This is a genomic window from Desulfosporosinus sp. BICA1-9, from assembly GCF_000802135.1.
On record NZ_JUEE01000243.1, the window covers coordinates 1 to 56,742 of the forward strand.

A 56,742-nucleotide genomic window follows, 5' to 3' on the forward strand; every position below is an offset into this window, starting at 1 on the left:
TTGAGATAACCGAGGAAGAGATAATTCGCATTTATGGTTTACGCTGGGACATCGAAGTTTACTTTAAGATGTGTAAATCTTTTCTCCGTTTGGCAAAAGAATTTCAGTATCGCAGTTATGACTCGATGACAGCGCATACCACCTTGGTTTGCATTCGCTATATGATGTTGGCAGTAGAAAACCGTGAAAACAAGGATAGTAGAGCCAGCAGCAACTTGTTCTATGAATATTGCGATGAGGTTGCTGATTTAGATTTTACACAAGCCTTTTTATATAGTTTAGACTTGTTTACCAAGACTCTACGGGAAAATTTATTCCTTTCCGAATCAGTTATAAATCAAATACTTGATTCGTTTATGGAAAAGTTGCGAAGCTTTATTAGGAAGAGGCTGTGTTTTAATGCGGCCTAGTCTTCAATTTGTCAACTGCGAAAGTTGAGTTATGTATATTACTATTGCAAAGTTTTGAGGAATCACTCCATACACTTGAAGCCCCATCACAAACATTACAGCAAAAAAGTAAATAGTTATGTACAACCCATTACCCCTCATTAATAACCCGATAAAGCTACTCCGATACGTGAATGACAGATAACGTTCTGGGGATTCCCGACGCGCCATATTACTTTCATATTGGCTAAGTGTCGGGAATCCGCTGTTGTACGATGGGTGGCGCTTCAAAGAATTACCAAGACAATTCCCATACCTTTGGGTTATTTCTAATTGAAATTTTCTTTCGATATTTGTTCCAAAACTATTGCCCTTGGTAAGAATCCAAATTGCTCGTAAAATTGAAAAACCTGTTCATTTCCAACCGCTACACTGACTCTTTTGGTTTTTACAGATTGCCGATCCAACCAATCCAGTGCTCGCTTCATTAGCAGATGACCAAAGCCCATTTTCCGATAGGTATCATCCACGAATATTGACTCTATTTCGCCATGAGTCTGGTTACAAATGGTAACACAATATCCTATGAATTTGTTTGAATCTTCGGTTTGTATCAAATCGATACGTAACTGTCCGGACTTCGTCTCCTGCAACCAATGTTCTTTTCTTTGGGCAAATGTTACTTGGTGAATTTGTTGGGAAAAATGTGTGGAGATATTTTGGTGATGCTCATTTAGCCTTTTCCACAACGGACCAACTTGCTCTAGTAGCTCCTCGCCACCCTCTAGAAATCTAATGTTGACCACAAGCCTTCTCCCCTTTTCTAGAAACCTTACCGACATTCACTTAATTTATTTCTTTGCCACCTGTCGTATAACGTCCCGAGGGTTTGCGACGTCGGGTTATTACATTCATATTTGCTCCGATGTCGCGAAACCCTCTGTTATCTGTAGTGCCGGCAAATCTTTGCTAGCATGACCAAGAAATATATCTGGAATAGAGCTGGTCCCTACAACTATCGGCCTTATGAATAATGAGAAGTTCATTATCATGCGTTTTATTCGGATGGTCTAACATTATAATTGTTTTCTCCTCATTCGAACCATGTTTCCCATAAACCTTTTTCTTTTCGAATGTGGACAATTTGTCCTATGTGATGTGCATTGTGAATTGCCAAATGGGCTAATGAGGTCCACCAAGATTCATCTCTATCTGGGTGAGTCCGACTATCCAACTTAGCATCATCGCACTTGATTATGGCCTCTTCCCATTGGACAAATAGGTTATCTAATCTATGTTGCAAATCATCCCAGCTCTCTACAATTTCACCGGAATCTTTAACAAACGTCTCAGCGTTGGACATTTTAAGAGGTGGTACACTACTGTCCTTAAACCGTTGCAAGTAGCGTTCATTCCAGAATACAAGGTGATGAATTATACCAAAGATTGAATTTGTAGATTGCCCAACATTTTGGGCAGCCTGTTCTGCAGTTAGCCCTAGAAGAGCAACGCTCAACGATCCTTCCGACCCTTACCTTGTCTCACATGAATCAACATTCGATTTGAATCAATATCCATCACCTTAAGGCTCACAACTTCGCTAACTCTCAGACCTGCTGAATAAGTTAACATCAAGATCGCCCTATGCTTAACATTCATCACTTGTTTAAATAACCGAATTACTTCATCTTTACTTAGGATATCCGGTAACTTTTCAACTCTTTTAAGATCAAAAATGACCTCTTCATCTTGAAATACATTAAGAAAACGTCTGATACATTGCTCAGTATCAGCTATTTCCCAGTACTTCTCTACCGGATTCCATCGGTTTGTTATTTGTTTGATTTTTTTTACTCGTTCAGGGCTGTAATCAAACGTAATAATAAGGTTATGGTTACTTCCCTTATTTACATAAAACGTCATAACACACTCCTGATTCATCTAGCTGTATAATTCACAAGTTTTGTGATTAGCACGTCATTATTATCTATCAGCCAGAATATATTTAGGACAAACTTCGTCGTCAGAAGTCAAATACCTCCTTATGAACTGTAATTAATTAACACTATTACAGTTTTTTTCTTTTTGTGAAAATAGCCCATTTGCATTATATCATTCATCAGTGGTGCCGCGCAGCGGCATGGGGATTTGATAGTGCAAAAAAGACCAGGGTTACCCCTAGCCTTAATTATTATTTCTTTATACTTTAAGACAGTAACAGAAAGATGCTTTGTAGCAACCCATTTTAAGGCTTACCTCTGACATCTCGAACAATAAACCGTTGTACGTCCAGCGAGACGAATTCGTTCTAACGTCTGCCCACAGACTTTACAGGGTTCTCCACCCCGTCCGTATACTTGTAATTCCCGCTCGAAGGAACCTTTTTCCCCATTAGCATCCCGGTAATCTCGAAAAGACGTACCCTGGGCATCGATTCCTGCTTGAAGAATGGTTTGGATAGCGTGATGGAGCTTTGATATTTCCTCTGCAGCTAGGGTATCCACTCTACGTTCGGGAGATATTCCTGCCTGAAAAAGTGATTCATCCACATAGATATTACCTAAACCTGCTAGGAGATGCTGATCGAGTAGGGCTGCCTTAACAGAGAGTTTTTTCTTCCCAAAACGCTCCTTTAAGACTTCAGGTGTGAATTCTGCCTCTAAGGGCTCAGGTCCTAACTTACATAGGGATGATCCGCTGAAGCACAGCGGGGTGGGTATGGCCTGAATACGCCCGAATTTCCGGACATCTGAAAAATGCACTTCCCCTTTTTCCAAGCGAAAAACCACGTGAGTATGCTTTTCCGGTTCCTGCTTCTCCGGGAAATAATTCAAGCGCCCAGTCATTCTCATATGCGCAATTAGTGTTAAATCTTCATCTAATCGGATTAAAAGGTATTTACCCCGGCGGTCAATCGTTTGAATTCTTCGGCCGGTCACTAACTCCTCGAAGGACTGATCTTCCCAACTGCAGACAGCTGAGGACCAAATAAGCTTGATTTCTACAATTTTTAAATCCGTAACGTGCTGGGCTAAAGTTCTTCGAATCGTTTCCACTTCAGGGAGTTCTGGCATGTTCTTTCCTCATTCCTTAATCCTTCGGTTTAAACGGCTGCATTTCATACCAATTCGGTCCAACTTTACATTCCACTGTCATCGGCACAGATAATGGATAGGCGTTTTCCATTTTATCTTTCAGCATATGGGCGACACCTTCTAAATCCTCTGGGGCAACTTGAAGCAATAGCTCGTCATGTACTTGAAGAAGCATGTCCGCCCGAAAAGGTTTCAATCCTTCTGCTACTTTAAGCATGGCTAATTTCATGATATCCGCGGCTGTACCCTGCACAGGGGTGTTCATAGCAATCCTCTCTCCAAACTGGCGTTGAACTCGATTGGAATGAAGTAGCTCTGGAATGCGCCTTAGACGATTTAACAGGGTGCGAACTTGGCCCTCTTTTTTAGCCTGTGTCACGACGTCTTCCAGATACTGTTTTACTCCACCATAACGTTTAAAATACTGCTCGATATAGAACTTTGATTCTTTGCGTGGAATCCCTAAGTCCCTTGATAGACCAAACTCAGTTAAACCATAGACTAAACCAAAATTGACTGCCTTAGCACTTCGGCGCATGTTCGAGGTTACCGCATCAAGCGAGATACCAAAAACTTCGGCTGCGGTCCGAGTGTGGACATCCTGTCCCAGGGCAAATGATTCACAAAGAAGAGGATCTTGAGAATAGTGAGCTAAAATCCGCAGCTCTATTTGAGAATAATCCGCGGATAGAAGTACCCATCCGGGTTCCGTGGGATGAAAGACTTTTCTAAGCAAGCGCCCCTGCTCCAGTCGAATTGGGATGTTCTGCAAATTCGGTTCCGTACTCGATAAACGACCGGTTGTCGTTACGGTTTGTTGGAAGGTGGTATGAATCCGGCCATCCTTCGCTTGAGCGAGTAAACCATTTACATAGGTAGACATCAATTTATTCAACTGCCGATAGTCGAGAATCTTCGTAACGACAGGATGAGCTAAGCGCAATTCCTCTAAGGTCTCCGCATCTGTGGAATAACCTGTTTTCGTTTTCTTTGCAGTCGGTAAGCCTAGTTTTTCAAAAAGAATGGTTCCCAACTGTTTCGGGGAATTAATGTTAAAGGTTTCCTCAGCTAGGGCATAAATGTCCTGTTCTAACTGTCTTAAGGTCAGACTTATCCCTTCGCCAAAGGTCGTCAATTGCTCGGAGTCCACGGCGATTCCGTGTCGTTCCACTTGCGCGAGCACCAAGCTTAACGGTTCTTCGATGTTATGCAGTAGTTCTGAAAGGCCAAGTGATTGAATTTCTTCTTCAAACTTAAGGGCGACTTGAGCTAAGGCTGCCGCTTCTTCAGCAATAGTTTCGAAAACCGCTTGATTCGGAACATATTCTTTAACTAAATCAAGGGGCGCGAATTTCGGTCGCGAGGATTGAATTAGATAGGAAGCTAAGCTTAGATCTAGGGCTAATCCCTTCATGACCACTCCTTCATTAGCAAGTAATAAAGCCACGGTTTTACTGTCCGCCAAGGTCTTAGGAACCTGGTAACTCCCCATCAATTTCAGCCACGCTTCAAAAACTCTCGTAGACGCATCCTTACGAGTCAGTTTAAACGTCTCACCTTGGGTAGCCACTCCCCATTCTAACCAGCGCCCCCCTTGTAAACCGGTTCCCTCATAACGACAGGCTAACGTGAGTGGAATATTCTTGGCTTGCCACTCTCCGATCTGAGCAAGCCAGCCCTCTTCTGTCAAGGTGCGTTCTGGCCAATTCTCTAACAACGCTTCTGGGCTTTCACTTAAAGGTCCTTCGTCATCTTTATGACGCTCATGCCACAAACGCGTCACATTCTTCAGATCATATTTTTGCAAGACAGGAAGCACTTTGGCAGCTTTTGAGCGGCGATAAACAAAATCGTCGCTAGAAAACGCCAGCGGAACCTCTGTCAGCATCGTCGCTAGCTTTTTGCTCAAGATTGCCTGATCTGTATAGTCCCTCAAATTACTCTGTACCTTTTTACCGGATACTTTATCAACATTCGCTAAAACGCCCTCAACCGTTTCAAATTCCCAGAGTAATTTTAGCGCGGTTTTCTCTCCGATTCCTGGAACCCCAGGGATATTATCGGAGGTGTCACCCATTAGACCCTTAAGATCAATGATTTGATGGGGACGTAGTTGGTAACGTTCCCATAAGGTCGTTTCATCGTAACGTTCGACTTCACTGATTCCTTTTTTGGTCAGGAAAATATTCGTCCTGGGTGAAATGAGTTGCAGGGCATCTTTATCCCCTGTATAAATCTGAATTTTCATTCCCTGTGCTTCCGCTTGTTTGGTTATAGCGGCAATCAGGTCATCTGCTTCATAGCCCGCTAGCTCAAGCATAGGGACTTCCATTTCCGTTAATATTTCTTTGAGGTAATCAAATTGAGGGCGCAGTCCCTCCGGGGTTTCTTTACGTTGCGCTTTATACCCGGCATACTGTTCAATCCGAACCGTTGCCTTAGTTTTATCGAAAGCTACCACCCAGTAATCTGGATGTTGCTCATGTTCCAATCTAAAGAGCATGGTTAGAAAACCATGCAAAACATTCGTTGGTCGCCCATCGGCCGTGGTCAGCGGCGGGAGCGCATAAAACGCGCGATTTGCAAGGCTGTTTCCGTCTAATATCACCATCCGTGGCATCCTGAAAACCCCCAATCTTTCACCGTTAACTATATCATATCTGCTAATTTCTAACAAACGATAGGAGTGCTTACTGGGTTATGTTTATTAGAAATCTCGAGTAGATCTAAGAGTATTAATCAAACTGAAGGAAACCGAAAGTTTTCCGAATCAGAAGAGCCGACTACCAGAATAGGCAGTCGGCTCTGGGTGAAGCATGGAAAAGTTTCTGTTACTTTTTTCTCTGAACTGATTCTAAAAGATTGCAACTTCCCATGTTGAAGGAAATTGAGCAAATGACTCTGGGGGTACATTCTTAGACCTCAAGTGGCAAGATAAATTCATTCTCAACTGCGGACTGAAGTCCCTTGTCATAGTTTATAAGTTCAACGATATAACCTAGACCGGGGATCTGATGTAATACCGCTGCTACTACCGGGGAAACCCGAGCAGCCGTAATGAAAGTGGCGAGTATAAAACAGGCCACGAGCGTACTCCATTTGCGAAACTTCCATGTCTTTTGGCTTTTTATTCCTTGGGCTAAACCCTTTCGAATATAATCGTTAAGATCAGTGGGTATAGGCATTTCAGTAGCTCGAGGCTTGGCTAGAACTAGTTCATCATGTTCACATTTAAAACTATTTTCGAGACCATCCGAGGCATCTAATTCATTAAGAGCCTCTATTTCTTCTATCGTATCATTTGTCATCCTTTTTACCTATCTCATCCTTCTTAGCGAGCTCACCCTTCTTACCTAACTCATCCATCAACGCAAGCTGGCTAGCGTTATTCTCTATTCTTTTACTCCCACCCATTCTTCTCGCTCAGACATGACTATCCCCCCTTTCTCGAAGAAGTTCCTTGAGCTGTTTATACGACTAACAGTAAACAAGTAACCAATTCCTGAGTTCAGGATAACCGGGGGTATGACTAAAGTGGACATCCGGTGGACTTGTTATCCGATGGCCAAACTCTACTAGAGTTAAAATCCACTTGAAGCAAGCATTCCTTAAAATTCATATTGAGAAAGGACTTTTTTCGCCCTTAGCTGGGACAAATTTAAGGACTGCCAGGGTTGCTTTTGAGATAACCTTTCTTGTTGTTGCTCTAAATAATCTTTAATATCAATTGACATTCTTTCGTCATCAGTCATTCCATCATCATTAGACATTCTTTCGTCATTAGCCATTCTTTCGACCAAATTTACTATCCCTGGTATACTATCATAGGACAAGTTCCTCAAATAATAAGTATCTAGCCTACCAGTTTCGAAATACCGAGCTATATTATTTTTGGCGATCAAAACATCGATGTTGGCGAAATTAAGGATCATATAAGCTATTATTGTGATAACTATATACGGTTTAAGCAGAGAGATCCGTTCATTCCAGATTTTATAAAACGCTACCGCGAATAAGACAAACAGGAACATCATGAAACTATGAGTTAACACCCTTAAATATGTATACCCAAAGGCTGCTTCATAAAGTGACATTCTGAAAAAAGCTGATGTAAGGATTACCATGGTACAGAGAACAAGGAGAGAGTGCAAAATACGAACAGTTCTTGCAACTAGTTTTCCATCTTTTCTGGTGAATCTAAGACTGCTTAATAAAAGACTAAAATTAATTAGCGTGACCATTAATAATTCAAAGAAGCCTCTTCGTGCATATTGTGCATACGTGAAATCTGCTGGCAGAGCATTATTTAAGGAATCAAACATATAGCCAAACTGAATAAGTGTAAAGCTTAAATAGACACAATTAATGAGACTCAATATAGTTATGGAGATAACCGGATCCCAACTGTTCTTTATTGTTGCAGTGTCTCCTTGCTGCATCTGAGTTTTCATCCTGTCATTGGGTCTTAAGAAGCTCCAAGTATAGCTAAATACAAGGATACTTATGAGAAAAGCAAGCAAACTCTGTAATGAAAAATCAGTCATGTTAATAGTTCCAAATGAGCTCGTTATCTCATCTATGAAATGCTTGAAAACCCTGTCGGCAGACGTAAGGAGGGTAATGATAATTATTAAAAGGGGAATAGAAATCGCCAAACCGATAAGAACTTTCTTGATAACATCCTGCTTTTCATGACTCTTGCTAATACGCATAGAGTTCAATACCACTACAAATGGTTTAGCGGTATTGCCCAAGGCACGATTAATAATTCCCTGAAAAATGTCTTTAATAAACCTTGCCTCAAACCACTTGTGTTTGTTTTCTTCATTGATCAAGATCGTTTGGGCGATGATTAATATGGGTATAATCAAAAAGTTTAAAACCGCAAAAATTTGATTTGAAAAGATGAAATACGTTGAAGACAAGGCGATAATAGGTATACTCAAAAAACATCCTACTTCAAATTTAAATTTTACCTTGTGGCGGAGATTCCCTAAAAAAACGATATAGAATGCGCTGACAAAAAGCGGGTAGGAAATCCCGAGTGGTTTTTTATAAAATAAAATATTAAAGAGAACCCCTAACAGGACTGAACAGACCAGGAGGTAGATATCCTCTTTTTTGACGACAGTTTTGTTAGCCTCAGCCTCTTTTTCTTGAACTATCACTAAGTCCTCCATATGCTTATTGCCCCTTTCAAAGATTATCTATTTAGAAATATCATCATCTTCATACGTTAAAATATCTCCGGGTTGGCAACACAATGCTTTGCAGATGGCCTCTAGGGTGGAAAAGCGTATGGCTTTTGCTTTATTGTTCTTTAGAATTGATAAATTTGCTTGGGTCAGGTCTATTTTTGAAGCAAGTTCAGATGAACTTATCTTTCGTTTTGCCATCATTACGTCCAGGTTTACGATAATTGACATATTACAGCCAGCCTCCATTATATTGTTAAATCATTTTCTTCTTTCACGATCACGGCTTGTCGAAAAACCTCCGCTAAGATAATCGAGAAAAATCCAGTGATGATAAACATCAAAAAGCCATGAGTTACCAATAAGATATTTGATTCCCTCAAGGACATAATTTGAGTGAGAAAGTCATTTATCCTCTTGCCAGTCTGTATTCTTTTCTCCGGCTGTGAGTGATGAGAAAAAAGCCACGCCATTCTTCCTAGACTCAACCATAGAGGAACTGGTAGTCTTAGATTGGTATCAAGGATCGGCGAAATGGGTACTTCTCTTAATAAATCCGTAGTTACTATTTTGCATTTACTAATATTTTGAGCTGTTTGAAGTGCTCTCTGTAAATCACTCGAAAAGCACAGGTCCCAGTTGTTATAACATAAATCCACCGGAATTTGTCGCACGTCAGCGATATCATACTGCCTTACCCACTCTTTAAATTCTCCCGAGGTTACTACTTTTTGAGATGAATGGATTACTTCAAAGTGTCTTACCAAACCAATTCTCATTTTTCCTCCTCAACATCAAGAAAATGACACCATCTGAAATGCAACGTGAAGTAGTTCAGACTATAAATCCTCATTTTACAGTGCTTCATTCCATAACATCGCCATCTTTTTTTCTCTGCCATGCATAATATTTATTACCACGTGATTTTACTGATTCAATACCTTTTTCTTTGATAATTTTCAAGTTATCTTCTATTACATATCCATAACTATTCTTTAGAAATTTCAATTTATCACAGTTGTCAAAATCGCTACATTGCCAGCATCCATGATACTCTTTGGATTTTATGCATTTTAACGCCTTACAATCATGTGTATTTCCGCCAATAGAGCAACCACCTTTTTCTTGACATGTAGCTTTACACTGCAATTTTATTATTCCGTCAAGAATTCATAAACTCAGGCATTTGTTTAAAAACATCGAAGTGCTTACCAACTCCGTCCCATATTTGGCTTTCACTTATATCCAGATGCTCTCCCAGGACTTCCCAACTTTTTCTTTTACTACACAACGTAAGAAACCTATCTAATTCATGGTTCATAATCAATTCTTTTAATTTATATGCAGTTTCATATATTTCTTTTTTATAAAACATACAATCACAACAAGTTAATCCGCAAGGACATACTAATTTCTTATCCATAATTACTCCCCCCAAAAAATATTCCTTTCATTCTATTATTTCTGTAATTCCATCTTTCTCGTGTCTTTCCTTCATTTGTTTATCAAATGGATACTCTTCGCATTCAATACCTTCCAAATCCGGGCAAGGACGCCCAGCCTCTCGCATGGTCTGCTACATTACTTCCCAAAATATCAACATTGAGATCATCACCAATATGAATGCACTGTGTAGGAACTTTACCTATTTCCCACATGCCTGCATAAATATCCTTTTATCAGGTTTGGAGTAACCTCTATCGCGTAATTGATTGACAAAATCTTCTTCCTTACCATCAGAAACTTTTTTAGTTTGAAATATCTGGGAAATCACCGTCCATAGTTATTTTCTTCCTTGTACCTCTACCCCTTGGTATTGCTGTTTTTGTTGGCATTCTGTGTAACATCCTGTTTATCAGGGAACGTGAACCGTTGCCCTTAATAATCTATCGGTCACACTTACCAGCGAATGTAACGGTCTAAAAACAGAAAAGAGCTGGTAATTTCTTACCAACTCTGCTAAACCCTTGATATTGCTGTGTTTTAGAAACTGTGGTGGGCGAGGGGGGACTTGAACCCCCACATACTCACATATATCGGATTTTGAGACCGACGCGTCTGCCATTCCGCCACTCGCCCAGATATAATTCCGTCAGATGAATCATGACGGCCTAGTTATAATAACACTAAACTTAAGCCTTAGTCAAGCTTTTTCGCCAAATTAATATCCGCCGTTTCTTGGAAAACTCCAATGGCTCGCAATTTCTGATATCGCTTTTCCCGTAGTGCTTCGGGACTTTCCAAGCGCAGACGCACGAGATACTTGGAAATGACCTGAGATAACTCTTCGGCGGTTTGATTCAGGTTATTATGAGCCCCACCCTGTGGCTCACGTACTAATTCATCCGCTACTCCAAGTCTCAACAAATCTTGTGCTGTAAACTTAAGAGCGGCGGCTGCTTCCTTAGCCTTAGACGTGTCCTTCCAGAGAATTGAGGCACAGCTTTCTGGGGCAATCACTGAGTAAAAGGAATTCTCAAGCATCAAGACGACATTGCCCACCCCAAGCGCAAGAGCTCCGCCACTTCCACCTTCACCGATGACGGTACTGATCACGGGGACGTGATAACCTGACATGGCGAGTAGGCATCGGGCAATAGCCTCACCCTGCCCTCGTTCCTCGGCCCCTAAGTCACAGGCGGCACCGGGAGTGTCAATAAACGTCAAAATCGGACGCCCGAACTTTTCAGCCTGATCCATCAAGCGCACCGCTTTACGATATCCTTCTGGATGAGGCATGCCGAAATTGCGCTTAATATTCTCCTTTGTATCTTTACCCTTAACCTGAGCGATCACGGTCACCGCAATCCCGTGGAAAAGAGCGATCCCGCCAGCAATCGAGAGATCATCTGCAAAAAGTCGATCCCCTTTTAGTTCTATGAAATCCTCAAACAACAGGGGAGCATAATCATAAAAGTTCGGACGCTCGGAATGTCTGGCAATTTGGACTTTTTGCCAAGGTTCTAGGTTTCCGTAAATCTCCTTCTTCAGAAGAGCTGCTTTCTTTTCAAGGGTAACCACTTCTTGAGAAAGGTCAATTCCCTTGTCAGCGGAAAACTTCTGGAGTTCCGAAATTTTCTGTTCTAGTTCCGCAATCGGTTTTTCAAATTCAAACAGTTGCGCCATACTGAGCCCCCTCCTGATGGTACCGCAGTAAGCGTGCTAAAACAGTCCGCATCTGAGTACGCGCCACAATCAGATCTATTAGACCATGCGCTTGGTTAAACTCAGCCGTCTGTGCTCCTGCCGGAAGTTCTTGTCGCATGGTCTGTTTGATGACACGAGGTCCCGTAAATCCTATCAAGGCATTGGGTTCAGCAATCAAAATATCCCCCAGCGAAGCATAGCTGGCCGTCACCCCACCAAAGGTAGGATCTGTGAGCACAGAAATATACAGCAAGTGGCTTTCCGCTAATTTTCCCAAAGCTGCACTCGTCTTGGCCATCTGATACAGTGACAGAATTCCCTCTTGCATCCGAGCACCACCCGACGTGGAAAATATAACGACTGGCAAGCGCAATTCCATCGCTCGTTCAATCGCACGGGTAATTTTTTCCCCTACGACAGAACCCATACTGCCCATCATAAAACTTGCTTCATTAAAAGCGATGACAAAAGGAACTCCTTCAATTTTAGCGCGCCCTGTCAGTACCCCTTCAGTCATACCGGATTTTTCCTGAGCCTCAAGGAGCTTTTCTTGATAACCGGGAAATTCCAAAGAATCTTGGGTGAGTAATCCCGCATCCCACTCTTCGAAACTGTTTTCATCCACCAGTAAGGCTAAGCGATCTCTACCTGAAATCCGAAAATGGTACTCACAGGTCGTACACACTCGCGCGTTTTCCTCGAGATTTTTATTAAAGAGAACTTCCCCACACTCCGGGCATTTGACCCATAGACCATCGGGTACTTCTTTCTTGCTCACTTGTATGGCTTCTTCAGTTGGAGAAACATCAGAAGGTCTTCGTTGCTCCGGCAATGTCGATCGTATGGTAACGTACTTTGTTTTTCTAAAAATATCCTTAAACATAATTAGCTCCCCATGGCGCTAGTTATTATTTCGTGCGCTTCCTCGGCTTCAGATTCCGGTACCAGAATTTCCACTGAAGCATGTTCGCCGAGATGTGCAGAACCAATTGGGCGAAGCTGAACAAGCATCCCTTCATCAGTGAGGATTTTTTTATACTTTTCGGCTATTAACTTATTGGGAGCAATATAAATCACGGTCCACATTTGAAAATCCCCCTTATTAAATCGATTTATGATACCATAGCCCAATTAATTGTGCAAGAAACGCACTCTATTCCTCACCATTCAGGGTAGATCGTGATTTGGAATACTTGGCTATCAAAGCCTTTTCTACATGCTCAGGTACAAAATCTGAGACACCAGCATGCAAACTGGAAGCCCACTTGATCGCACTTGAGCTTATAAAAGAGAATTCGCTCTGAGTCATCAGAAAAATCGTTTCAATATCCGGTGCAATCTTTTTGTTCATTAAAGCGAGTTGGAATTCATATTCAAAATCAGATAAGGCACGCAGCCCTCGAAGAATAGCTATTGCACCACATTGTCGGGCAAATTCCACCGTTAGTCCCCCAAAAGCACGGACACTAACATTCGGCATGTCTTTTGTAGCTTCTACGAGAAGTTCCATTCTCTCTTCTTGAGTAAACAAGGGAGTCTTTTTACTATCAGTAGCAACCGCAATACAAACCTCATCAAACAACTCTTTGGCCCGAACTAATATATCGAGATGACCATTGGTTACCGGATCGAAGGTTCCCGGATAAATCGCAATACGCACTTTGTCTCTCCTTTTCAATTAGGGATATTCTCATGGGTTCGCCTTAAAAGCCAAGATTCCTGCAAGCAAACTATTCTTTAGGCATAATTTTTAGCAGGTTTCCAGACCACATTCCGTAGATCAATCACTTCTTGGAGTGCGTTCTTCAGCTCATCCCCATCATTAACCCAAAACTCTCGCTTTACTTCCAGGACTTTCTGGGTCTCCTCAAAGTAAAAATACACCGGCTGACTACCCGGAAAACGCTTTAACAGTCCCAAGACCACTGGCATAAGCTCACTTTGCTCGTTTGTAAATCTTAGAAAAAGACGCTTTCCCACTGTCTTATACGTTTTACCGTTACCATTTGCATGAGGTTCTACGCTCAAATTTAATTTATTTCTACTTGGTGGTTGAGAGGACTGTGCTGGTCCTAAGTCTTCAAGCCTCGTGATTTTTTCGGCAAAGATTTTTTTTTCGTCATCTCGAATATTATACCTGCCTACTACGACCACTACTTGGTCATTGCGGAATAAGCCAGTTTGCGCATAGACCCGTGGAAAAACCAAAACCTCGATCCCTCCAGTTAAGTCTTCCAGTACGAAACTAGCCATCATCTCACCTTTTTTAGTCACATTCTGCCGAAATCCCGACACTAAACCTCCGAGAGCCACTTTCTTCTCCTCTTCACCTTCTAAGCACGTGAGAATATCCGATGACATATACGGCTGAATTTGTGGCAGAACCGAAGACAGCGGATGCCCGCTTAAATAGAGGCCTAGGTATTCTTTCTCCATATCGAGGATCTCGCGATCTAAGAAATCCGGAACTTGAGGTAAGCTTATCCCGTTATTTATATCTTCATCTAAATCGAACAGTGAAAACTGGCCTGAAAGCCGATCTTTTTGGCGACGTGAAGCCGTGTCTAACACTTGGTCCAAAACAGCCATCGCCTGAGCCCGTGAACAGAATGAGCTAAATGATCCAGAACGGACCAAACTTTCTAGAACGCGACGATTTAAAACTTTATGGTCAACGCGCATACAGAAATCATCGAGGGATTTAAAAAGCCCTTCTTTTCGTGCTTCTAAAATCTTCTCCACGACATTGACTCCCACATTGCGAATAGCACCCAATCCAAACCGAATCGCTTGCTCTTCTATGGAAAACCCAACTTGACTATACTGAACATCCGGAGGGAGCACTTGTATGCCGCTCACCCGAGCATCCTGAATATAGTAGGATACCTTATCCGACGATCCCATGACAGTGCTGATAAGCGCCGCCATGAACTCTAAGGGATAGTTTGCTTTTAAATAGGCCGTATGATAGGAAATCACAGCATAAGCAGTGGCATGTCCCTTATTAAAGCCATATTCGGCAAACTTGGCCATTAGATCGAAGATTTCTTCCGCATCTTTGAGAGTCAACCCGATCCGCAGGGCCCCTGCGATAATCCAACCTCCGTCTTCAGCTTGTAACCCATGAATAAAGTTCTGACGTTCCTCTGCCATGATTTCTTTTTTCTTTTTCCCCATGGCTCGACGGAGAAGATCCGCTCGACCCAGTGAATAACCGCCAAGATCACGGGCAATTTGCATGACTTGTTCCTGATAGACAATAACCCCGTAGGTTGATTTAAGAATGGGTTCTAACTTAGGGTGGAGATAAGTAATGTTACCACCTTGTTTGCGGCGGATAAATTCCGGGATCTGTTCCATCGGGCCAGGCCGATATAAAGCTACGACAGCAATAATATCTTCAAAACAAGAGGGCTTAAGGTCCTTAAGGATCGCCCGCATACCACCGCTTTCCAGCTGAAAGATGCCCGTGCTATTACCCGACGCCAAAAGCGTATATGTCTTCGTATCATCCAAGGGCAAGGTTTCCAGATCAAGCTTGATCCCTTTAGTTTCCTCGATCCGTCGCACAGCTTCTTGCAGTATTGTTAAGTTTCGCAAACCCAGAAAGTCCATTTTTAGAAGCCCAATCTCCTCAACAGCTTTCATTGGAAATTGAGTCATAACAAAGTCCTCTGAAGTTCTTTGCAAGGGAAGATAATTCATAAGAGGTTCCTTGGCAATGACAATCCCTGCGGCATGGGTGGAAGCGTGTCGAGTCATCCCTTCGAGAGATCTTGCTAAGGTGTAAAGTCGATTAATCTCTTCATCTTCTTCGACCATCCTGGCCAAATCAGGCGATACACTTAAGGCCTTCTCTAAAGTCATCCCTAAGTCCGAAGGAATTGCTTTGGCCACTTTATCGACCCGAAATAAAGGGATCCCCAAAACTCGCCCTCCATCTCGGATAGCCGCTTTAGCTCCCATGGTTCCAAAAGTGATGATTTGACATACTTTATCCACACCGTATTTTTCCATGACATAACGGATCACACGTTCTCGGCCGTCCGGGTCAAAATCTATGTCAATATCCGGCATTGAAATACGATCCGGATTTAAAAATCGTTCAAAGAGGAGGTCATGGCGGAGCGGTTCAACCGACGTAATCCCTAGCAAATAAGCAACCATACTCGCGGCGGCAGACCCTCGCCCCGGCCCGACAGCCACACCATTTTCTTTAGCAAAACGGCAAAAATCCGCTACAATCAAGAAATATCCTGAGAAACCCGTCTGAAAAATGACTTGTAGTTCATAATCTAAACGTTCTCGTTCTCGTTCAGTCATTTGGGGATAAAAACGAGGAAAAGCCTTGCGGCATTCTGTTTCAAGAAAACCATCAAGAGTAATCCCTGGTGGAACCTCAAAGTCTGGCAAATGGTTGTCTCCAAACTGAAAATCCACCTGACACCGTTTAGCGATTTCCGAAGTATTCGTCAATAATTCTGGGTGTTCACCGAATAGCAAGGCCATTTCCTGTTCGGATTTTAGAAAGAATTCCTGACTGGAAAAACGCATCCGGGAAGTATCCGCTAATGTTTTTCCCGTTTGGATACAAAGCAACGCGTCTTGAACAAAGGCATCTTCGTGCCTCACATAATGTACATCATTCGTAGCCACCATCGGAATCCCCGTGAGTTCATGTACCTTCCACATTCCTAAGATGACTTTACGCTGTTCCTCTAAACCATGATCCTGAAGTTCAAGAAAGAAATTCCCCTTGCCAAAAATACTCTCATAGTCTAGAGAACTTTGAACAGCCGTCTCCAATTGATCATGCACTAGGTAATCCGCTACTTCCCCAGCCAAACAAGCACTTAGGGCAATGATTCCCTTAGCATGCTCGCGAAGAATTTCTTTATCTACGCGAGGTTTATAGTAAAACCCTTCCGTATGGGCCATAGAAACCAGCCGAATCAGGTTGCGATACCCTTCTTCATTCTCAGCAAGTAAAACCAAGTGATAATTAGTATCGTCTTTCCCAGGCGTTCGATCCGACCGTTTATGAGGAGCGACATAAACTTCGCAGCCAATAATCGGTTTGATCCCTGCTTCGTGGCAGGCTTTGTAAAAGTCGATGACCCCATACATGACCCCGTGATCTGTAATGGCTAACGCCGACATATTTAACTCGACCGCACGCTTGACCAAGTTCTTGATCCGAGCTGCTCCGTCGAGTAAGCTAAATTCAGTATGATTATGTAAGTGAACAAACCCAACTTCTCCACTTAAGATTTCTTTATCTGCCATGTCCACTTCACATCCCTGTAAAAAGCATTCACCCTAATTCTATAAATGGGTTGTAACAAACTGGAAAAACAAGTTATGTTACAACCCTTTTGCACTAGTTTGTGTATTACGGTTTAGCCGACGAGCTTCTTATCCCCGATTCTAGCCGTCATCAGACCTTTGGCCACCACAGCATCCTTAACTGTGACTTCCACTTCTATATTGCAATGTCTCTTGGCTACTAACAATAGCTTAGCCGTGACCTTGATTTCCGTCCCTACCGCAATCGGTTGAAGTTGATAGAGCGTGAAGTTTTCTGTGATGGCATCCAGTCGATACTTCTTGCGCAACCCAATATAACCAGCCATATTCATCACTGTGACGATTACTCCGCAACTTGCCGAGCCATAGTCATTGACCATGGCATTGGTAATTTCCCCTTCAATCGTGAGATGCTCTGCATCATCCACGTACCGGAACCCACTTAATACCAAGTTATCCACCGTTTCACCAAACTGAGGCTGCTTTTGGACTTGCTGGTAGGCCTCAATGACGTCTTGTAAGCTTAAGATTCCAATAAGTTTACCCTGATCTGCAACGACCGCAATTTCCCAGCCTTCCCAAACCATAATTCGAGAAATATGGGTAACAGGATCGTCTCGCCCTACTAGAAAAGGGTTAGTACTCATAACGTCAACAATTCTTGTTTTAACGTCTGCCCCTGCCACATCTAAAGCAGATACGATTCCGGTCAACATCATGTCATTATCCACCACTGGGAACCGGCTATGATCCGTGGTTTGTGATAGTTTTCGCCAATCATCTACTGTGGCATCTACTGTCAAATAACTGACATCTTTCACCATGATGTCCTCAACTAAAATCAGTTCTTTTTGGATTAATCGATCATAAAGAGCACGATTAATCATCGTAGTGACTGAAAAGGTATCGTAGGGAGATTGAATAATGACTAATTGATTTTGTCGTGCTAAGGCGACTACTTCTTCGTCCGGTTCTAATCCCCCTGTGATTAAGAGTGAAGCATTATGTTTCAAGACATACATTTGGACATCTTGACGATTTCCAACAATGCATAGCGCTCCATCTTCAAGGAAACGATCCATGGAATCTATTTCCATCGCTGCAATAAGAAACTTATTTGGAGAGCGATCAAGATAATCAAAGCCGCAGATAACCACGCCTTCGGCTATCTGTGAAACTTCACGCAATGTCAAATCTTCAATTTGTCGCTCTTTGACCCCTTCAATTCGAATCGTACCCACTTTTGGAATCGAACGGACAAATCCCTTGGCCTCAGCCTCTTTAATAGCCCGATACGCTGTTCCTTCACTGACATCCAATTCTTTAGCAATAAAACGAACAGATACTTTACTGCCAATTGCCAGACGTTTAATAAAGGTTAAAATTTGTTGATGCTTTGTCAACTTAAAAAACTCTCCCTACTTATTACTATACAGTCTATAATTATATCACAAGATTCATTATTCAACTATGTTCTGTGTTATTACATGTCGAACATTAACTATCTTTTCGTCGTCTCTGAGTCATAAGACCTCCGATTCGTCCTGCCTCCTTAGCGCTCAAAGAATGCCAGCCATTACTGTGAATCTGATCAAGCAAACCCAATTCAGCCGCTATTTCCATTTTTAATGGTTCAAGAGGATCTATTCGCTTAACTCTCGGTTTCGTCTGTTTCACTTAGATCCTCCCCCTACTCATGATGTTGAAATCTTCCTCATAATGAGGACAATTCGGGCCCCGTTCTCCGATTAGGTGTTCCAAACGACAGCGACCATCAACTCCATAAAGACAACGAAGCGAGCACATTTTTCTTGTCATCAAAGTCATCTCCTAAACTTTTAAATAATCATTCACTCCTCGTTTTAAGTTTGACCATTTCTGGATAAAAATATCCCGCTTGATCTCAAGCGGGATGGTCAAAATATTTATTATTTAGACTTCAAAGGCCTCTCCAGGTCTGAGCGCCTTTCCCTGGCTCTCTGGAACCCTGCGCTGCAGGAGATGCAAAAACTCTCCTACATCTTGAGCAATGACAGGGAACGTATCATAATGCATCGGAATAACCACTTTAGGACGTAACAATTGCGAAGCATGGACTGCTTCCTCCACCCCCATCACATAATTATCCCCGATCGGAAGCATAGCAACTTCAATCGGATAGCGGCGACCGATCAGTTCCATATCCCCGAATAATCCAGTATCTCCTGCATGATATAGCCATTTTCCTTCCATCTGGAGTAAAAATCCACAGGGTGGACCACCATAGATCATCGTCTTTCCGTCTGAACTCTCTATCCCGGATCCATGTAAGGCTTGGGTAAGCTTAACCCATCCAAAGGGAAACTGGTGCTTACCTCCTATGTGCATAGCATGCGTCTTAGCGCCTTGATTCTGACAGTACATAGCCAATTCATAAACTGCAATAATGGAGGCTTCTGTCTGCTTAGACAAATATATGGCATCCCCTAAATGGTCATTATGTCCATGAGTAACCAAGATAGCATCAAGCTGAAGAAAGTCGCCTGGTTTAGCCGTTGCCCTTGGGTTACCCGTTAAAAAGGGATCAATAAGGATTCTTCCTGCTTCCCCTACTATTTCAAAGCAGGCATGTCCATGGAAGTGGATACGCATTCTTAAGAACCTCCTATCACTTTTAACGTTTTACATACATTTGAAGTACCTCCCAGAAACGAGGATAACTTAGGTTCATTTCCCACAGTGCGACACCACGAATACCCTTTTGTTCTGCAAGCTCTAATTTTTCTCTGAGGCTTCGAGGGTCTTCGAAATAGACTGTATGTCGAACTCCCCCTGTCTCATAACGGAAAAAAGTACTATGTTGTGTTGCATCCCATTGTAGGGGTGCACCCTGTCGCTGTGCAAGCTCAATAGCGCGTTGATAGCTAATCGCTTTTCCGGTCCCTCCCTCTGGCCAATCATATCCGTAAAGGGGAATACCCATAAAGATTTTATCTCGGGCAATATTGGCTATGGCGTAATTTAAAACCTGCGTAACCCAGGACAAGGAAGCAACCGATCCGGGAGGGCTTCCTCCCCAATGCTCTTCGTAAGTCATGAGAATCACTTCATCAAAGGACTGGCCAATTGACTTATACTCAAATGACCCCCTCCAGACGTTCAGCGGATCACTTTCAGTCTTCGCCGGAACATCAATCGAAACTATGAAATTTGCTCTTTGAAATAACCTTGACCACGTTTGAATCAGCTGGCTAAAAAGTCGACGGTCTGCAGGGGCTGTTTTTTCTAAATCAAGATTAACCCCATCCAATTGATAATCAACCAAGACATCTCTTATGTTCCGCCAAACAAGGGTAGCAAATTCTTGGTCTCGCACCAGACGACTCATTAAAGTGGTCGAAAACTGACCTTGCTTAGTAAGATTGCTAACCACTAAGGAGACTCTAATTCCCATTGCATGGGCTTCATTAATAAGTCTCCGACTTGGACGCCCACGAAGAGTCCCATCGTTCTCGATTGCTACCTCAAAAAGTGCTAATTCTTTAATGATATTCCCATAGCGTTTAAGATAAGGATAACCCTTAGCTTGTTCGGTTAAGCCATTATAAAAGGCAAATACATTTAATGGCATACTTATACCCCCTTTCTGACCATCATATGCATGGTTAGAAAAAGAAGTGTAAGTGGATGGATGAGTTTTTACTTAGAATGCCGTCGGCTAAACACTGTAAGCCTTGCGGCTCGGCGCATAAGAATCATGATTAACAAGGCAAATACTACGCAAAGTACCACTAAAGCCCAAATCCATTGTCCCTTGGCTCCTAACACCGCTGCCAAGCCGAAACAAGCACTGATCCCATACATTAATACCACAGCCTGGCGGTGAGTAAACCCTGCATCCAGTAAACGATGGTGCAAGTGCCCTCGATCAGCCTTCGCAATGGATTGCCCTCGCAATTTTCGCCGAATAATGGCAAAGGTCAAATCTGTAACCGGCATGCCTAAGACAAGAAGTGGAAATACTAATCCTAAAATCGTAGCCGTTTTGAGTAGCCCCATGATGGAAATTCCGCCGATGATATACCCGAGGAACATACTCCCTGAATCTCCCATAAAAACTCGTGCGGGGGGGAAATTAAAGAACAGAAAACCAAGCAGGGCACCCGCTAACGCAAGCATAAGATTGGCTGCGGATAATTCATGAATCCGATTAGCAGACCAAAACAAAAGCAAAGTCACTATAAAACATATTCCAGCGGCAAGCCCATCTAGACCATCCGAGACATTAACAGTGTTTACCAGCCCTACCACCCAAAAGATCATTAAAATAAGGCCGATGGCACTTAGCCCATAATCTTTAAAAACGATGGGATCGATAAAGGGTAGCGAGATACTATTCATGGAAAACCCAAAGGGGAGAAGCACCCCCACAGCCGCGATTTGCCAATAAAGCTTATGCAAAGGGCGGATTTCACGGATATCATCCCAAATACCCACTACCAAAATGATGGTGCTACCTATGAACAACCCCCAAATTAGTTTATCCCATACCTGTGTCACTATGGCCGCGATCCAAAACGCAGCATAGATTGCCAATCCACCAAGCCGGGGAATCGGTCGACTGTGGACGTGTCGTCCACCTGGATGAGCTATTGCGCCCCACCTTTTCGCCAGTATGATGGTAATCGGAGTTGCAAACACGGCAATTACTAAGCCCATAAGAAAGGTCAACCCATATGTCATGATTGTTTTTCAACCGCCTTTACTAGACAATCCCCAGGGAAAGAATTCTCATTTGCCTTTGCACGATCTATAATTGCTACTTTAGAATTTGTCACTATTATGCTTCCCCTTTCGTACGTAAAAAGACTTCTAGTTTCCTTACCCGATTAACAGCAGGTCGATCCTTGATTCTAGACGAGATCTGGGAAATCCCATTGACGCAATACTTCATACACAATAACCGCAACTGAATTTGATAAATTTAGAGAACGGGCGTCTGCGCGCATTGGCAGGCGAATGGCTGTTTCTGGGTAACGCGCAAGAATTTCAGGATCCAACCCTTTGGTTTCCTTGCCAAAAAGCAAGTATCCTCCATCATCATATAAGAGTTCGGTATAGGATTTTCCACCTTTTGTCGTAGCTAAGTAGCGAGTACCCACAGGATTCTTTTCCTCAAACTCGGCAAAATTTTCGTAAATAACGATATCTAGAAGGTGCCAGTAGTCTAATCCAGCACGTTTTAGTTGCTTGTCATCAATGCTAAAACCTAATGGTTTTACTAAATGTAGTGTAGCTCCAGTCGCAGCGCAAAGTCGAGCGACGTTCCCCGTATTGGGTGGGATTTCTGGCTCAACTAAGACAATATTAAGTCGCTTGTTCAAAAATCTGGTACCCCTTTCACTGACAGCCTGTACAATTTCCGTGACACCCTTGCGAACAACGTCCGCCCCCAAATCCTCCCGGAACTCCTAAACTTGCAAATCCAGAGATGTGTTTCATGAGCCCCGTGTTCCCACACTCGCTACAAGTCAGGCACTCACCGTTTTCTCCCATTCTACACAATTCAGTGGTCACAACCCCACAGCTCGGGCACCCGAATTCATACATTGGCATAGCATAATTCCTCCCAGTGTCTTCTTAGAATTAAGCGAAGTCTCAACGACTATCCAAACTATTATAACCTAAAATTCTGACAAACCCAAACTAATAATATGGAAACTTGTCACTTATCTTTACAAATACCTACTCTTTCCCACCATTTCCTTGCCGAGTAGACATCCACGTCTATAGCACTTCCACTAATCCCAAGATTATGCCTACTACTATAATAGCCTTCCTAAGGCAGCAACTCTTGCTCCTATGTCGAGACTTAAATTGAATAAGTATTTATCACAAAACATCTACGCCGAAGTGGAACACAGAGTCCTCAGTAAAGTTTCCAATGACCTAACCACAGTGCACGGAGGGGTAAGCGAAGTCCCCCTTAGTTTATATCATAACCTTAATTCATTTATTAGAGCCCTTTGCATCCTGCAATCTTGGAGAACATCTTACAATAGATCAGATTGGGGAGAAAGATTAGTTTGTTTTAGCAGATATTCTGTATACTTTACCGAAACCTCTAGATGTTCCTAGTCATTTTTGATAAAGTTAATAACATCTTCAAAGGAGGAATTAGCATGGGCCAAAATCTGACACAAAAAATACTTTCATCCCACTTGGTATCCGGAGACTTGCAAAAAGGAAATGAGATCGCGCTCCGTATTGATCAAACCCTAACCCAAGACGCCACAGGAACGATGGCCTACTTACAATTTGAGGCCATGAACCTTTCTAGAGTACAAACCGAGTGCTCGGTGAGTTATATAGATCATAATACTCTCCAGACAGGGTTTGAAAATGCAGATGACCACGCGTTTCTGCAAAGTACTGCCGCCCGCTTTGGTGCGTATTTTTCTCGACCTGGAAACGGAATTTGTCACCAAGTCCATCTAGAACGCTTCGCCAAACCTGGCAAAACTCTGCTAGGCTCGGATAGCCATACCCCTACTGCCGGTGGTATGGGGATGCTCGCTATGGGTGCCGGGGGTTTAGATGTTGCCGTAGCCATGGGTGGCGGAGCTTTTTACCTTCCCAAACCTAAGGTGCTTCGGGTCTGGCTGACTGGTCAACTTTCGGATTGGGTCTCAGCCAAAGATATCATCTTGGAAATTCTCCGTACCCTCACCGTAAAAGGAGGCGTAGGGAAAATTATTGAGTACGCTGGACCGGGTGTGAAAACCCTGACAGTTCCCGAACGCTCTACTATCACAAATATGGGCGCTGAATTAGGGGCGTCTTCTTCAATCTTTCCCAGTGACGAACAAACTCTTAAATTTTTAGAAGCCCAAGGAAGAGCGGAGGACTATGTGCCTCTCTTTGCCGATGACGATGCCTCCTATGATGAAGAACTGGCAATTGATCTTTCCTTACTGGTTCCACTAATCGCACAACCGCATAGCCCAGACAACGTGGTCCCAGTCAGCGAACACTCAGCTACACCTGTTAATCAAGTCGCCATTGGAAGTTGTACGAACTCATCCTATCAAGATCTGATGCGCGTCAGTCAAATCTTAAAAGGAAAACACGTTCATCCGGACGTAAGCTTAGTCATTTCCCCTGGATCACGTCAAGTCTTAAGCATGCTCTCCAGTAATGGTGCTTTGACGGATCTTCTCGATAGTGGCGCACGACTGCTTGAATCAACCTGTGGTCCGTGCATTGGCATGGGACAGTCTCCCATCTCTAAAGCGGTCTCCGTCCGAACCTTTAACCGAAATTTCGAGGGTCGAAGTGGCACTCAAGATGCTTCCGTCTTTTTGGCAAGCCCGGAAGTGGCAGCAGCTTGTGCTTTGACGGGCTTCATAACCGATCCTCGCACCTTGGAAATCTCACCCCTTGTGGAGTTTCCAGAGCGGTTTCGAATTGATGACAGTATGATTTTACCCCCTGGTGATCCAAATACCCCAATTCGACGCGGCCCGAATATTCAACCTCTACCTCTAGCCCCTGCCTTAGACGATGTTCTTGACTTGCCCGTTATTTTAAAGCTTGGCAACAACATTACGACGGATGATATCATGCCCGCCGGTTCTAAAATCCTACCCCTCCGCTCCAATATCCCAGCCATCTCTGAATTCACCTTTCATAAGATCGATAAACAGTTTGCAGCAAAAGCAAAAGCCTTCAAGCAAAGTGTCATTGTCGGAGGCCACAATTATGGTCAAGGCTCTAGCCGTGAACATGCCGCTCTTGCTCCTATGTCCTTAGGACTGCGTGTCGTCTTAGTCCAAAGTTTTGCCCGTATCCACCGTGCAAACCTGATTAATTTTGGCATTCTACCCCTTACCTTCGTCCAAGAAAAAGATTTGGATCGTATTCAGCCCGGGACGATTTTACACCTATCAGGCCTTCATCAGGCCATTTACTCGTCTGAACCTTTTGCCGTTACCATAGATAATGACCCAGTCCCTGTCTTAGTTAAACATGATCTCACCGAACGACAAGCTACAATCCTTCTGGCCGGGGGACTTCTTAATTCAACGAGCGCTTCTGTCTAATACTGACTATAGAAAACTTTCTTCAGGTGAAGTTTTTTACTCCATCTGAAGTATAGTTCTTCAAATTTTTACAGATTTTCCGGAACCATTGATAATACCCACTGAAATCCACAGAAAAACGTGTTATGATAATTTACATGTTAATAACAATTAAAGAGGGGGATCAGATGCTCACTGACCAAGATCGCAGACTGCTGAAACTCATCGCGCAAGATTGTCGTTTAAAACCTGAGGAGCTTTCCATCCAAACGGGATTGTCGCCTGACTACGTCAGAAGTAGAATCAGTGAATGGGAAAAGGATAAAGTAATCGTTGGCTATCAACCAATGATTAACTGGGCTCGCACTGGCGAGGAGAAGGTTACCGCTTTGATTGAAGTTAGAGTATTACCCCAGCGGGGTTACGGTTTTGACAAAATTGCTAAACGGTTACAAAAATACCCAGAGATAACCTCTTTGTTTCTAATGTCCGGTGGATTTGACCTAGCTTTGCTCGTTGAAGGCAAAACAATGCAAGATGTCGCCCTGTTTGTTGCTGAAAAGCTAGCTCCTCATGAGCACGTTCAAAGTACAGCAACCCATTTTTTACTTCGCCGCTATAAGCAAGACGGTGTCGAGCTTATGGGAGAGGAAGAGACAATTCAACGTCTCGTGGTCTCGCCATGAAAAAGTATCTTGCCTCCCATGTCGCTACTCTTCCCCCTTCGGGGATCCGGAAGTTTTTTGATCTCGTAGCAACCATGAAAGACGTAATTTCGCTAGGGGTGGGAGAACCCGACTTTGTAACCCCTTGGACCATACGGGAAAGTGGCATCTTTTCCTTAGAACAGGGTCAGACAATGTATACAAGTAATGCTGGCCTCTTTGAATTGCGTGAGGAACTTTCCCACCATTTATCGAGAACTTTGGGCCTTTCCTATGCTCCACTTGATGAAATTCTCATCACCACTGGAGCCAGCGAGGCTGTTGACCTAGTGATGAGAGCTGTCCTCGATGCTGGAGATGTCGTCTTAGTTCCTGATCCATCCTATGTATCCTATGCCCCTTGCGCAATATTGGCTGGGGCCAGTGTTCGCTTCGTACCAACCCTTGCTAAAGACGATTTTCGTTTAAGGGTGGAAGAATTAGACAAAGTATATACCCCCAAAGCGAAGCTTCTCGTTCTATCCTTCCCGAATAACCCGACTGGCGCAATCATGACTCGGGAGGACCTTCTCCCAATCGCAGAGTTTGTAGAAAAGCATAATCTTCTCGTCCTTGCGGATGATATTTATTCTGATCTTACTTATGACGGAACCCATGTCTCATTTGCCAGCTTACCCGGTATGCGCGACCGCACACTCTTTGTCAGCGGATTCTCAAAATCTTATGCCATGACGGGCTGGAGAATCGGCTATGTCGCAGGGAACGCCCATCTCATAGGTGGCATGACAAAGATTCATCAATACACAATGCTCTGTGCCCCGATCATGGGCCAAATCTCTGCCTTAGAGGCCTTGCGTTCCGCCACTGATGCTAAAAACGACATGGTCACTGAATACGATCGGAGACGCCGCCTGATGGTTCACGGCTTCCGGCAAATGGGGCTTGACTGTTTCGAACCCTTAGGAGCCTTTTACGTCTTCCCCGATATTTCCAAGACCAGATTATCCTCTGAGGAGTTTGCCGAACAACTCCTCAAAAGCGAAAAGGTCGCGGTAGTTCCTGGGACGGCATTTGGACCGTCCGGAGAAGGACATATTCGGTGTTCCTATGCCTATTCCACTGAACAACTTCTGGAGGCCCTTAAACGAATTACGCGTTTTGTCGAGCAAAGATTAGCAAATCTATAAAGAAACTATCACGAACCCTACAACTAAAATGAACGAATAAGCGAACAGGCACCTTGGTTAATCGACCGCTGTGCCTGTTCGCTTTATTTCTTCTCGAACCATGTTCATATAAGTATAAATACAACTACATCCATTATATAATGAGAGAATCAATATCTTATTGGCTAAGGAGAGATCGTCTTGAAAACAATCATTGTCTTCTCCACTTCTCACGGGACAACAGAAAAAGCTGCTCAATTACTCCAGGAGCAACTCAAGGGTGAGGTTGAATTAGTCAACCTCAAGAAGTGCTCAAACCCCAATTTAGCCAGCTACAAGTCCATCATCCTAGGAAGTTCTATTTATGCAGGTTCTGTTAAATCGAGAGTCAAACAATTCCTCAAGCAAAATCAAAGCCTTCTTATGACCAAGCAACTAGGTTTATTTCTCTGCTGTATGTATGAAGGAGAAAAATCTAAGAAACAATTTGAAACTGCTTATCCAAAGGAAATCAGAGATCATGCTATCGCGAAGGGACTATTTGGTGGGGAATTCATTGTCTCAAACATGAACTTTTTTGAACGTCAAATCGTGAAAAAGGTTGCTGGTGTAACCAGTGATGTGTCTAATCTTAAGGTTGACGAAATCAAACGATTTGCCGAAATATTTAACACATCACCAGTGAACCCTAAATTATAAATGGTTATCATAAGGAATAATGATAGGGGGCAAAGATCTATCCTTTTCGCGTTTAGCTAACCACGATTCAAAACGGTCATCTTGAACATTCCGCATGGCTAAAAAGGCGTTTCTCTGCAGGACGCCCTTACCACGCCATCCCGCCGCTGTTGCTCTAAAGCGTTGTTGAAACACTCCTTTAGTTAGATTAAGGGTTTCCAGTAAATCAACACCACGCCGGAGTGAGGTTGGGAACACCTGCTCCTCCATCATTCTTTTTTGGTTGTGCGGACAAACTTCCTGACAAACATCGCAGCCGAATATTTGCGTTCCCAGCTGTCCGCGTTCCTCTGCCGTAAGCACCTCCTTGCTCTGGGTAAGGTAAGAGATGCAACGTTTAGCGGCAAAAGGTTCTTGTCCAATGATCTGCGCGGGACAGGCATGAAGACATTTTTGACAGGCTCCGCATTGACCTGCTTTAAGCGCAGCATCTGGAGGAAACGTTTGGTCCAAAAGAAGAATGGCCAGCGTCACAAAAGAACCATAATTGGGAATAATCAACTGTTGATTTCGGCCAATCCAGCCAATCCCTGCTCGTACCGCAAACCCACGCTCAATCAAAGGTCCGGTATCCACTTGGAAATCGAAGTTTCCTTGCCAGTTGTTACTAATCATCGTACCCACTAAAGCCTTAATCTTCTGATCAAGGACGTGATGATAGTCCCCTCCTACTGCTGAGCGTGCCAATACACCCTCTCCTTTTTGGGGTGGAAGCGAAGAAGGGAGCGGATAGGCTAGGACAACAACCGTCTGGCAAAGTCGCCAAACTGCTCGAGGATCAAGCCGCCGCTGGATTTCCGTATCTTCAAAAGGTGTCGCCAGCCCTTGATCAATCCGAGCTTGCACCATAGGGGCTAAATCATCAATCATGTCTGCTTTGGTAAACCCAATTGAGACAAACCCTAATTGAGATGCCCATTTTTTTATATTATTCTTCCACTGCAGTTGCTTATCCAATTTTGCCCTTTCCTCCTCGGATAAATCAAGGCTTCATATCAACTTGAGCTTGCCCGATACTTTACAACCTGAGAGTATGAAAAATAGCCCCCCACAATCTTTGCGAGGGGTATATAATGTTTCGGCAGTATTTGACTATTTGGATGCCCTAAAAAAGGCATAAGTCATTGGATCTCCTTCTTGAAGGATCTCCCCTGCAGTCACGTCCCCTAAAAATAACGTGTGAGTTCCTGCATCCAATTGCCCCGTAACAGTTGCTTCCATAGTCACAAGCACATCGGCTAGTAATAAGACTCCCGATTCTCCACGGTGCACAGCCAAACCCTCAAACTTATTGACATCCCGACCCGATCGATATCCAAATCCTCGCGCATAGTCCTGACCTGTTTGGCTTAATACAGAAACACCAAACTTACCGCTCTTCTGGATAAGCTCATGGGTATAGTTTTGTTTATTGATCCCAATTGCGATTTTAGCAGGTTCTGACGTAATTTGAAAACAAGTGTTTGCACATTGACCATTATCCTTGCCCTCAGCTTGAGCGGTAATTATAAAAAGGCCGTAGGAAATCCGGTAGAGTGCTTGACGAATTGCAGTTGCTTTGTCTGGCTGCACCAGAACAGGCTTAGTGGCCGGTTTAATTTCTGATGATTTTAGTGCTTCCTCTTCAGTAACAAGCTCAAAGAAACTCGCATCAACACCACAGACTGGACAAATATCCGGCGGATTATCGCCAGTATGTATATACCCACATACGGTACAACGCCAACGTTTTTCCATTAGCTTCAGCCCCCTTTATCGAAATCATTATAATTTTAATTTTATAATTTCTTTAAGTCAAGATTTATTTTTCACTAATTAGTACTTAATTCCCTAATTATAGTTACAAAAAAACTACTGCTTAACTATTATGCCAAAAAAGTCTGTATTCTTTTTCAAGAAATTGTAAATCTGTCAGACTAAGATTTGTATCCATCATAATCTTCCAACGGACCTGTTCTTTGAAGCGGCCAAACCGTTCCCCTTCCAGCCCTTTCCCATGGACAAATTCTTCAAAAAACCCCCAATTCAGGGAGTTGGCGCGTTCTATTAAGACTGTACACGAATTTCTGATTTCGCCCTGAATCCGGCCCAACTGTTCTTGATGTTTTCCGGCGTCCTGCTTCCCACCCAGAAAATCTGCTCTCCATAAATTAAGCAGATTCTCGACTCTTTGGGTCTTAAAATTTTGCCCATCCCAACCGATCTCCCAGGCAAAGCGGAGAGCCTTTTTTTTAATGACCTTGGCATCTGGAACGTCTTCCTTTAAATTAGTCATAAAGGCCAGTGTGCCCGACATATGATGCCCGACTAAAAAATGAAGTTCTTGTTCTCCACGACTTCCTCCGGGAAGAACCATCGACCAACGAAAGCGTGGTAAGATTTGGTTGACCAAACGGGCACTTTCCTTTTCATGTTGAAGAAAATGGCGCTTCCCTTCTGGAACCCATTCAAAGGTTTTTTTGAGTTTGTATTGCATTGGTTTTATCCGTTTTATGACAATGGTATCAGGGTAGTTATCTAACCTTCCCCCATGGACTTCTACCATTTTATTCTTCCAGTGCTCTAGGTTTTTCCCTATCAATTTAAAATCATCAACAGAATAACCTTGGTTTGTCTGCTTAAGGGTTCCCCAAACAAAACACTCTCGACTGGCTGTTTCCCATTTTCCCAGATCATGAAATAAAGCCGCTAAGCGCAGTAAGACGACGGAAGGCGTATTTTTTACAACCTGGCGAGTATGTTCCCAAGCATCCTTGGTATGGTAGCGATTTTGCACCAATCCTTTGAGTCGTGCTAGTTCCGGAATATACGTTTGAAAGTACCCTAAGTCATCGAGAAGCCCTAAGGCCTTATCAATCTCATCCAAAATAAGGATTCTCCCCAATTCCTCGGTGACTCGCTCCACCGCGACATTTTCGAGTTGTGGGATATGATCTAGCGCTGCCCGCCAAGTCTCCGGCTCAATCTCCAAGTTGTTCCGGACTGCTAGGCGAACGAGACGTAGTATTCTAAGCGGATCATCACTAAAACGGTCCGCTGCAGTCCCGCAGGCCTTAAGCCGTCGACTTTTTAAATCTTCGAGGCCATTTAAAGGATCTTTAATCTCTCCCGTCCTTACATCTTGGTAAACTGCATTTAAGGTAAAATCCCTCCGGAGGGCATCTAATTCTATTTCTCCATCAAACGACACGATGTCCACTCGTTCTGTCCCTTGGAACAAACTGACCGTCTCCTGTTTAGCACCCATTAGATGAGGGTTATACCCCCAATTAGACACTAAATTATGAATCTCTTGAAGGGAAAGTGCCATAACTGCATCCACATCTTTGGAGGGAATTCCCCATTGTGCATCACGAACTGCTCCACCAACCATGTAGACGGGGCTAAACTCACTGAGCTTAATTAAGATTTCCTGTTGAAAGGATGTGCCTGTCATGAAATCCCTCCATTCCATTACTGTTAGCTATCAAGCATACAACTTGAGAACCTCGTAAGCTTCATCAAGGATATTTTCTCCATCGGCACCCTTTTCTACTCGCTCTTATTTAAGCCCTCTTGCTTTTAACAAAGTACCGAAATTTTCGGCCCAGTTTTAACCTTCCATGCACTTTCTGGTCCGCATTCTCCGTCAAGATCTGATTTAATGACCCGATCTGTGTAAACTGTCAACTCAGTGGTTTGAAATTCCATAATTTTTTCGGACTCTACTTTTTCTTTACGCAAAACGTTGAGGAGAAGACGGATTGTTTCAGGCCAGCCAGATGCTAGAACAATTAATATGTCCAGCTTGCCGTCGGTCAGAGAAGCTCTTGGTACTAATTGCCGAAGTCCCCCGACCGAGTGGCCATTTACTGCCAAGAACAAGACAACCTCTTCCGAATGTTGTTGCCCGTCCTTCTCAAACTCAACATGGAATGGACGAAACAAAGGAAGTGTTTCAATTCCTTTGAGAAAATACGCTAGTTGTCCAAGAGTATTCTTAACGCGGGTATCTACTTTTTGAGAAACATCCGTCAATAGCCCCGCACTTGCCACGTTCACAAAATATCGGTCATTAACCTGACCAGTATCCATGCGAAAAATATTTCCTTTGGCAATAACTTTACATGCTTCAGGTATACTTTTAGGTAACCGCAATGCGAAGGCTAAATCATTTGCCGTCCCCACGGGCAAAATACCCAGCACAGGACGTTGATCCTCTGGAATCTGCAGCAACCCGTTGACCGCCTGATGAATACTCCCATCTCCTCCAGCAATTACGAAACGGTCTACATCATTACTTTGAGACGCGACTTGTTCCATATCCTCAGGAGAACATGCTCTATGTACACAAACCTCGTAGCCGCTTTCTTGAAAAATGCGGATCACTGTATCGAGTTGTCTGGTTAATTTTCGCCGACCTGCGTAAGGGTTATAGACCAAACGTAATCGTTTACCCTTCATGACGGTTGATATCAACTCCTTATCTAGAATTATATTCAATCTTCATCCCTCAGGATTTTAGGTTCTCAGGGTTCAAACTCTCAAGTTCTGGTAAGACAAAGCGTCCGTCTTTGCGAACTAAAATCTCATCGAAGTAAATTTCTCCACCACCATAATCCGGTCTTTGAATACATACTAAATCCCAGTGTATGGCAGATTTGTTTCCATTGTTACAATCATCATAACAGGAGCCAGGGGTAAAATGAAAGCTCCCATCAATCTTTTCATCAAATAAGGTATCTTTCATCGGAGTACTTATGTATGGATTCACTCCGATAGCAAACTCACCAACGTAACGCGCACCTTCATCTGTATCAAACAAGGACTCTATCCGTTTAGTATCGTTCGCAGTCGCTTTAACGATTTTTCCGCTTTCGAATTCCAAGACAATATTTTCATAAGTAAATCCTTGGTAAACAGACGGTGTATTATAACTGATTCGACCATTAACCGAATCTTTGAGTGGTGCCGTAAAAATCTCCCCATCTGGAATATTTACATGTCCATCACACTTAATGGCTGACATTCCTTTAATCGAGAAGGTCAAATCAGTTCCTGGTCCGACGATGCGTACCTGATCGGTTTTCTCCAAAAGGTCTTTTAACGGATCCATAGCACGAGACATCTTGGAATAATCCAAGTTACACACGTCAAAATAGAAATTTTCAAATCCTTCGATACTCATGTTTCCTAACTGAGCCATTGAAGCGTTAGGGTATCTTAAAATACACCAACGGGTATGCCCCACACGTTGCTCCGAATGCACAGGTTTTTGGTAATGGGAAGCATATATCTTCATTGCCTCGCTAGGGATATCAGCCCATTCGTTCGCATTTTCTCCACCCCGAATTCCTAGATAGGCCTGCATCTCTTTCATGCGGGCAAGATCCCAGCGAGTCATAGCCTCAGCCTGCTCAACCGTAAATTCTTTTAATAGTTCACGGAGTAAGGTATGATTAACCATAGACAGAAATGGTACACCACCCGCTTGATAGGCATATCTGACAAGCGCTTGAGCGAGTGGAATATCTGGTCCAAACACCTCAATCAGGATTTTCTCGCCAGGTTGAAGGGCAATCGAGTAATTGATTAAAGAATCGGCTAGTTTTTCGATACGAGCATCTTTCATGGTAGGCCTCCTAATATTTCAGTCTAACAAAGCTGTTTACTATGGAGATATTCTCCATATTTCTTGAATTTCCTTTTATTATCACATTTATCTTAGAAAAGTATGTTACTCAAGCCGGCTTTAGTCCAGAATTTTTTAAGCAGAGCATCAATAGGAGGTAGCATGAACAGACAACCTTCACTATGGGAATATCGTCTACGAGCAGAGGACTCCGGTCAAAAATACCTTAGTATCTTGCGCCATAAATTCCATTTTTCGCTTAAATTATTACAACGTTTAAAGCAAGGGGAACGCGTTTGGGTCGATGGACGTTTCACCTATTTAACTGCACGAGGGAAAGAAGGAGAAACATTAGCCATCCAACTCTTTTCTGACGAGGAAGCCAGCATTCCTGGCGAGGATCTTCCCCTCGAAGTTCTCTTCGAAGACGAATACCTTTTAGCCGTCAATAAGCCGGTCGGACAAGTAGTTCATCCCAACCATCGTTATCCGACGAACACCTTAGGAAATGCAGTCATCGGCTATTGGGAGCGTAAAGGAGAACATCGCCTCTATCGGCCAATTCACCGGATTGATCGCAACACCTCTGGCGTAGTTGTTATTGCTAAAAATCAATTCGCTCATCAACAACTTGGTTGGCAACTAGAACGCGGGCATATCCATAAACGTTACATCGGCTTTGTTCAGGGAGTCGTCTTAGCATCGAACGGAACGATTGACGCTCCCCTCGGATTTGCCCCTGAAAGTTTTATCAAGCGCCAAACCGGATCCCAGGGTATGCCCGCTCGAACACATTTCCGTGTCCTCCATCGCTATCCGAAGGTCACTTTGCTTGAATTTGTTTTAGAAACTGGACGTACCCATCAGATTCGTGCCCACTGTGAGGGGTTTGGACATCCCTTGCTGGGGGATGATCTTTATGGCGGAGAACAGACTTTGATTACTCGCCAAGCACTACACTCCTTAGTGTATGCCTTCCTACATCCTGCGACTGGGCTTCCCATCTTAATTCGGGCTCCCTTTCCTAAAGATCTGAGGGACTTAGTAAAAACCTTAAAAGGCCTCTAAGAAATCATATTGACTTTTTCTGAAGAAGGTCCCTAATCTCCGTAAGTAGCTGCACTTCCTTACTAGGGACGGGTGGAGTGAGTGGTTCTTTAGGCTCTTTCCTATTAAACTTATTCATTGCTTTGACTAATAAGAAAATGGCACCTGCAATAATCAAAAAGTCAAACGCCGTCTGAATAAAGTTTCCTATATTTAAGGTGACAGCCTCCTTAATCACCTTTCCTGAACCATCTACTACAGCATCTTTAAGCCCTAGCTTAAGATCGGTAAATTTAATTCCCCCTACAATAAGACCAATCGGGGGCATAATGATATCTGCTACAAGTGATGATACAATTTTTCCGAAAGCGCTTCCGATAATGATACCTACAGCCAGGTCCATCACATTACCTTTAGTAGCAAACTCCTTAAATTCCTTAATAAAACTCATAATACCACTCCTTTTTGAACCTACTAGATACTTTCTCCTCAACTTTTAGAAATTCATTTTCCACGTTTAGAGACACCCACATAAGTGGGTGTTTATAGTTTGCTTCGGCTTCGGTGAGAGTTGACATCTACGGGAGAAAGTGTTCCTTTGGTCTCTTAAGTTCGATGTTTTTTCTTAGTACGCATCAAAAGGATAGCCACGGTTACGCCTGTTAACACTAACCCGAATGCGACGGCAATCCCTTGAGCCAGACCTGTTGCAGGAAGATAAAACGTTTGCAGACCTGCAGCAGTAATATATCCTCCACCTAGTAAAAGGGAACGGATACCAGGGATAAAATCGACTTGATACATAATATGTCCAGCGAGGACAATAGGAGTTAGGCCAAAAACTAGCTTGACACGCAAGGAAGCCGCTTTTGTTTTAAAGGGTTTAGCGATCAGCCAAGCAAGAATTCCTCCAGCGATTCCTGAACCCCAAAATAATAGACTAAACCATACAGTCCAATGTGTGGGCCATATCCTTTGGATGAGTTCAAAGTAGTTAAGAGGAATTAATATTGCTAACATTACCCCGATAAAGAAAACATATCCCTGGTTTACTCGGACTAAATGCCATACCTCTCGGCCTGCCAGCCTTAAATTAACTTGCACGGAACCATTCGGACAATTTCGCACACAGTTAAAACATAATTTGCAGTCTAGATTATTGTCTAAGAAGGGAAGATGTTGAGACATTGGACAACCAGGAACACTTCCCTTGCCAACATAGCACTCAAAGGTAGTGCACTTATTCAAGCAAACTGTGGCATCCGCACGAACCTCCAACATAGAACCAATAGAAGCCGTCCCGATAAAGCCTCCCAAAGGACACAAGTGCCGACACCAAGTATGGCGTGGAAAGAGGATCGAAATAAGAATCGCAGTAACCTGGATTGAAATTAACAAAAGGGCAGTATAACTAGGATTATAACGCATCCCGGTAATTACTTCGATCCAGAAGATAAAGAGAAACAAAAAACTGACCAGAAAAAAATCATATTTAATTAAAAACTCTGGCATAGGTCGACTCTTGTGAAACCTTTTTTGCACGAAATCCATAATCGCAGAAAACGGGCAGACAGTGCACCACAGTCTGCCTAGGAAAGGGGAAATAATAGCGAGTGCTGGCCACCATAACCCCCAAACTAAGGCGAATATTTTAGTACTTACCGCAATTTCTGGAGAAACGAGCAATAATATGATGAGTGCGCTAAACCCTACAACCGTAGCACGTCGTAACCACATAATTAGCATTCCACTTTTAAGCAGTTTCTCAAGTTTGGGCCAAGCTAAAAGGTTGAGGGTTTTGCCGTTTTGTTTAGAGGTTGGGCCAATAAAAACCTGCTCTAACCCTATTACATCCTGGTCCGCAATATAAAAAGCTCTCTCGATGACTTGAATTAATTCTGATACATTTCCTTGATTGTAATGATGAGAAAGTAACAGTTTGATAGCTTCTTGATTTATTGTAGGGACATTTCTCTGGTTCTTCTGGGCCAACTTCTCCAGAAACCCTTGTGCCAAGATAGGAATATCTCGTTTACGCATACGTAAGGGCGTGATTTCATAAGTATGGGCAAAGCATTCCCGAAGTTCGGGAATAATAATTCGTCCCATATCGTCAGGTTCCGTATTTAAACATCCGATGACGAAGCATTTATTTTTCTGTAGATTGAGGGCTTGGGCCAGCTTAAGCTGGGTATGAGCAGATATCAGGTTTATTTCGCGTATAAACAGAGTTCCACCCTCAGCAATATCGAAAAGATTGGAGTCATGAAAGGCTGTGGAGTCCTCTTGACTGTCAGGCTCCGTTATTAAGTCCCTCCACTGCTGGTCAAAACGTCGTCCGTCCACAACAACAAAAGGGGCATCTGTCCCTGATTGGCGTTGATGGACGTACCACGCCATCATCTGGCGACCGGTACCCCGTTCTCCAGTTAATAGCAAATGTCCCTTGGGGTGAGCGAGTTCTTCTAGCTTCCGTTCAACCTCTCCTGTCGTACGAGCCCCTCCCCAAAGTCCATAAAACTTGTCTTTATATTGGGTAAGCTGCAAAGTAGACCGTAGAATGTCCTTATATTTGGCTTCAGATAAGATCAGGTTTGCTTCATTCAGGTCCTCTGTTAATCGTCCGATAAACGTTTGGTATAGTTTCGGCCAGCGCAGAAGCATGCGCGCAAAACTCTCTGCCCCCAGCGCCAAAACTTGACATTCCTCCTGGCAAAGAATTGTAATTTCCGAAGCCTTACCATTAAGCAAAGAGAATGCCCCAAAGGTATCCCCTGGGCCCAATGTTCTGACACGCCACAAACGCTGTCCTTCTTTTTTCACCATTACGTCTGTCTTTCCCTTGATCAGAATATAAAAGGAATGTTTTTCCTGTCCCTGCGTGATAATTTCGGAGCCCAAATCATAGTTCTCCCATTGAAATTCACTCGCAAGCTCCGCTAATTCAGGTGATGATAAATTAGAAAATAACTCTATATTTGATAGATTATAAACTTTATCGTCACGCATAGCGTCCTCCATCAAGTTAAAATAGTAAAACATTGAAATACTTTCTTGTTCTAAAACTATAACTTATCTGGACACTTCTGCCAACACAAACTTCCTTCCATTTTTATACAGATTTTTCCTGTTTACCGCAAAGAAAACTTTCCAGCAAACTCCTTGTTCCCCATCTATGGCTGTATGCATAAGAGAAAAGGCAGTTTGGCTTCTTCCAAAAGCTAATTGGAGAAAGCGCTCACCCATGGCTACATTGAACTTTAAGACTTGAGCTTTTGATAATCCGGAGCCTTACGTCCGTCATAATAGTCGCAAGCACGGTAATATTTCAAATCTTCTAACCAAAGCTTAAAGTATTCTAAATCAATTCCACCGTGGCATGGGTAGCTAAAAGCTCGATCATTCTGGTACTGCCTGATTAGGGCATAAAGCGATACCCGCGGCGTGAAAATCCTTATTTTGGAGCGGTAGAGAGGAATAGTATCAGAAAGTGCTTTGAAGATTAAAATTTTTTCTTTTGCTGAAAAACTTACGATATCATCTTCAGATGTTGCTGCATATACAGCACGCAGTTCTCCAGCTTCCTGTACGTCTATGCTCATTGGATAACATGCATTGACGATAGTAAAACCCAATTCTACTACAAAAGCATAGAACTCTGAGAATGCCTTCTTGAATGCTTCATAATATTTTTCAGGGTCTTTTTCGGCTAGTTCAGAGGAAATCTTCATTTTCCCGCCTGTATTTCTGTTAATTCCCAAATTCGCTGAAGGATAGATACCATGTTCATGAAAAATGGGCAAGGCAGCTCTAATCCCAGAGATTACACCGGGTAAACCGCGCATGTGCTCATGAATGGACGGGTCAGAGGAATCAATGCTGATCCAGAAATTACGAAGATTGGTTTTTGCCATGGATTCAGCAATTGTAGTAATGCGTCCAGCAAAATCAGGTTTCTCCGAATTCATGAACATAAAACCATTGGTACCTGTACGAATGTACTCAATTCCGGCATCTCCTGCGTAAGAAATCAGGGAAATCAATTCATCATAATAGAGACAGGTTTCTCCGCCAGTAAAAGATAAGGACTTTACTCCGCCGACTGCTGCAGCATCAATGACCCGCTTGATATCATCCGCATTCATTTTAGAGCGTTCAAAGTTTTCAGTGATCCGCATTCCACATTGTGGGCATTTAGCATTACAACGATCTGTGAACTGGATAATTACCTGACCTGGGATACTACCCTTAGCAAGCGTAACCATATTATCAAAGCGAAATACAGGATTGTTACGTCCCCACATATACACGTCTCATTTCTTAATTTTTATAGTAGATTCTCGATATATTATCCTCAAATTAAAAAGCGACTTAAACAATATTAAGCCGCTCGCTCCTACCTGTAGCGATAGTTGTTTCCTTGACCTTCCTAGGTCGGAGGGAAACACGAAACACACGGACATTCTTATGAAGCAGGTAAGGCCTACCCCATATAGCAGCGATGATCAGTTCCTCTTTACAGGTCATATAGTCATCTGTCTCCTTTCAATTCCACAACTTCGATTCCTCATCCAAATAATCTTACAATATCAAAGTAAAAATCAGATTATCGTTTTGTAAACACCCAGTTAAATGTGTTACATACAGAGCAAAAAATTACCTAAAAAATTGTGTAAATTAACTCTTGATTTACACAGTTATAAAACTACCTTAACACTAATGATTTATACTAGATTCATCAATCAAATATTTTATAAGGAAGTGAAAGTGATGAATATCGTAATGCATTTGGGGTTGTCTCTAGCGATCCGCAATGCCGTGGAAAAGGAATTAACTTTAAAAATAGACGCTTTCAGCTTCATGTATGGAAATATGAAACCGGATTTAGAAGCCTCATCCGTTAAAATTCCTCACTTCAAACACACAACCATGGAGTTAGTACAGGCTGAAATCGAAAAACTCACTGCCCTCAGATTAAACAAATCCAGACGATGTTCAAAACAGGTATCCGAAAGAATAGGTGTCATCACCCATTATCTTTCGGACTTTTTTTGTTATGCCCATACTGAATACTTCGAACGTAAACATAGGTCACATCTTCTCTATGAATTCCAACTCTTATACTACTTTAGGAAAAGCAAAAAGGTTGTAAAAGGCCACACCTATATCAAGCCAACCGAAATCCCGTCCTCTGCAAACAAGATTATTACCTATATCGAGGAAGCACATGATAATTATCTGAAAACTATAAAAGAAAATTCATTGCCTTTTGAATTGGATACGGCTAATGCCCTCACGGTTTGTATTTTAGTCTGTGTTTCCATACTATCGTTGTGCCTTGACCATGAGTTAAAGATTGCCATATAAAGGGGGTTTTAATATGAGGATAGCCTATTTTACTGATACATACCTCCCCCAAATCAACGGAGTTAGTAACACACTGAAAAAATTAGGTGATTATCTCAACGACCGGGACATTAAGCATATGTTTTTTGCTCCACATTTTAACGAGAAGCCTGTAAGTTCAGAAAACTCACCCGTTGCCAGGTTTAAAAGCATTAGTCTACCCTTCTATCCCGAGTGCAGACTTGCCATCCCTTCGTATGCCAATTTATGCCGGGTAGCAGACAAATTCAAGCCTGATATTATTCACCTTACCGACCCATTAGGAATAGGCTTGGCAGGCTTGAGATATGGGCGGGACAGAGGTATCCCCATTGTTTCGTCCTTTCATACTAATTTCGACGCCTACCTCAAGTATTACAACCTGGAATACCTAGAGGGAATAGTCTGGGGACTCTTCAAATGGTTCCACGGATTTAGTGAACTAAATTTCTGCCCTTCTCAAGATACTTGGACCGTCCTGGAAAGCAAAGGAATAGAAAACCTGCGTATCTGGTCAAGGGGGATTGATACATCCACATTCAGCCCTAACTATAAAAACTTGAACATCAGGTACCATCTGAAAGCTGATGATAAGATGATTTTCTTATATGTCGGCAGACTGGCTGCCGAAAAAAACCTTGATATTTTAATGGAAAGTATCGGTATAGTTAACTCCAGCCATTCAGATAAGGTTCAATTTGTTTTTGTTGGTGACGGTCCTTACGCTAAACAAATGAAGGAGCGTTCTTTCGATAACGTAAAGTTTACAGGATACCTAAAAGGCCGAGAATTATCCGCTATGTATGCATCCTGTGACGTGTTCGTCTTCCCATCAGGCACTAAAACCTTCGGCAACGTCGTGCTGGAAGCTATGGCTTCGGGATTACCGGTGATCGCGGTAAACTCCGGGGGAGTTAAAGACAATGTAAAAAATGGCTACAATGGTTTGATGTGCCCACCCCGCGATGCTACAAGCTTGGCCGGGGCCATCATCAAGCTGGCTGAAGACAAACAGTTTATTGAATCACTGGCAGCCAACGCACGAGAGCACGCTGCTACAAAATCCTGGAGTTACATATTCGATCAATTGGTTAGCGATTATAGCTCAGTCCTAGAAAATAGCCAAACTAAACTGTCACAAACAGCATAAGGAGGAGTTTCGGGTGAAAATATCTATTATCGGTGGCACAGGATATGTAGGTCTGATTACCGGCCTAGGTCTGGCCGTACACGGTCATGATGTAATCTGCATGGACGGTGACTCTAGTAAACTCAATAAATTGAATAACGGTGAACTCCCGATCTTCGAAGAAAGCCTTCATGAACTGCTCAAAGCGGCTACTGACAGGAATAAAGTAGTATTCACGAACAACATAAAAACAGCTGTCAGGGAATCTGACATCATCATGATTGCAGTCGGTACCCCTGAAAGCAAAAACGGAGAAACGGACATGTCCCAGCTGATTCTGGCGCTTAAGCTCGTAGCAGGTTATATGAACTATTACAAGACCATTGTTATCAAAAGTACAGTACCGGTAGGTACTTGTGCTATGGCTAGCATGATTATTAAGGATAACCTGAAAAACCCAATGATACCCTTCGACGTGGTTTCAAATCCGGAATTTCTTAGGGAAGGAAATGCAGTCAGTGATTTCCTGAATCCGGATCGAATCGTTGTTGGAATAGATACCCCCGAATCCGAAGTTGTGATGAAGGAATTATACAGCACCTTCGATGCTCCGATGATTTTTACCGATACCAGGAGCTCGGAACTGGTTAAGTATGCCTGCAATGCCTACCTGGCTACCAGACTCTCCTTTATCAACGAAATCTCGGAAATCAGCGAGAAGGTTAACGCCGATATCCATGCTATCCTTCGAGGCATGAAGCTCGATAAGCGGATAGGAAGTCATTACCTTAACCCTGGTCCCGGCTTTGGCGGTCTATGCCTTACCAAGGATTTGAAATCCCTAATTTGTTTTGCGAGTAAGGCAAACACCGACCTGCCTCTGTTGAAAGCGGTATTGGAACGCAATGGAATACAGATCAAAAGCATCATCGGTTATGTTATGAGTGAACTCAAGGATGTAGAAAATACGAAAATAGCCATTTTAGGATTAAGCTTCAAAGCCGGTACCAATGACACGAGGAACTCTCCTGCCATCCATTTACTTGAGAAATTAACAGCTACAAAAACTACTATCCATGTCTTTGATCCCGTAGTAAAGAATCTAGAAGAACCGCTTAATTCAAGAGTCACTTTTTCCGAGAATATTGAGGATACTATAAAAGACGCTGATTGTTTAATAGTTATGACAGAATGGCAGGAATTCAAGGAGTTGGAGCTTAAGACAGTTTATAATATGATGAAAACCCCCTTAATCGTTGATACAAGGAACATTTTCGCACCCAACAAAGCTCATTACCTTGGGTTCCAATACAAAGGTATTGGCATTGCCGATAACATCTATAAAAACATCAGCGTTCCTCTGAAAAACATTATTTAAATAATCCAGTTTTTCAAATCCTCTGAGCGTTCCAGAAACCTATAGTCGCCGAAATTCCCTTTGAATAGAGATAACCCTGCAGTTTGCTGTGCAGGGTTATCTCTCTCATATCTGACCCTAAACCTTGAAGCGTTCCACTTCTTTCTGAAGCTGATTGGCGTATTGCGCTAGGGACTGGGCCCAATGATTTCCTTGATGATAAATGGCTAGTCCCAAATCGGGCAGCTTCACTGTCCTACCATTTGAATAATATCTTTATTTTGCTAGGAACACCACCGCTAGAGTATGCACACTGTCCGGCCATATAACTTAATGAATTTCCCAACAGATTAGATAATATCCGGATGAGTCTTCCAGCATCACCCATAAAACGAAAGAACGATAGGATCCCGCATTAAAAGGCGGGGTCTCTCGTTCTTTCGTATAGATAAGCCGTTATTAGGACTTTACCTGCTTCCGGAAGTTACAATAGCCCTGCCGTCCTAGTCGCGAGTTCGCTTCGCTCCCCATGGATCAGTCGAACCTGTCCATAATAGGATTGACCATTTAACCTTGCAGCGACATGGGCTAGCCCATTACTCTCCTTATCCAAATAAGGATGATCAATTTGATCTGGATCTCCACATAGCACAATCTTCGTTCCTTCACCCGCACGTGTAATAATCGTCTTTACTTCATGGGCAGACAGGTTCTGGGCCTCATCAATAATCATGAATTGATTAGGAATGCTTCGACCCCGGATGTAGGTAAGGACTTCAATTTCAAGTTGCCGTTTCTTGATGAGAAGGTCAATGACGCTGTCAATAATAGATTCGCCGCCTCTTTCGCACTCTTTCTCCCGCTTTGGTCGAAGTAAATATTCAAGATTATCATAAATCGGCTGCATATAAGGGCGAACCTTGTCCTCCTTCACCCCAGGAAGAAACCCAATATCTTTCCCAAAAGGAACAATTGGCCGAGCGCAAAGCAACCTAAGATAGATTTCCGCATGAACTGTTTGTTCCAGGCCACACGCCAAAGCAAGTAGAGTTTTCCCTGTGCCTGCCGGACCCATTAAATTAACCAACTTAATCTCAGGATTGTTGAGCATTTCCAAAGCCCAAGATTGTTCCATATTCTTGGGTCTAATATCCCAAGATGCGTTACTGGGACCCATCTGATAGACTAATGATTCCCCAGTTGAAGACGAAACTAAAGGGAGTACTGATTCATCACTCAACACTGCTTTCACGCAGCGATTTGGCAGCAAGGGCACTTGTAAGGGAAGACATTTATTTTTATAAAGTGCAGTAACCTCGGCATCCTCTAAGTTCAGTATTAAGATCTCATCCATTATCGGGGGCAGCACCACTTTGTCATTATAATAATCTTGAGTTAAAATCCCCAAAGCATCCGCTTTAACCCGCATGGCTATATCTTTGGTAACCAATATGACGGTGCGTTTTTCTTCACGAGATAAATTTAAGGAGACCGCTAGAATCCGATTGTCCGCCAAAGATAGATCCGAATTTACTGGCAAAACATCATTAGAGTAATGATTTAACTCGATCCGAACCTTTCCCCCGTTCGGCAAGAGGACACCCTGAGAAAGTTGACCGTCGTTCCGTAAGTGATCAAGATGACGGATCGCCTCCCGGGCAGCTCGTCCGACATTCTCCAAGAGATGTTTCTTACTTTCTATCTCCTCTAAAACCACGTAAGGGATAATTACCTCATTTTCTTGGAATAGAAATATTGAGTTAGGATCATGCAATAACACACTTGAATCGAGTACATATACTTTTTGCAAAAAATATACACCCCTTTTTCTGTCGCTCTTTTATATGAATTGTCTCAATTTATTGTAACATATCGATGTAAAGTGAAGCCTTTATTTGTGTTAAATATATGTAAAATAGCCCGTATTCTGCCTAGCATTACCTGGCACACTTTTATTGCAATAATACCGTGATTTTGACTTTCATTACTTTATCTTGGACTGGATTAGCTAAATACTGCCCCTCATAAAGGCTTTTGAAATAATCTTAAGTAAACTGTATCCCATGAATACTTGTCTAATTAATGGAAGATGCGCTATACGGAATCTTAATATTCCATACAGCGCACCTAAAACAATCTAGCAGAAGATCTTAATAATTATGAACTCTAGCCTTTGTTTTTGTTCATTGAAAACGTTCAATCCTTTTGAGGATTAGAAAAAATTCCTCGAAAGCCTCTCATCAACAGTTTTAAGAATTCACTAAAGAGGATAATGCTAAATGTAAATGCTATGATCTTAAACCATAGAGCAGCTTCCAGTGGTACTGTTTTAAAGACTTGCCCACCAAACTGAGTGACAAGAATCTGAACTAGGAATGTTAGGAAGACAACCCCTACCATTAATTTATTTCTATGAATATTGGGGAAAATACTGGTTACCCCAAACTCTCTACTGTTAAAGGCATTCCAAAGCTGGAACAAGACAAACGATGTAAACACAATGGTCGATTGCTGTGCTTCTGTTCCACCAAGGATTTGTGTTTTCATAAGCATGAGTAAGGCGGTCACTATAAACAAACCATTGGAAAGAATTTTAAGCAACATATCTTTGGTAACAATGGAGGCATTTCTCTTAATAGGTTGTTTTTCTAGTAAATGTTCTCTTGGCGGTTCTAAACCTAAGGTTAAGGCTGGAGGCCCGTCCATGATAATATTGACCCATAACAACTGCAACGTCGTAAAGGGCATCTTATACCCCATCAGCTCTGCCAAAATTACTGTGACAAACGCTACGACATTTACGGTAAGTTGGAACTGAATAAAACGTTGGAAGTTTTCATATATCCCTCGTCCCCATTTGATCGCACTGACAATCGTAGAGAAAGAGTCATCTAACAAAACGATATCTGCCGCTTCTTTAGAGACCTCCGTTCCGGCGATCCCCATAGCAACTCCGACATCCGCCGCTTTTAAGGCAGGCGCATCGTTAATACCGTCACCCGTTACGACGACTGAATCGTTGCTTTCCTTTAAGAGTTTAACAACTCTCATTTTTGCGGTCGGATTTGAGCGGGCAATAACCACGATTTTCGGCAACTTGCTCTTTAACTCTTGATCACTCATGTTATCAATATCTGTCACTTCAAGTACTAAAGAGTCGTTCTTGATAAGTCCAAGTTGATTAGCGATGGCTCTGGCCGTATTGATATTATCTCCGGTTAAAATTTTAACCGTAATCCCGGCACGTCGACACTGATCAATCGCGTCTTTGACATCAGAACGCAGAGGATCTTCAATCCCGATAAAGCCAGTATACACGAGGTCTTTTTCAACGTTGTAGATATCCTCCCACTGTGGCTCCTGGGCGAAGTCATTAAAGGCAAACGCCAGGACTCGTCGAGCATTATCCTGAAGAGTACGTATATTCGCTTCTATTTCTTTGATATGCTCCTCGGTCATCGGAACAATAGAGCCATTATACAGAATCCTGTTACAAATATTTAAGACCTTTTCTGGCGAACCCTTTGTATAAAGCCTGAAGCCCTTTTCCCTCTGATAAGCAGTGGACATCATTTTTCTGGCCGACGTAAAATTGTATTCAGAAACTGGCTCACCAAACTCTTTGCGATAATGCAAATAGTTTATATTATTCTTATCCGCGCAGACCAGCAGTGAACATTCCGTTGGATTTCCCAAGAATTCGTATTTATCATTATTTTTGGTAATATCTGCGGTGGAGTTGACACAGAAGTTTTGAATCATTTCATCACAATGTAGTTTATCGACAGGGACGCTTTTCCCATCGCACCAAACTTCAACGACAGTCATCTTGTTTTCTGTCAAGGTTCCTGTCTTATCCGAACAGACGACATTCACAGAGCCAATCGTTTCACAGGCAATTAACTTGCGGACCAAAGCATTGTTCTTAGCCATTTTCTGCATGTTGAAAGCCAGAGTAATGGCCACCATGGTTGGCAAACCTTCCGGCACAGCTGCAACAATAAGAGCTACAGAGGTAACAAAGGCGTCTTTAATACCTGGAAGAGCGGCCCCAATATTATCCAAGACGAGGATCCCATGTCTATACATAGTAAATACCTCAAAAAGAAAAATACCAGCTGCTGCAATAGACCCAATAATGGAAATTCTCTTACCAAGGTCGGCTAACTTTTGTTGAAGAGGAGTATCTGAAGAAATCTCTTCTTTAAGTTCATTGGCAATTTTACCCATCTCAGTTTGGTCCCCAATAGAGGTGACAATGGCCACAACCCGTCCTTCAGTTACCATCGTCCCAGAGTATAGCATATTTTTGCGTTCTGCTAGGGGACAATCTTCCCGGTCAATTTTATCCGATTTCTTAGAGGCTGCTTCAGCTTCACCAGTAAGCATCGATTCATCAATGCCCAGATTCGAAGAATGAATCAGCCTAGCATCAGCGGGAACTTTATCTCCTGTTTCTAAGTGGATAATATCCCCTATGGTAAGATCACTTTGTGAAAGATAAACAATTTTACTCTCTCTTACCACTTTCACATGCACATCTTCACTGAGCTTGGATAAGGCTTCAAAGGCTTTATCTGACTTCCCCTCTTGAATCACGGCAATTGATGTGGCGATTAAAACTGCCACAAAAATTCCGATCCCGTCTGCAAGGTGACCCATTGCCAGGGATATCAATCCTGATATTAATAGAATTACGATCAAGGGTTCCTTCAGACTTTCCAAGATTTTAACGAAAATGCTTTCCTTCTCTTTGGGGGAAAAAGTATTTTTTCCATACCGCAGGATTCTCGCTTCCGCTTCTGCAGCGGTTAATCCCATCTCTTCATTACTTTTAAGTTCCAAGATGACGTCTTCAACTTCTTTTTGGAAATAATCCACGTTTTATATCCTCCTTTTATTTAATCGAGCATACAGTCATTTACGGTAGTAGTATAAACGAAATAACCACTCCTTACTTTTGTTTTGAACCTTTAGATACACCGTGTTGATGAAGAAAACCTGGCTTGAGCCCACACGAAGACACTGTCTTCGCACGAATTAGCCCTTCTTGAAGACACTGTCTTCGCACGTATTAGCCTTCTTGCAGACACTGTCTTCGCACGTATTAGTCATTCTGTCAGCCTTCAGGCGTCGGCGGAAGTCTTAGTTGCACTTCTTCCAGAAAGTATAAAACATTCATGTTACACTTTCTGAGGAGTATAAACAAAAAAGACTTTTGACATAGCCTAATAAGGCCATGTCAAAAGTCTCGTTACCTCTACGGTTTACAAAGTCAGGTGAGTTTCCCCACCGGGTATGTTGCCTTTGTAATTCAACTACTCCCTCTCAACGATATTAGTTTACTTGAATTATGGTTGCTTGTCAAATCAAACGAGGAATTTTTTTCAATCATCCTCACCCAACGAAGCCTCCACAGTGTCATACTCCTCGTAAACTTCTACAAACAGCTTTATTAACTCTGGATCATAATGTTTGCCAGAGCATCTCAATAGTTCGCCCATGGCCTCCTCTTTAGTCATCGGAGTTTTATAAGGTCTTCCTGATACCATAACATCAAACGAGTCGACAATTCTAATAATTCTAGAGAGAAACGGAATGGAGTTGTCTTTTAGGCCATTAGGATATCCGCTCCCATCAAAGTTTTCATGATGACACAGTATTTGATAGGCAACGTGTCGTAAATCTTCTAATTCCGTTGCAATCTTGTAACCTATTTTAGTGTGGGTCTTCATAATTTCGAATTCGTCCTCTGTTAACTTACCAGGCTTATTCAGAATCTGGTCTGGAATTGCAATCTTGCCGATATCATGGAGCTTAGCTAAAAGGTTCAGCTCATCTAATTGTGCTGAGGTCATACTGAGCCTTTTACCTATCTTTTCACAAATCTTATACATTCTTAACGCATGCTCTTCCGTTTCATAACTTTTTTCAAACAACATTTTACTTAGACTAGAAATAGTACTGTTTCTGGAACTTCTTTTTTCTAAGAGCTTGTTTCTGTACATCCTTTCTTCAGCTATTTTGGCTGTTTCATTAAGATCATCCTCCTCAAAATATTTCATAGCATATCCTAAGGCTATACTAATACTTAAAGAATTGACTTGCATTTGATTGCCTAATTCTTTAATCGTTTCAAATAGTTCCTTTACAGTGGTTGTATCCCTTCCCTCAAGAATAATCGCAAATTCATCTCCACCCAGTCGTGATATAATTGAATTTTGTCCACAGGCCTTTTCAAGCATTCTGCTAACCTCAACTAATAGCTTATCTCCTACTGCGTAGCTAAACGTATCATTTATTAATTTTAAACCGTTTACATCAGCAAGCATGATGGTAATAGGCAAATTCGCCTTTTTATTTAGATTTCTTAAGCTTACTTCAAAATAACCTCTATTAAATAATCCAGTTAGAGTATCATAGTAGGTGAGATATTTAAGCTCTTCTTCAAATTCTTTCTTATCCGTTATATCCGTAATTATACCCATCAATTTGGCGGATTCTGAACCATTTTGAATTACTTTTTTACCTTGAAGTAAAAACCACTTGTAGCCCTGATGCTTAGTAAGTAAGCGATGCTCTAGAAAAATTGCACTTGACGTGTTAACTTGACTATTACTGAGTACTTTAATAGCATAGGCCTTGTCTTCTTGATGGATTAATTCTTGCCATTCTTTGGGCGAAGCTATGAAATCTGCATCTCCCAAGCCTAACATTTCAGCTACACGACTATTTACCATGAGTGTGTTACTCTTGATATCCCAGTCCCAATATCCCGCACTTGCAGCATCCATAACAATTTTCAACTTATTTTCACTGTTTATAACCTTTTGATTGGCGTTATCGATTCTCTCAAGCATAGAATTAATTTCTGTTGCCAAAAAGGCAAATTCATCGTTTCCTTTCACATCAATTCTGTTATCTAACTTATTCTTTATATCGATTAAATTAATCTCGGCATTAATTTTCTCTAGAGGTTTAATTATTGATCTTCGCAGTGAGATTAAGCTAAGTATCGAAACAATCAGCAGAGATCCAATATAAAATGCAGTAAAAAAATCTACAAATTTTCGTCCTTGACTATAGATATTTCTGTAGCTCGTAAGATTAATACTAAATGATTTATCTGCAAGTAAATCATTCATATAATAATGTATCTTGATGGTATTGTTAGCCAAAGGGACTATTTCCGTGGACTCTTTATTAAAACTATCTCCAATTACGCCCTTGTACTCTCCAACTTCCTCTATTGTAATAGCTCCTTTGGAAAGCCTTTCTATATAATCTGTAACATTACGATCTAGATATCTTCCCATGATTAAAATTCCTGCTTTTGGTTGTTCTCGCTTGGAATCCGTAATAGGCCGCGTCGATATTAGCATAGGTTTATTATTAAGGATTATAATCCCCGATATCAAATCGTTTTGATCTTTGACTTCATCCAACCGAGGGATATATCGGTTTAAGTCGCTTATAGTCCCTGTTTCGTCTAACGTTTGTTTTTCGGCATAGTCATATGTTTTATAGGCAAGAACCTTACCCTCGTTTACAACAACGATCAGATTTAACTCCAAGTTACTTATCGTCTCAAGATCAAAATTCCCGTCTATGAACTCCTGTGTAGGCTCTAGGACAAACTCATACATTTCATCCCATTGACCCCAGTCAGCTGTCGTCCTATTTAAGGAATCTATTGTATCCGTGATTAATCGATTGACTAACTCAATACGATTTTTCAACTCACTATTTTCCTGTTGTAAAATATTCCTAACGATATATAAATTTGAAATATACATCAATAAACCAAACAATACAAAGAAAGAGACCGAATTAATGATTAAAACTTTTGTTTTCAATCTCATAATATATCACCCTCTTTCAGGTTTAACTTAGGTATGTTTTATTTGCTCAAAACATTTCTATAACTGCGTTAAACATATTGTGAATATTTCAATTAAACATTACTAATTCTGTTCTTTTAAACGTTAATTTAATAGATTAATTGTATTATTCTTCCCGGCTAAATGATGATAATAGATAATATTCTACAAATTTTCTGTATTTCCTTCTTAATTATTCTCTATTCAGATTATTCTTTGCCTTTGAACCTTTCCTAATAGTAATGACTCATTTAATTCTTAATCGAACACCGCCTAGAAGCTATATTAAGATCAAAACCCCCAAGATTTTGGTTTTAGTTTACTACCAAAATCTTGGGGGTTTAGTTTAGTTGCCCTTTTCAGGTTAGCCCGGGGATATTCCCCACTCATCGTTATCCACTAAGGCGAGATTAGATTAGATTAGATTAGATTAGACTAGTCTAGTCTAGTCTGACGGCAGTACCCGACGCACTTACCATTAGCATACTACCACTTTGACCGATCACTTCATAATCTAAATCAATGCCTACCACAGCATCAGCTCCTAATCGTGCTGCACGTTCCTCTAATTCCTTTAAAGCAATATGACGAGCATCCTGCAATTTTTCTTCATAGGCCCCGGAACGCCCACCGATGACATCTGTTATGCTTGCGAAAAGATCTCGCATAATATTGGCGCCCATGATTGCTTCCCCAGTAATAATACCTAAATAAGCTGTAATTTTTCGGCCCTCAATAGACGGAGTTGTTGTTAAAAGCATATTCCATTCCTCCTATTTATGTACTCTTATAATTATAGCCCATATTCCAAGTTTTAGCATTATGGTTATAAGATTTGGAAACATCAGATCACTATCGTCTTCCCTTAACGGGCTAATTCATGAATTGTTTCCACAAATACCCCTATGATACGGTGAAACCCCTGGGGGTTTTGGGCTGGTACTCTGTATTGCTTGTTAATTTCCACCTGCACAGCAGGGATTTTTAGTTCACTAGCCACAAAGTTAGTGATCGTGTTCTTTCCTGAAGCAGCAAAGTGATTATGGGAGATTTTATTGAATCCAAAGGCTTGTATGTTTCTCTTCAGCGTTTCCAGCAATGAATCCTTACCTAATAGAGTTCTTCCATTATCTGTGCCAAAATCAATATCAAATTCTCTCTCTCGAGCGGCACCATGGATATCAAGTACGAGTTTAATCTTTTCTTGACGTACAATCTCTGAGATTTTTTCCTTAAAGATACAAGGTGAGTCTATATTCGGATCTCCACCGTATAGTTTCGTAGCCGTAATGGCATGACAACCCGTTAATTGGTTCAAAAGATATACAATTGAACCTGTATATTGATCAGACATTTTGATCTTCTTATGTCTAAAATGTCTTACAGCATGAGGAGCGGTCACCAACACAGGTAAGTTACCTATTGAGAACCAGAACGGATCCTCTTGTTTGGGATTGACTCTTTTGTCCGTCTTATAAAAATGAACTCTCTCCACATTAACGGCTTCTTCATTAATGCGAGCACGCTGATACTCTCGCAGTAGATCTTCTGGTTTTCCCATAATATCAACCCCTGACAAGTTTACTCATAGCATTTCACACATCTTTGACAGATAGGACTTCTGACCTATAACGCCAAGACTTTAGGTCTATACTTTTGCATCACTGTCAATGATACAATTAGTAGAGATTAATGTTTATGGAGGGATTCCCTTGGTTTGGCACAAAATTAACACAAAGAGACAAAATCGGATTATTATCGCTGGTACAATTGTCTTATCCATTCTAATAGTGGGAATTATGAACCTAATTGTCCGTATGAGTTAACCTTTCAACATAATAATAGGTTTAATATATTTTTCTAATCTGCACTCTATTGTTTCCGCTAATTCTCGAATTAATAATGGACGGTTCATCTTTGCCTGAGCGTTTGCAAGATGAACCGTCCTTTAATGTTTGGTTGTGAGATCTTTAATAAGTCTCCTCAAAGACTTCGAAATACGCCGTAGGATGAATACAAGCTGGACATTCCTCTGGAGCGCTTGTTCCTTCATGAATATAACCGCAGTTTCCACACTTCCAGAGCTCATTCTTATCTTTATTAAAGACTTGATCTTGCTTAATATTTTCTGCCAGCTTGTTATATCTTGTTTCGTGTCTTTTTTCCGCAGAAGCAATCATCGTAAATGCTGCTGCAATGTCCGGAAAGCCTTCTTCCTCTGCCACCTTAGCAAAGGCCGGGTATAACTCAGACCATTCTTCGTTTTCTCCACCAGCGGCGGCTAATAAATTATCAAGTGTCGTCCCCTGAGCTACTGGAAAAGCAGCACTAATCTCTATATTAGCAGGAAGCTCACCCTCAAAACCTGCCAGTAGGAATTTGTAAAACCTTTTTGCGTGTTCCTTTTCGTTATCCGCAGTTTCGATAAAGATATTCTTAATTTGCTTGTAACCTTCTTTATCTGCGACTGATGCATAATAGGTGTAGCGGTTGCGAGCTTGTGATTCTCCTGCGAAAGCTTTTAATAGATTTTCAGCAGTTTTAGTCCCTTTTAAACTATTCATGATAAAGTCCTCCTTATTCCTAATCCTTATTCTAATCGTTACACTTAGGCATTTGTTGAGCCACCAAAACCAGGCATGTTCTCGTGATAAGTACAATAGTAAGTTTGAAGTTTGACCGATAAGCAAATTTTTCTCAATCATTTATAATTATTATAAGTTTATTGTAGTTGCATATTATTCATTCGTCAACATTGAAATCAATCTTTTCACTTCCCTATACTTAGATATCTATTTCATTAGGTTCGCCCTCTGAGAAGATAACTTGCCATTCTTGATCATCTTCATTAAAATTAGCGATTTTATCGATTGGCATCTTCAAATATTTCCCCCAAGCGCTCACCGCGACAGCGCCATTTTTTAAAAAAATTTCCCCTGTCCCCTCAAATAACCTACTCGAATTTTTAGTAATTCTGCCAATAACCCTTAACTCTTCCGTTAATGGTATAGGTTTTCTGTACTTTATATTTAACTCTACAGTTACCCCCCAAATATCCTCTTCTTTCACCATAATTGCCCTACCAATAGTTTCGTCCAATATGGTTCCAGCGATACCACCATGCAACCTCTCTGGATAGCTTTGGTGTTCCTCAAGAGGTTTAAAAATAGCAACAAGCTCGCCATTTTCCAATTCATAAAAAGAGGCTTTCAATCCTAAATCATTTTCCAGTCCACAAACAATGCACTTTTTACTATTCTGTTGTCTTTTCATCACCGTGTACTTCATAAACTGCTCCTTACAGAAAGCGTTACACCTTAATCCCATTTCTCACATAAATGCGTCTTTCTAGAAATAATTACAGAGAAATCATATCATATAAGAATGTATTCTTCCATGATTCCTCTCGAAATTCAACCACATCTTAGCGCCGAATTCAAGACCTATAAATCTAGACTTCGATTTTCCACTCACCCCAAAAAGCCCTCAGTTGTGGATATTTTCTCTGGATTTCTTGATTTGTTTGCTTCTTAATTGTCCACAAGCAGCCTCAATATCCTTCCCATGTTCAAGACGGATACTACAATTAATCCTCTGCTTTTTCAACTCATCATAAAACGCCAGCGTGGATTCCCTCTCACTTCTTTGATACTGATGATGCTCTTCAACCGGATTATAGGGAATTATATTGACAATCACGAGAGGTCGCTTATCACCGATCAGGTCAGCAAGTTGGAGAGCCTGTTCTCTACTGTCATTTAGATCCTTGAGCAACAGATATTCCAACGTAATTTTTTGCTTTGTTTTACTTAGATAATAATCGACAGCCTTCATTAATGTGTCTAATGGAAAGACACGGTTAATTTTCATGATTCGTGTACGAAGTTCGTCAGCAGGGGCATGTAAGGAGATCGCTAAGTTAACCCTCAAATTGAGATCCGCGAAATCATAGATCTTATCGGCAAGTCCGCTAGTCGAGACGGTTATATGTCTAGCCCCAATGGCTAGCCCTTTATGATCTATTATAATCTGCAATGAGTCAACCACGTTCTGAAAATTATCAAAAGGTTCGCCGATTCCCATTACTACAACATGGCTCACTTTTTTATCATGTTTCTCTAGATCTAGATGATGTTGAACTTTCAAAATTTGTTCCACAATTTCACCACTAGATAAATTGCGATTTTTCGTTAATAATCCACTGGCACAAAAGCTACACCCCATGTTACAACCTACTTGGGTTGTGACACAGGCCGACAAACCAAATTTATGTCTCATCAATACCGTTTCAATCAGATGGTCGTCCTTTAACTTGAACAAAAACTTTATTGTTCCATCTGCTGATTCTTGCTTAGAGTGTTCATGTAAAGATTCGAGGATAAAATGATCAGCTAATAATTGCAGACACTCATTATTAACGTCTAGCATTTCTGAGAAGTGCCTCACTTGTTTCTTATAAAGCCAATCCCAGACTTGTAAGGCTCGAAACTTTTTATGTCCATGTTCCAAAAGCCATTCTTCCAGGTGGTCAAAAGTCAATCCATAAATGGATTTTTTGCTCATCCAAATCCCCTTTTCATTAAGTTTAGCCCCGCAAATTGCGGAGCGAAACGGACCTTCCCATAGTATTGAAAGTGATACACCGAACTTCAAATATTATTACTTTTTATAGTATTATATCATACCCTATTCATCACTCATATAATTTGTAAAGTACATAACACATAGTTCATATTCACCGATCAGGCGGAAACAACTTGAAGATTACATTCAGTAACTACAATATTCCTGCCGCTCTCCTTAGCTTTGTATAAAGCCCTATCAACCCGCTCCATGAGCAACTCCTGATCATCCTGGCTGAAGAAGGCTGTGACGCCAAAGCTGCAGGTTAGATTCATTTCCTTCTTTAACGAGGCTTTATATATCGAATCTCTTAATCGTTCCGCAAGGGCAGAAGCTTCTCTACAATGAGTCTGTGGTAAAAGAATCACAAACTCCTCCCCACCCCAACGAGCAAAGACATCCACTTCTCTTACTGATTCTTGCACAAGATTGGCTATTTCTTTAAGAATCTTATCTCCAAAACTATGCCCATTACTATCGTTAAATTGCTTGAAATGGTCTATGTCAAACATTATAAGAGAAAAGGTATTTCCATACCTCCGAGCTACCTCAATCTCATTACTCAATGAATCGTTAAACTTCAGACGATTATATGTATTGGTTAAAGGATCCTTCGTGGAAAGTTCCATAAAGTATTGTTTGTTAACATAATCAAGCCTCTTGTATCTACTTAAACTATAGGATGATATGCTATTGAACAAGATTGCTAGAGTTAAATAGACAAAGACGGTAATAATCTCAACCAAAGGAGGATGAAATTTAGTCAAACTAATTACTAAAAAACCAATCGCTGTAAAAAGTGAAAGAACTACTCTATTGTACAGCAAGTTTGGCAATAAGATGAAAATTCCTAAAACAATGACGTTTAGCGCAAAAGCTTGGGTCATAAAATGTGGGTTTTCATAGTTGATAATAATAATAAAGAAAAGTATTACTGCAACGAGTTCATAAATAGTGATCTTTAAAAAGGCAGAGGATTTCAGAAAAAAGTCAGGCTTAAAATAAAACAGTATAGATAAAGAAAGGAACGTAAAACGACACAGGAAGATTATTAAACCGGTTGAGTGCATTCTATTCGATGAAAAATCATAAATCAAGAATGAGAAAAAAAGGACCCCTATTGTGAGCGCAATTTTCCGCAGATGGTTTTTAGATCGGTTTAGGTATGATTCTTGAAATTGTTGTTCAAGATGTTTATCCAAGAACAATCCAGACAATTTAGAAATATGATGGTCCTTTAAATCCAACCAAAATCACTTCCTCTGCCGTATTCATTTCAGACTTGAGTTCTTATCACTATGATATCTTTGACCATTGCCCTGATTTTAGAGTTTATGAGCCATAAATTCACCCTCACTTGAACATTCTATTTTTAAAAATATAACATGATTATATTACAATATGGTGTATAATTCCAGATTATTAATTTAGCAGCGTCGGACAATTATAACTCAAATTCATGCCTAGATAATCAGAGCTGAAGCATAACATTGTATACCGCCATAGCTAAGGGGTGTAGAGGTTTTCAAAATAACTTTTTCTCAAAATAGGGCTGGTAATACACAAATCAATATGGTATGGTAGTCTTAGAAAGGTAGGTTTGGTACCTATGGATAAGACTAGCATGACCTTCTCGGGAAGAAATTTTACTTCTGAAGATATAGAGCTTATCAAGTGGACGAGAAAAAGATATCCACAACTATCTAGGACAGAATTAGCAAGAACCTTATGTGAGTTTCTAGGGTGGACTACACCAGCAGGAAAAGCAAAAACACCTCAATGTACATCCTTTCTAGAAACATTGGAAGAAGCAGGACTCATTAAACTTCCACCGTTAGACACTTCAAAAATAAGGCTTAGGAATTCAAAACTACCAGACTTCAATATCGATACCACTCCGATCGCAGATGAATTAAAGGACCTATTGCCAATAAATCTTGAAATTGCG

General features: G+C 41.8%; 50 protein-coding genes, 1 tRNA gene and 1 pseudogene. 10 read left to right on the plus strand and 42 right to left on the minus strand.

Annotated elements, in window-relative coordinates; translation table 11 throughout:
• The coding region (locus tag JL57_RS29640; protein WP_034145479.1) for a transposase at positions 1 to 410 on the plus strand (410 nt) is incomplete at its 5' end.
• A 308-nt stretch (positions 411 to 718) separates the two neighbouring features.
• Here JL57_RS29640 and JL57_RS29645 read toward each other — a convergent pair.
• The 24 genes from JL57_RS29645 to JL57_RS35945 all read right to left on the minus strand — a co-directional run bounded on the left by JL57_RS29645 (position 719) and on the right by JL57_RS35945 (position 22,728).
• Positions 719 to 1,195, minus strand: a complete 477-nt coding sequence (locus JL57_RS29645; RefSeq protein ID WP_291300755.1) for a GNAT family N-acetyltransferase — start codon at positions 1,193 to 1,195, stop codon at positions 719 to 721.
• Between the two features lie 287 nt (positions 1,196 to 1,482).
• On the minus strand, positions 1,483 to 1,905 hold the full coding sequence (locus tag JL57_RS29650) for a DinB family protein (RefSeq protein WP_291300756.1): 423 nt from the start codon (positions 1,903 to 1,905) through the stop codon (positions 1,483 to 1,485).
• Entirely contained in the window at positions 1,902 to 2,312 is a 411-nt protein-coding gene (locus JL57_RS35935; RefSeq protein ID WP_291300757.1) for a tyrosine-type recombinase/integrase, read from the minus strand. The genes JL57_RS29650 and JL57_RS35935 overlap by 4 nt, the downstream gene beginning before the upstream one ends.
• 329 nt (positions 2,313 to 2,641) lie before the next feature.
• On the minus strand, positions 2,642 to 3,463 hold the full coding sequence (gene mutM / locus JL57_RS29660; RefSeq protein ID WP_034145482.1) for a bifunctional DNA-formamidopyrimidine glycosylase/DNA-(apurinic or apyrimidinic site) lyase: 822 nt from the start codon (positions 3,461 to 3,463) through the stop codon (positions 2,642 to 2,644).
• A gap of 16 nt (positions 3,464 to 3,479) precedes the next feature.
• On the minus strand, positions 3,480 to 6,104 hold the full coding sequence (polA, locus tag JL57_RS29665; protein WP_034145483.1) for a DNA polymerase I: 2,625 nt from the start codon (positions 6,102 to 6,104) through the stop codon (positions 3,480 to 3,482).
• 295 nt (positions 6,105 to 6,399) lie between these two features.
• Positions 6,400 to 6,792, minus strand: coding sequence for a DUF4179 domain-containing protein (locus tag JL57_RS29670; protein WP_034145484.1), 393 nt, complete (start codon positions 6,790 to 6,792; stop codon positions 6,400 to 6,402).
• Positions 6,793 to 7,092: 300 nt separating this feature from the next.
• The gene (locus JL57_RS29675) at positions 7,093 to 8,652 is read right to left on the minus strand and encodes a DUF4153 domain-containing protein (RefSeq protein ID WP_291300758.1); all 1,560 of its coding nucleotides are present in this window, start codon (positions 8,650 to 8,652) and stop codon (positions 7,093 to 7,095) included.
• 39 nt (positions 8,653 to 8,691) lie between these two features.
• Complete coding sequence (locus JL57_RS29680; protein WP_034145485.1) at positions 8,692 to 8,910, minus strand: helix-turn-helix transcriptional regulator; 219 nt, start codon at positions 8,908 to 8,910, stop codon at positions 8,692 to 8,694.
• 17 nt (positions 8,911 to 8,927) lie between these two features.
• Positions 8,928 to 9,458, minus strand: coding sequence for a histidine phosphatase family protein (locus tag JL57_RS29685; RefSeq protein ID WP_291300759.1), 531 nt, complete (start codon positions 9,456 to 9,458; stop codon positions 8,928 to 8,930).
• Positions 9,459 to 9,543: 85 nt separating this feature from the next.
• Complete coding sequence (locus tag JL57_RS35940; RefSeq protein WP_291300760.1) at positions 9,544 to 9,828, minus strand: hypothetical protein; 285 nt, start codon at positions 9,826 to 9,828, stop codon at positions 9,544 to 9,546.
• 13 nt (positions 9,829 to 9,841) lie between these two features.
• Positions 9,842 to 10,102, minus strand: a complete 261-nt coding sequence (locus JL57_RS29695) for a hypothetical protein (RefSeq protein ID WP_034145486.1) — start codon at positions 10,100 to 10,102, stop codon at positions 9,842 to 9,844.
• A 570-nt stretch (positions 10,103 to 10,672) separates the two neighbouring features.
• Positions 10,673 to 10,758 (minus strand) — tRNA-Leu (locus tag JL57_RS29700).
• Positions 10,759 to 10,818: 60 nt separating this feature from the next.
• On the minus strand, positions 10,819 to 11,805 hold the full coding sequence (locus tag JL57_RS29705; RefSeq protein WP_034145487.1) for an acetyl-CoA carboxylase carboxyltransferase subunit alpha: 987 nt from the start codon (positions 11,803 to 11,805) through the stop codon (positions 10,819 to 10,821).
• Positions 11,789 to 12,709: an acetyl-CoA carboxylase, carboxyltransferase subunit beta gene (accD, locus tag JL57_RS29710; RefSeq protein WP_034145488.1), complete on the minus strand. Its 921-nt coding sequence runs from the start codon at positions 12,707 to 12,709 to the stop codon at positions 11,789 to 11,791. Before accD ends, JL57_RS29705 begins: the two co-directional genes overlap by 17 nt.
• Positions 12,710 to 12,711: 2 nt before the next feature.
• Positions 12,712 to 12,912, minus strand: coding sequence for a DUF2007 domain-containing protein (locus JL57_RS29715; protein WP_034145489.1), 201 nt, complete (start codon positions 12,910 to 12,912; stop codon positions 12,712 to 12,714).
• A gap of 67 nt (positions 12,913 to 12,979) precedes the next feature.
• Positions 12,980 to 13,486, minus strand: a complete 507-nt coding sequence (gene coaD / locus JL57_RS29720; protein WP_034145490.1) for a pantetheine-phosphate adenylyltransferase — start codon at positions 13,484 to 13,486, stop codon at positions 12,980 to 12,982.
• Between the two features lie 77 nt (positions 13,487 to 13,563).
• The gene (locus JL57_RS29725; protein ID WP_034145491.1) at positions 13,564 to 17,112 is read right to left on the minus strand and encodes a DNA polymerase III subunit alpha; all 3,549 of its coding nucleotides are present in this window, start codon (positions 17,110 to 17,112) and stop codon (positions 13,564 to 13,566) included.
• 113 nt (positions 17,113 to 17,225) lie between these two features.
• On the minus strand, positions 17,226 to 18,536 hold the full coding sequence (locus tag JL57_RS29730) for a DRTGG domain-containing protein (RefSeq protein ID WP_034145492.1): 1,311 nt from the start codon (positions 18,534 to 18,536) through the stop codon (positions 17,226 to 17,228).
• Positions 18,537 to 18,630: 94 nt separating this feature from the next.
• The gene (locus JL57_RS29735) at positions 18,631 to 18,810 is read right to left on the minus strand and encodes a small, acid-soluble spore protein, alpha/beta type (protein ID WP_034145493.1); all 180 of its coding nucleotides are present in this window, start codon (positions 18,808 to 18,810) and stop codon (positions 18,631 to 18,633) included.
• 255 nt (positions 18,811 to 19,065) lie between these two features.
• A complete protein-coding gene (locus JL57_RS29740) occupies positions 19,066 to 19,764 on the minus strand; it encodes a metal-dependent hydrolase (RefSeq protein ID WP_034145494.1) in 699 nt (232 codons plus the stop codon).
• A gap of 22 nt (positions 19,765 to 19,786) precedes the next feature.
• Positions 19,787 to 20,743: a glycosyl hydrolase family 18 protein gene (locus JL57_RS29745; RefSeq protein ID WP_034145495.1), complete on the minus strand. Its 957-nt coding sequence runs from the start codon at positions 20,741 to 20,743 to the stop codon at positions 19,787 to 19,789.
• Between the two features lie 68 nt (positions 20,744 to 20,811).
• Positions 20,812 to 21,855: a glycosyltransferase family 4 protein gene (locus tag JL57_RS29750; RefSeq protein ID WP_034145496.1), complete on the minus strand. Its 1,044-nt coding sequence runs from the start codon at positions 21,853 to 21,855 to the stop codon at positions 20,812 to 20,814.
• A 170-nt stretch (positions 21,856 to 22,025) separates the two neighbouring features.
• Positions 22,026 to 22,496 carry a tRNA (cytidine(34)-2'-O)-methyltransferase gene (locus tag JL57_RS29755; protein WP_034145525.1) on the minus strand — a complete coding sequence of 157 codons (471 nt, stop codon included), beginning with the start codon at positions 22,494 to 22,496 and terminating at the stop codon, positions 22,026 to 22,028.
• A 16-nt stretch (positions 22,497 to 22,512) separates the two neighbouring features.
• Positions 22,513 to 22,728: an FmdB family zinc ribbon protein gene (locus JL57_RS35945; protein WP_291300761.1), complete on the minus strand. Its 216-nt coding sequence runs from the start codon at positions 22,726 to 22,728 to the stop codon at positions 22,513 to 22,515.
• 566 nt (positions 22,729 to 23,294) lie between these two features.
• Between JL57_RS35945 and JL57_RS29760 the strand changes: the two genes are divergently transcribed.
• The 4 genes from JL57_RS29760 (at position 23,295) to JL57_RS29775 (ending at position 27,723) form a co-directional block, all read left to right on the plus strand.
• Positions 23,295 to 25,214, plus strand: coding sequence for an aconitate hydratase (locus JL57_RS29760; RefSeq protein WP_034145497.1), 1,920 nt, complete (start codon positions 23,295 to 23,297; stop codon positions 25,212 to 25,214).
• Between the two features lie 167 nt (positions 25,215 to 25,381).
• Positions 25,382 to 25,879 carry an Lrp/AsnC family transcriptional regulator gene (locus JL57_RS29765; RefSeq protein ID WP_034145498.1) on the plus strand — a complete coding sequence of 166 codons (498 nt, stop codon included), beginning with the start codon at positions 25,382 to 25,384 and terminating at the stop codon, positions 25,877 to 25,879.
• The gene (locus tag JL57_RS29770; protein WP_034145499.1) at positions 25,876 to 27,045 is read left to right on the plus strand and encodes an aminotransferase class I/II-fold pyridoxal phosphate-dependent enzyme; all 1,170 of its coding nucleotides are present in this window, start codon (positions 25,876 to 25,878) and stop codon (positions 27,043 to 27,045) included. Before JL57_RS29765 ends, JL57_RS29770 begins: the two co-directional genes overlap by 4 nt.
• A 180-nt stretch (positions 27,046 to 27,225) precedes the next feature.
• Positions 27,226 to 27,723 carry a flavodoxin domain-containing protein gene (locus JL57_RS29775; protein WP_034145500.1) on the plus strand — a complete coding sequence of 166 codons (498 nt, stop codon included), beginning with the start codon at positions 27,226 to 27,228 and terminating at the stop codon, positions 27,721 to 27,723.
• Here JL57_RS29775 and queG read toward each other — a convergent pair.
• From queG to JL57_RS29800, 5 genes are all read right to left on the minus strand, one after another.
• Positions 27,718 to 28,719, minus strand: a complete 1,002-nt coding sequence (gene queG / locus JL57_RS29780) for a tRNA epoxyqueuosine(34) reductase QueG (protein ID WP_034145501.1) — start codon at positions 28,717 to 28,719, stop codon at positions 27,718 to 27,720. The two genes, JL57_RS29775 and queG, sit on opposite strands and share 6 nt — an antisense overlap.
• 135 nt (positions 28,720 to 28,854) lie before the next feature.
• Entirely contained in the window at positions 28,855 to 29,499 is a 645-nt protein-coding gene (locus tag JL57_RS29785) for a flavin reductase family protein (RefSeq protein ID WP_034145502.1), read from the minus strand.
• 121 nt (positions 29,500 to 29,620) lie between these two features.
• Positions 29,621 to 31,198, minus strand: a complete 1,578-nt coding sequence (locus tag JL57_RS29790; RefSeq protein ID WP_034145503.1) for a CCA tRNA nucleotidyltransferase — start codon at positions 31,196 to 31,198, stop codon at positions 29,621 to 29,623.
• 125 nt (positions 31,199 to 31,323) lie between these two features.
• On the minus strand, positions 31,324 to 32,205 hold the full coding sequence (locus JL57_RS29795) for a diacylglycerol kinase family protein (RefSeq protein WP_034145504.1): 882 nt from the start codon (positions 32,203 to 32,205) through the stop codon (positions 31,324 to 31,326).
• Positions 32,206 to 32,254: 49 nt separating this feature from the next.
• A complete protein-coding gene (locus JL57_RS29800) occupies positions 32,255 to 33,373 on the minus strand; it encodes an aminopeptidase (protein WP_034145505.1) in 1,119 nt (372 codons plus the stop codon).
• A 162-nt stretch (positions 33,374 to 33,535) separates the two neighbouring features.
• On the opposite strand from JL57_RS29800, the gene JL57_RS29805 reads away from it, so the two are divergent.
• Entirely contained in the window at positions 33,536 to 34,441 is a 906-nt protein-coding gene (locus JL57_RS29805; RefSeq protein ID WP_034145506.1) for an RluA family pseudouridine synthase, read from the plus strand.
• Between the two features lie 4 nt (positions 34,442 to 34,445).
• Here the strand turns inward: JL57_RS29805 and mscL are convergent, their stop codons facing one another.
• The 4 genes from mscL to JL57_RS35950 form a co-directional block, all read right to left on the minus strand.
• Positions 34,446 to 34,871 carry a large-conductance mechanosensitive channel protein MscL gene (gene mscL, locus JL57_RS29810; protein ID WP_034145507.1) on the minus strand — a complete coding sequence of 142 codons (426 nt, stop codon included), beginning with the start codon at positions 34,869 to 34,871 and terminating at the stop codon, positions 34,446 to 34,448.
• A 155-nt stretch (positions 34,872 to 35,026) separates the two neighbouring features.
• Positions 35,027 to 37,429 carry a cyclic nucleotide-binding domain-containing protein gene (locus tag JL57_RS29815; protein ID WP_034145508.1) on the minus strand — a complete coding sequence of 801 codons (2,403 nt, stop codon included), beginning with the start codon at positions 37,427 to 37,429 and terminating at the stop codon, positions 35,027 to 35,029.
• Positions 37,430 to 37,680: 251 nt separating this feature from the next.
• Positions 37,681 to 38,724 carry a radical SAM protein gene (locus tag JL57_RS29820; RefSeq protein ID WP_034145509.1) on the minus strand — a complete coding sequence of 348 codons (1,044 nt, stop codon included), beginning with the start codon at positions 38,722 to 38,724 and terminating at the stop codon, positions 37,681 to 37,683.
• A 67-nt stretch (positions 38,725 to 38,791) separates the two neighbouring features.
• On the minus strand, positions 38,792 to 38,947 hold the full coding sequence (locus JL57_RS35950; protein WP_291300762.1) for a hypothetical protein: 156 nt from the start codon (positions 38,945 to 38,947) through the stop codon (positions 38,792 to 38,794).
• 243 nt (positions 38,948 to 39,190) lie between these two features.
• On the opposite strand from JL57_RS35950, the gene JL57_RS29825 reads away from it, so the two are divergent.
• Genes JL57_RS29825 through JL57_RS29835 form a run of 3 tightly spaced genes read left to right on the plus strand, consistent with a single transcriptional unit; the run spans position 39,191 to position 42,312 of the window.
• Entirely contained in the window at positions 39,191 to 39,787 is a 597-nt protein-coding gene (locus JL57_RS29825; protein WP_034145510.1) for a zinc dependent phospholipase C family protein, read from the plus strand.
• Between the two features lie 13 nt (positions 39,788 to 39,800).
• Positions 39,801 to 40,955, plus strand: a complete 1,155-nt coding sequence (locus JL57_RS29830) for a glycosyltransferase family 1 protein (protein ID WP_034145511.1) — start codon at positions 39,801 to 39,803, stop codon at positions 40,953 to 40,955.
• A gap of 13 nt (positions 40,956 to 40,968) precedes the next feature.
• A complete protein-coding gene (locus JL57_RS29835; protein ID WP_034145512.1) occupies positions 40,969 to 42,312 on the plus strand; it encodes a UDP-glucose/GDP-mannose dehydrogenase family protein in 1,344 nt (447 codons plus the stop codon).
• A gap of 463 nt (positions 42,313 to 42,775) precedes the next feature.
• On the opposite strand, the gene JL57_RS29840 is transcribed toward JL57_RS29835, so the two are convergent.
• From JL57_RS29840 to JL57_RS35960, 9 genes are all read right to left on the minus strand, one after another.
• On the minus strand, positions 42,776 to 44,101 hold the full coding sequence (locus JL57_RS29840; protein WP_034145513.1) for a PhoH family protein: 1,326 nt from the start codon (positions 44,099 to 44,101) through the stop codon (positions 42,776 to 42,778).
• A gap of 386 nt (positions 44,102 to 44,487) precedes the next feature.
• Positions 44,488 to 47,172: a calcium-translocating P-type ATPase, PMCA-type gene (locus JL57_RS29845; RefSeq protein WP_034145514.1), complete on the minus strand. Its 2,685-nt coding sequence runs from the start codon at positions 47,170 to 47,172 to the stop codon at positions 44,488 to 44,490.
• A 506-nt stretch (positions 47,173 to 47,678) separates the two neighbouring features.
• Positions 47,679 to 50,153, minus strand: coding sequence for an HD domain-containing phosphohydrolase (locus JL57_RS35955; protein WP_291300763.1), 2,475 nt, complete (start codon positions 50,151 to 50,153; stop codon positions 47,679 to 47,681).
• Between the two features lie 458 nt (positions 50,154 to 50,611).
• Positions 50,612 to 50,932 carry a heavy metal-binding domain-containing protein gene (locus tag JL57_RS29855; RefSeq protein WP_034145515.1) on the minus strand — a complete coding sequence of 107 codons (321 nt, stop codon included), beginning with the start codon at positions 50,930 to 50,932 and terminating at the stop codon, positions 50,612 to 50,614.
• A 104-nt stretch (positions 50,933 to 51,036) separates the two neighbouring features.
• Positions 51,037 to 51,732, minus strand: a complete 696-nt coding sequence (locus JL57_RS29860) for a hypothetical protein (protein ID WP_034145516.1) — start codon at positions 51,730 to 51,732, stop codon at positions 51,037 to 51,039.
• A 409-nt stretch (positions 51,733 to 52,141) separates the two neighbouring features.
• The gene (gene rbr, locus JL57_RS29865; protein ID WP_034145517.1) at positions 52,142 to 52,735 is read right to left on the minus strand and encodes a rubrerythrin; all 594 of its coding nucleotides are present in this window, start codon (positions 52,733 to 52,735) and stop codon (positions 52,142 to 52,144) included.
• Positions 52,736 to 52,955: 220 nt separating this feature from the next.
• Complete coding sequence (locus tag JL57_RS29870) at positions 52,956 to 53,459, minus strand: PaaI family thioesterase (RefSeq protein WP_034145518.1); 504 nt, start codon at positions 53,457 to 53,459, stop codon at positions 52,956 to 52,958.
• 198 nt (positions 53,460 to 53,657) lie between these two features.
• Positions 53,658 to 54,734: a 23S rRNA (adenine(2503)-C(2))-methyltransferase RlmN gene (gene rlmN / locus JL57_RS29875; protein ID WP_034145519.1), complete on the minus strand. Its 1,077-nt coding sequence runs from the start codon at positions 54,732 to 54,734 to the stop codon at positions 53,658 to 53,660.
• A 179-nt stretch (positions 54,735 to 54,913) separates the two neighbouring features.
• Complete coding sequence (locus JL57_RS35960; RefSeq protein WP_291300764.1) at positions 54,914 to 56,041, minus strand: GGDEF domain-containing protein; 1,128 nt, start codon at positions 56,039 to 56,041, stop codon at positions 54,914 to 54,916.
• 362 nt (positions 56,042 to 56,403) lie between these two features.
• Here JL57_RS35960 and JL57_RS29885 point away from each other — a divergent pair.
• A pseudogene (locus tag JL57_RS29885) lies at positions 56,404 to 56,742 on the plus strand (hypothetical protein); the annotation flags it as partial.

Coding starts and splice junctions, on each gene's coding strand:
- accD (WP_034145488.1), bottom strand. CDS start 12,709: ATGTTTAAGGATATTTTTAGAAAAACAAAGTACGTTACCATACGATCG.
- JL57_RS29795 (WP_034145504.1), bottom strand. CDS start 32,205: ATGAAGGGTAAACGATTACGTTTGGTCTATAACCCTTACGCAGGTCGG.
- JL57_RS29760 (WP_034145497.1), top strand. CDS start 23,295: ATGGGCCAAAATCTGACACAAAAAATACTTTCATCCCACTTGGTATCC.
- JL57_RS29790 (WP_034145503.1), bottom strand. CDS start 31,198: ATGACAGGCACATCCTTTCAACAGGAAATCTTAATTAAGCTCAGTGAG.
- JL57_RS29715 (WP_034145489.1), bottom strand. CDS start 12,912: ATGTGGACCGTGATTTATATTGCTCCCAATAAGTTAATAGCCGAAAAG.
- JL57_RS29870 (WP_034145518.1), bottom strand. CDS start 53,459: ATGAAGTACACGGTGATGAAAAGACAACAGAATAGTAAAAAGTGCATT.
- mutM (WP_034145482.1), bottom strand. CDS start 3,463: ATGCCAGAACTCCCTGAAGTGGAAACGATTCGAAGAACTTTAGCCCAG.
- JL57_RS29705 (WP_034145487.1), bottom strand. CDS start 11,805: ATGGCGCAACTGTTTGAATTTGAAAAACCGATTGCGGAACTAGAACAG.
- JL57_RS35950 (WP_291300762.1), bottom strand. CDS start 38,947: ATGACCTGTAAAGAGGAACTGATCATCGCTGCTATATGGGGTAGGCCT.
- JL57_RS35955 (WP_291300763.1), bottom strand. CDS start 50,153: ATGAGATTGAAAACAAAAGTTTTAATCATTAATTCGGTCTCTTTCTTT.
- JL57_RS29825 (WP_034145510.1), top strand. CDS start 39,191: ATGAATATCGTAATGCATTTGGGGTTGTCTCTAGCGATCCGCAATGCC.
- JL57_RS29855 (WP_034145515.1), bottom strand. CDS start 50,932: ATGCTTTTAACAACAACTCCGTCTATTGAGGGCCGAAAAATTACAGCT.
- JL57_RS29860 (WP_034145516.1), bottom strand. CDS start 51,732: ATGGGAAAACCAGAAGATCTACTGCGAGAGTATCAGCGTGCTCGCATT.
- rlmN (WP_034145519.1), bottom strand. CDS start 54,734: ATGAGCAAAAAATCCATTTATGGATTGACTTTTGACCACCTGGAAGAA.
- JL57_RS29745 (WP_034145495.1), bottom strand. CDS start 20,743: ATGCCATTAAATGTATTTGCCTTTTATAATGGCTTAACCGAACAAGCT.
- JL57_RS29820 (WP_034145509.1), bottom strand. CDS start 38,724: ATGTGGGGACGTAACAATCCTGTATTTCGCTTTGATAATATGGTTACG.
- JL57_RS29685 (WP_291300759.1), bottom strand. CDS start 9,458: ATGAGAATTGGTTTGGTAAGACACTTTGAAGTAATCCATTCATCTCAA.
- polA (WP_034145483.1), bottom strand. CDS start 6,104: ATGCCACGGATGGTGATATTAGACGGAAACAGCCTTGCAAATCGCGCG.
- JL57_RS29830 (WP_034145511.1), top strand. CDS start 39,801: ATGAGGATAGCCTATTTTACTGATACATACCTCCCCCAAATCAACGGA.
- JL57_RS29785 (WP_034145502.1), bottom strand. CDS start 29,499: ATGGAAAAACGTTGGCGTTGTACCGTATGTGGGTATATACATACTGGC.
- JL57_RS29815 (WP_034145508.1), bottom strand. CDS start 37,429: ATGCGTGACGATAAAGTTTATAATCTATCAAATATAGAGTTATTTTCT.
- JL57_RS29770 (WP_034145499.1), top strand. CDS start 25,876: ATGAAAAAGTATCTTGCCTCCCATGTCGCTACTCTTCCCCCTTCGGGG.
- JL57_RS29680 (WP_034145485.1), bottom strand. CDS start 8,910: ATGTCAATTATCGTAAACCTGGACGTAATGATGGCAAAACGAAAGATA.
- JL57_RS29800 (WP_034145505.1), bottom strand. CDS start 33,373: ATGAAAGATGCTCGTATCGAAAAACTAGCCGATTCTTTAATCAATTAC.
- rbr (WP_034145517.1), bottom strand. CDS start 52,735: ATGAATAGTTTAAAAGGGACTAAAACTGCTGAAAATCTATTAAAAGCT.
- JL57_RS29765 (WP_034145498.1), top strand. CDS start 25,382: ATGCTCACTGACCAAGATCGCAGACTGCTGAAACTCATCGCGCAAGAT.
- JL57_RS29670 (WP_034145484.1), bottom strand. CDS start 6,792: ATGACAAATGATACGATAGAAGAAATAGAGGCTCTTAATGAATTAGAT.
- mscL (WP_034145507.1), bottom strand. CDS start 34,871: ATGAGTTTTATTAAGGAATTTAAGGAGTTTGCTACTAAAGGTAATGTG.
- JL57_RS29740 (WP_034145494.1), bottom strand. CDS start 19,764: ATGCGTATCCACTTCCATGGACATGCCTGCTTTGAAATAGTAGGGGAA.
- JL57_RS29805 (WP_034145506.1), top strand. CDS start 33,536: ATGAACAGACAACCTTCACTATGGGAATATCGTCTACGAGCAGAGGAC.
- JL57_RS29695 (WP_034145486.1), bottom strand. CDS start 10,102: ATGGATAAGAAATTAGTATGTCCTTGCGGATTAACTTGTTGTGATTGT.
- JL57_RS35945 (WP_291300761.1), bottom strand. CDS start 22,728: ATGCCAATGTATGAATTCGGGTGCCCGAGCTGTGGGGTTGTGACCACT.
- JL57_RS35935 (WP_291300757.1), bottom strand. CDS start 2,312: ATGACGTTTTATGTAAATAAGGGAAGTAACCATAACCTTATTATTACG.
- JL57_RS29750 (WP_034145496.1), bottom strand. CDS start 21,855: ATGACATATGGGTTGACCTTTCTTATGGGCTTAGTAATTGCCGTGTTT.
- JL57_RS29725 (WP_034145491.1), bottom strand. CDS start 17,112: ATGGCAGATAAAGAAATCTTAAGTGGAGAAGTTGGGTTTGTTCACTTA.